This is a genomic window from Kocuria carniphila (assembly GCF_004136555.1).
Taxonomy (GTDB): Bacteria; Actinomycetota; Actinomycetes; order Actinomycetales; family Micrococcaceae; genus Kocuria; species Kocuria carniphila.
Genome location: NZ_NOIT01000004.1, coordinates 1 through 57671, shown reverse-complemented (window position 1 = coordinate 57671; position 57671 = coordinate 1). Strand labels below are relative to the sequence as shown.

47 protein-coding genes and 1 other RNA gene (1 of these 48 running past the window's edge) are annotated in these 57671 nt (G+C 64.5%); 34 read left to right on the top strand and 14 right to left on the bottom strand.

All coding sequences use genetic code 11. The features are described 5' to 3' along the window. Positions 1-665: the 5' portion of a PspA/IM30 family protein gene (locus tag EWV37_RS03820; RefSeq protein WP_129699932.1), read on the bottom strand. The gene continues 91 nt to the left of window position 1, outside the view; only the first 665 of its 756 coding nucleotides appear in the window; the start codon lies at positions 663-665; the stop codon falls past the left edge of the window. A gap of 120 nt (positions 666-785) precedes the next feature. Next, entirely contained in the window at positions 786-2801 is a 2016-nt protein-coding gene (locus EWV37_RS03815; protein WP_129699930.1) for a TPM domain-containing protein, read from the bottom strand. 246 nt (positions 2802-3047) lie between these two features. Between EWV37_RS03815 and EWV37_RS03810 the strand changes: the two genes are divergently transcribed. Further along, a complete protein-coding gene (locus EWV37_RS03810; RefSeq protein WP_129699928.1) occupies positions 3048-4472 on the top strand; it encodes a S1C family serine protease in 1425 nt (474 codons plus the stop codon). 1 nt (position 4473) lies between these two features. On the opposite strand, the gene EWV37_RS03805 is transcribed toward EWV37_RS03810, so the two are convergent. Continuing rightward, complete coding sequence (locus EWV37_RS03805) at positions 4474-4938, bottom strand: tRNA (cytidine(34)-2'-O)-methyltransferase (protein WP_129699927.1); 465 nt, start codon at positions 4936-4938, stop codon at positions 4474-4476. Positions 4939-5055: 117 nt separating this feature from the next. On the opposite strand from EWV37_RS03805, the gene EWV37_RS03800 reads away from it, so the two are divergent. From EWV37_RS03800 to secA, 10 genes are all read left to right on the top strand, one after another. Further along, entirely contained in the window at positions 5056-6285 is a 1230-nt protein-coding gene (locus EWV37_RS03800; RefSeq protein ID WP_193554297.1) for a cysteine desulfurase family protein, read from the top strand. 143 nt (positions 6286-6428) lie between these two features. Further along, on the top strand, positions 6429-7586 hold the full coding sequence (gene mnmA, locus EWV37_RS03795) for a tRNA 2-thiouridine(34) synthase MnmA (protein WP_129699923.1): 1158 nt from the start codon (positions 6429-6431) through the stop codon (positions 7584-7586). A gap of 9 nt (positions 7587-7595) precedes the next feature. Further along, positions 7596-7991, top strand: coding sequence for a chorismate mutase (locus EWV37_RS03790; RefSeq protein ID WP_129699921.1), 396 nt, complete (start codon positions 7596-7598; stop codon positions 7989-7991). Then, positions 7988-9037: a hypothetical protein gene (locus EWV37_RS03785; protein WP_129699920.1), complete on the top strand. Its 1050-nt coding sequence runs from the start codon at positions 7988-7990 to the stop codon at positions 9035-9037. The genes EWV37_RS03790 and EWV37_RS03785 overlap by 4 nt, the downstream gene beginning before the upstream one ends. Positions 9038-9125: 88 nt before the next feature. Continuing rightward, positions 9126-9812: an MtrAB system response regulator MtrA gene (gene mtrA, locus EWV37_RS03780; RefSeq protein WP_095797414.1), complete on the top strand. Its 687-nt coding sequence runs from the start codon at positions 9126-9128 to the stop codon at positions 9810-9812. Continuing rightward, positions 9809-11653: an MtrAB system histidine kinase MtrB gene (gene mtrB, locus EWV37_RS03775; RefSeq protein WP_095797413.1), complete on the top strand. Its 1845-nt coding sequence runs from the start codon at positions 9809-9811 to the stop codon at positions 11651-11653. The genes mtrA and mtrB overlap by 4 nt, the downstream gene beginning before the upstream one ends. Positions 11654-11661: 8 nt before the next feature. Then, the gene (locus EWV37_RS03770; RefSeq protein WP_238663046.1) at positions 11662-13365 is read left to right on the top strand and encodes an LpqB family beta-propeller domain-containing protein; all 1704 of its coding nucleotides are present in this window, start codon (positions 11662-11664) and stop codon (positions 13363-13365) included. 244 nt (positions 13366-13609) lie between these two features. Beyond that, entirely contained in the window at positions 13610-14401 is a 792-nt protein-coding gene (locus tag EWV37_RS03765; RefSeq protein WP_095797412.1) for a ComF family protein, read from the top strand. An 82-nt stretch (positions 14402-14483) separates the two neighbouring features. Beyond that, positions 14484-15176 carry a ribosome hibernation-promoting factor, HPF/YfiA family gene (gene hpf / locus EWV37_RS03760; protein WP_129699918.1) on the top strand — a complete coding sequence of 231 codons (693 nt, stop codon included), beginning with the start codon at positions 14484-14486 and terminating at the stop codon, positions 15174-15176. A 163-nt stretch (positions 15177-15339) separates the two neighbouring features. Further along, positions 15340-18099, top strand: coding sequence for a preprotein translocase subunit SecA (gene secA, locus EWV37_RS03755; protein WP_095797410.1), 2760 nt, complete (start codon positions 15340-15342; stop codon positions 18097-18099). 103 nt (positions 18100-18202) lie between these two features. On the opposite strand, the gene EWV37_RS03750 is transcribed toward secA, so the two are convergent. Together EWV37_RS03750 and EWV37_RS03745 are read right to left on the bottom strand one after the other, a co-directional pair. Then, positions 18203-18652: an Rv3235 family protein gene (locus EWV37_RS03750; RefSeq protein WP_095797409.1), complete on the bottom strand. Its 450-nt coding sequence runs from the start codon at positions 18650-18652 to the stop codon at positions 18203-18205. Continuing rightward, positions 18649-19587 carry a LysM peptidoglycan-binding domain-containing protein gene (locus tag EWV37_RS03745; protein ID WP_129699916.1) on the bottom strand — a complete coding sequence of 313 codons (939 nt, stop codon included), beginning with the start codon at positions 19585-19587 and terminating at the stop codon, positions 18649-18651. Before EWV37_RS03745 ends, EWV37_RS03750 begins: the two co-directional genes overlap by 4 nt. A 94-nt stretch (positions 19588-19681) precedes the next feature. On the opposite strand from EWV37_RS03745, the gene EWV37_RS03740 reads away from it, so the two are divergent. Beyond that, positions 19682-20350: a hypothetical protein gene (locus EWV37_RS03740; protein ID WP_238663045.1), complete on the top strand. Its 669-nt coding sequence runs from the start codon at positions 19682-19684 to the stop codon at positions 20348-20350. 1 nt (position 20351) lies between these two features. Here the strand turns inward: EWV37_RS03740 and EWV37_RS03735 are convergent, their stop codons facing one another. After that, positions 20352-20567: a helix-turn-helix domain-containing protein gene (locus tag EWV37_RS03735; RefSeq protein ID WP_129699915.1), complete on the bottom strand. Its 216-nt coding sequence runs from the start codon at positions 20565-20567 to the stop codon at positions 20352-20354. 225 nt (positions 20568-20792) lie between these two features. On the opposite strand from EWV37_RS03735, the gene EWV37_RS03730 reads away from it, so the two are divergent. Genes EWV37_RS03730 through EWV37_RS03720 form a run of 3 tightly spaced genes read left to right on the top strand, consistent with a single transcriptional unit; the run spans position 20793 to position 24423 of the window. After that, the gene (locus EWV37_RS03730) at positions 20793-21449 is read left to right on the top strand and encodes a CpaB family protein (protein ID WP_129699913.1); all 657 of its coding nucleotides are present in this window, start codon (positions 20793-20795) and stop codon (positions 21447-21449) included. Further along, positions 21446-22831 carry a CpaE/TadZ family protein gene (locus EWV37_RS03725; protein ID WP_095797405.1) on the top strand — a complete coding sequence of 462 codons (1386 nt, stop codon included), beginning with the start codon at positions 21446-21448 and terminating at the stop codon, positions 22829-22831. Before EWV37_RS03730 ends, EWV37_RS03725 begins: the two co-directional genes overlap by 4 nt. 26 nt (positions 22832-22857) lie before the next feature. Further along, positions 22858-24423: a sensor histidine kinase gene (locus EWV37_RS03720; RefSeq protein WP_129699911.1), complete on the top strand. Its 1566-nt coding sequence runs from the start codon at positions 22858-22860 to the stop codon at positions 24421-24423. A 114-nt stretch (positions 24424-24537) separates the two neighbouring features. On the opposite strand, the gene EWV37_RS03715 is transcribed toward EWV37_RS03720, so the two are convergent. Then, positions 24538-24786 (bottom strand): WhiB family transcriptional regulator, encoded by a 249-nt coding sequence (locus tag EWV37_RS03715; protein WP_019309413.1) that lies wholly within the window; start codon positions 24784-24786, stop codon positions 24538-24540. A 299-nt stretch (positions 24787-25085) separates the two neighbouring features. Here EWV37_RS03715 and EWV37_RS03710 point away from each other — a divergent pair, with 299 nt between their 5' ends. Then, on the top strand, positions 25086-25505 hold the full coding sequence (locus tag EWV37_RS03710) for a hypothetical protein (protein WP_095797403.1): 420 nt from the start codon (positions 25086-25088) through the stop codon (positions 25503-25505). Here EWV37_RS03710 and EWV37_RS03705 read toward each other — a convergent pair. Further along, positions 25450-29799 (bottom strand): FtsK/SpoIIIE domain-containing protein, encoded by a 4350-nt coding sequence (locus EWV37_RS03705; RefSeq protein WP_129699909.1) that lies wholly within the window; start codon positions 29797-29799, stop codon positions 25450-25452. The genes EWV37_RS03710 and EWV37_RS03705 overlap by 56 nt on opposite strands. Before the next feature lie 194 nt (positions 29800-29993). Between EWV37_RS03705 and EWV37_RS03700 the strand changes: the two genes are divergently transcribed. The 5 genes from EWV37_RS03700 (at position 29994) to EWV37_RS03680 (ending at position 36426) form a co-directional block, all read left to right on the top strand. Continuing rightward, positions 29994-31181, top strand: a complete 1188-nt coding sequence (locus EWV37_RS03700; protein ID WP_129699907.1) for a glycosyltransferase family 4 protein — start codon at positions 29994-29996, stop codon at positions 31179-31181. 104 nt (positions 31182-31285) lie between these two features. Continuing rightward, positions 31286-32473: a UDP-galactopyranose mutase gene (gene glf / locus EWV37_RS03695; RefSeq protein WP_129699905.1), complete on the top strand. Its 1188-nt coding sequence runs from the start codon at positions 31286-31288 to the stop codon at positions 32471-32473. After that, entirely contained in the window at positions 32470-34503 is a 2034-nt protein-coding gene (locus EWV37_RS03690; protein ID WP_193554296.1) for a glycosyltransferase, read from the top strand. The genes glf and EWV37_RS03690 overlap by 4 nt, the downstream gene beginning before the upstream one ends. A gap of 105 nt (positions 34504-34608) precedes the next feature. After that, positions 34609-35475: an ABC transporter permease gene (locus tag EWV37_RS03685; protein WP_129699903.1), complete on the top strand. Its 867-nt coding sequence runs from the start codon at positions 34609-34611 to the stop codon at positions 35473-35475. 6 nt (positions 35476-35481) lie between these two features. Next, entirely contained in the window at positions 35482-36426 is a 945-nt protein-coding gene (locus tag EWV37_RS03680) for an ABC transporter ATP-binding protein (protein WP_129699901.1), read from the top strand. A gap of 72 nt (positions 36427-36498) precedes the next feature. Here EWV37_RS03680 and EWV37_RS03675 read toward each other — a convergent pair whose 3' ends face one another. Next, complete coding sequence (locus tag EWV37_RS03675; protein WP_129699899.1) at positions 36499-38541, bottom strand: DUF6541 family protein; 2043 nt, start codon at positions 38539-38541, stop codon at positions 36499-36501. A gap of 135 nt (positions 38542-38676) precedes the next feature. Between EWV37_RS03675 and EWV37_RS03670 the strand changes: the two genes are divergently transcribed. The 10 genes from EWV37_RS03670 to EWV37_RS03625 all read left to right on the top strand — a co-directional run bounded on the left by EWV37_RS03670 (position 38677) and on the right by EWV37_RS03625 (position 45273). Continuing rightward, positions 38677-39342, top strand: a complete 666-nt coding sequence (locus EWV37_RS03670) for a glycosyltransferase family 2 protein (RefSeq protein WP_238663044.1) — start codon at positions 38677-38679, stop codon at positions 39340-39342. Between the two features lie 16 nt (positions 39343-39358). Continuing rightward, positions 39359-39805, top strand: a complete 447-nt coding sequence (locus tag EWV37_RS03665) for a DUF2304 domain-containing protein (protein ID WP_165189225.1) — start codon at positions 39359-39361, stop codon at positions 39803-39805. A gap of 94 nt (positions 39806-39899) precedes the next feature. Beyond that, on the top strand, positions 39900-40340 hold the full coding sequence (locus EWV37_RS03660) for a DoxX family protein (protein WP_129699897.1): 441 nt from the start codon (positions 39900-39902) through the stop codon (positions 40338-40340). Positions 40341-40547: 207 nt separating this feature from the next. Beyond that, positions 40548-41852 carry a TadA family conjugal transfer-associated ATPase gene (locus tag EWV37_RS03655; RefSeq protein ID WP_129699895.1) on the top strand — a complete coding sequence of 435 codons (1305 nt, stop codon included), beginning with the start codon at positions 40548-40550 and terminating at the stop codon, positions 41850-41852. Next, the gene (locus EWV37_RS03650; RefSeq protein ID WP_095797393.1) at positions 41849-42706 is read left to right on the top strand and encodes a type II secretion system F family protein; all 858 of its coding nucleotides are present in this window, start codon (positions 41849-41851) and stop codon (positions 42704-42706) included. Before EWV37_RS03655 ends, EWV37_RS03650 begins: the two co-directional genes overlap by 4 nt. Then, entirely contained in the window at positions 42703-43650 is a 948-nt protein-coding gene (locus EWV37_RS03645) for a type II secretion system F family protein (protein ID WP_129699893.1), read from the top strand. The genes EWV37_RS03650 and EWV37_RS03645 overlap by 4 nt, the downstream gene beginning before the upstream one ends. A gap of 56 nt (positions 43651-43706) precedes the next feature. Then, positions 43707-43931: a hypothetical protein gene (locus EWV37_RS03640; RefSeq protein ID WP_129699891.1), complete on the top strand. Its 225-nt coding sequence runs from the start codon at positions 43707-43709 to the stop codon at positions 43929-43931. Next, a complete protein-coding gene (locus EWV37_RS03635; RefSeq protein WP_095797390.1) occupies positions 43903-44304 on the top strand; it encodes a TadE/TadG family type IV pilus assembly protein in 402 nt (133 codons plus the stop codon). The genes EWV37_RS03640 and EWV37_RS03635 overlap by 29 nt, the downstream gene beginning before the upstream one ends. A gap of 19 nt (positions 44305-44323) precedes the next feature. Then, positions 44324-44761, top strand: coding sequence for a hypothetical protein (locus EWV37_RS03630; RefSeq protein ID WP_238663043.1), 438 nt, complete (start codon positions 44324-44326; stop codon positions 44759-44761). Next, complete coding sequence (locus tag EWV37_RS03625) at positions 44758-45273, top strand: type II secretion system protein (RefSeq protein WP_129699889.1); 516 nt, start codon at positions 44758-44760, stop codon at positions 45271-45273. The genes EWV37_RS03630 and EWV37_RS03625 overlap by 4 nt, the downstream gene beginning before the upstream one ends. Before the next feature lie 76 nt (positions 45274-45349). Here the strand turns inward: EWV37_RS03625 and EWV37_RS03620 are convergent, their stop codons facing one another. Then, positions 45350-46522, bottom strand: coding sequence for a glucose-1-phosphate adenylyltransferase family protein (locus EWV37_RS03620; RefSeq protein ID WP_129699887.1), 1173 nt, complete (start codon positions 46520-46522; stop codon positions 45350-45352). A gap of 81 nt (positions 46523-46603) precedes the next feature. Between EWV37_RS03620 and prfB the strand changes: the two genes are divergently transcribed. The 3 genes from prfB (at position 46604) to ssrA (ending at position 48771) form a co-directional block, all read left to right on the top strand. Beyond that, complete coding sequence (prfB, locus tag EWV37_RS03615; protein WP_095797387.1) at positions 46604-47722, top strand: peptide chain release factor 2; 1119 nt, start codon at positions 46604-46606, stop codon at positions 47720-47722. Positions 47723-47831: 109 nt separating this feature from the next. Next, positions 47832-48320: an SsrA-binding protein SmpB gene (smpB, locus tag EWV37_RS03610; protein WP_129699885.1), complete on the top strand. Its 489-nt coding sequence runs from the start codon at positions 47832-47834 to the stop codon at positions 48318-48320. Between the two features lie 83 nt (positions 48321-48403). Further along, positions 48404-48771, top strand: a transfer-messenger RNA (tmRNA) gene (ssrA, locus tag EWV37_RS03605). A 96-nt stretch (positions 48772-48867) separates the two neighbouring features. Here ssrA and EWV37_RS03600 read toward each other — a convergent pair. The 4 genes from EWV37_RS03600 to EWV37_RS03585 form a co-directional block, all read right to left on the bottom strand. After that, on the bottom strand, positions 48868-52002 hold the full coding sequence (locus tag EWV37_RS03600; RefSeq protein WP_129699883.1) for an RHS repeat-associated core domain-containing protein: 3135 nt from the start codon (positions 52000-52002) through the stop codon (positions 48868-48870). A gap of 134 nt (positions 52003-52136) precedes the next feature. After that, positions 52137-54650 (bottom strand): DUF6531 domain-containing protein, encoded by a 2514-nt coding sequence (locus EWV37_RS15625; protein WP_238663042.1) that lies wholly within the window; start codon positions 54648-54650, stop codon positions 52137-52139. A gap of 8 nt (positions 54651-54658) precedes the next feature. Next, positions 54659-55552: a hypothetical protein gene (locus EWV37_RS03590; RefSeq protein WP_129699881.1), complete on the bottom strand. Its 894-nt coding sequence runs from the start codon at positions 55550-55552 to the stop codon at positions 54659-54661. Positions 55553-55587: 35 nt separating this feature from the next. Further along, positions 55588-57477: a hypothetical protein gene (locus EWV37_RS03585; RefSeq protein ID WP_129699879.1), complete on the bottom strand. Its 1890-nt coding sequence runs from the start codon at positions 57475-57477 to the stop codon at positions 55588-55590. Positions 57478-57671: the final 194 nt, after the last annotated feature.

Sequence of the window (57671 nt, the reverse complement as noted above, 5' to 3'; positions counted from 1 at the left end):
TGGCCCATGTCCTCGAGCGCCTCGAACTGGCGGTCCAAGGAGGAATCGGCCAACTCCTGCTGGCCGGCCACGCGAGCTTCTTCGCGGCGAATCTTGTCCTCGAAGCGGGAGACCTCGCTGGTGGGATCCATGATGTCGAAGGACTTCAACGAATCCTGAACCTGCGCCTGGGCCTGCACGGTCTTCTGACGGGCGTTGAGCTCGTCGCGCTTGGCGGAGAGCTCCTGGAGCTTGCCGCGCATGGTGTTCAGACCGCTCTTGAGCTTGTCGACCACCTCGGTCTGGGAGGCGATCTGCGGCTCGGCGGCCTTGGCCTCGGTCTCGGACTGGATCTGACGCTGCAGGGCAACCTTGGCCAGGTTGTCGAACTTCACGGCCTCGCCGGACTTACCTGCCCCGCGGAATTCCTCGGCCTTGTTGGAGGCGGCCAGGGCCTTGGAACCCCACTGCTGGGCCTCCTGCAGGTCCTCGGCGTGATCCTTTTCCAGCAAGCGCAGGTTACCAATGGTCTGGGCCACGGCCGCTTCGGCCTCGCGGATGTTCTCGGTGTAATCGCGCACCATTTGATCCAACATCTTCTGCGGATCCTCGGCGGAATCGATCAAGGAATTGATGTTGGCCTTGGCCAACTGGGCAATGCGCCCGAAGATGGACTGCTTCATCATGGTGTTCTCCCTTGTTGTTGGAACTATGTCTGATCTGGACGTTCTGGTTCAGCGTGCAGCACGGTGGGTGATCTGCGGAACAGCTGCCGGGAGGAATTCTCGGACAGCTGACAGTACCGGTCAGAAATTACCGCCGATGTCGAAACCGCCTCCGCCGCCTCCGAAGCCACCTCCGAAACCGCCGCCGCCCATGCCGCCGCCACCGAATCCGCCGCCGCCTCCGCCTCCGCCGAGGATGCCGCCCAGCAGGATGCCACCGAGCATGGCGCCGCCCATTCCGTTACTGCGTCGGCCCATTCCGCCGTAACCGCCGTACCCTCCCGGATAGCTGAACTGGTCGACGTCGCTCTGGGCCGCACGCTGCGCGCCATCGGCCAGGCGGATGGCCTGATTGGCCTCGTTCAGGGCGCGGACGGGATCGGAGTTCTGCAGTTGCTGAGCCACATCGAAGTGCCGTTCGGCTTCCGAGAGCTGCGTGCGAGCCTCGGACCCCACACCACCGCGGCGGGCCCAGATGTACTCGCCCGCGGTGGAGAGGCTGGCTTGCGCGCTGACCAGGGTGTGCGCCAGGGTTTCCCGGGCGGAGCGGGCCTGGTCGTTCTGGCTGCGCACCGCGGCCAGTCCCTTGTCGAGTTCGTCCTTGGCCTCGGCAAGTCGGCGGGTCGAGCCCACGGGATCGTAGCGGCCGGACGCCATGTTCTGGGTGACGGTGCGAAGTACGGAGCGCACGCCCGCGGCGGCACCCGCCAGCTCGGGGCGGGAACCCTGTTCCACGAGCCCCTCGGCTTCTGCCACATCACGCTGGGCAATGCTGACCGCGTCCTTGAGGGACTCCTCCGCCCGGTTCAGGTCCCGTTGCGCGTGCTCCACCGATGTCACGAGACCCTGGGCCTGACCCACGGCCTCCTCGGCGGCGCGGATGCCCAGTACGGCCTCGGACAGGTTGTTGGCCTCCAGCGCGGTATGAGCCTCCGCGATCGCCGTGCCGGCGAATTCGAGGCGGTCGCGCGCCTGCTCCCCGTTGTCGCGCACGGGTGCCAGGGCGGCGTCGTCGTAGTGGGCGGCCAATGACACGAGAAGGTTCTCGGCCTCGCTGAGGCGAGGTTGCGTGTTCCGTAGTTCGGTCTCCACCGATTGCAAAGCCTCCGGGGCGCGTGTTTCCAGCTGGCGCAGATCCGCGAAGCTGCGTTCCTGCTCGGCCAGGGGCGCGCGGGCCTTCTGGGTGCGGTCGATGATCTCGCCCAGCCAGGCGCGCTGGTCCGCCTCGGTGTCCGGGATGTGGTCCTCAAGTTTCTTCTGCAGCTCGAAGGAGGCACGCATGTGCTCCTTGGCCTGCGCGAGGGCTGTTTCGAACGGTTTGGTCTGCTCCGTGCCGTACTGCAACTGCGCGAACTGCAGTTCCTGTTCGGAATGTTGAATGGCGTTGTCCGCCTCGACCAGGCTCGCACCGGCGCGCTTGTGCAGTTCCGGGAGCGGGACCAGGGGCCGCTGCGGGGGAGCGTTGCGCCGCCCCGCCGGTACGTTGCCCTGCCGGGATTGGTTCCGACCGCGACGCCGCTTGCCCATCAGCGCTACCGCGCCCACGCCGGCGGCGGCGATTCCGCCCAGAACGACGACGCTGCCGACCACCCCGCCCGCACCGTCGATGCTGACGCCGCCCAGCTCGCTGTTGATGCCTTCCACGGCGCCCATGGCGGCGCCGTCCCAATCGCTGTTGCGCAGGGCGGGAACCACGTTGTTGGTATAGATGTCCTGGACCTGGGACTGGCTCAAGGGCCCGGAGTTACCCGCGTACATGCGGGCCTGTCGAGAATCGGTGGCCACGGCCAGCACCGCATCGTTGCTGCCGAAACCGTTGGCCTCCGCAAATTCTTGGATCCAGTCGGAGGGGTTCGAGGGATCCGTGAACTGATCCACCATGACCACGTAGAGGGTCACGTTGTGCTCGCTGGCCACCTGGTCGATGCCCTCCTGCACCTGGGACTCGTTACTGAGCGCATTGGCCGAGTCCACGATGCGCGTTCCGGGATCCACGGTGGCCGGGGGCTCGGCGAATGCCGGCTGGGCCGAGACCGCCAACGCAATGCACGCGCCCGCGGTCGCTATGGTCCGACGAATTGAGCTTGCACGGCTCATGATCCTCATTTCCTCGAGCGACTACCACGGGCAAGAGTACGCAAAGTACTGGGCAACCTGACGGCTACTTCGCTGAAAGCCTACGCCGCGCCCGTGTGTGCGTCACCTGATCAGAGATCATGGGGATGACATTCAGGGAACCATCACAGAGACCCCAGCCCATTCAGCCACGACTCAGTGCAGGGCACCATACTGGGGCTCAGAGACCGCCTGTGCCGCCATTGGTACACACTGTGAGGAGCACACATGAACGACCCGCACGAGCCGCGCCCGGGGAACGACCCCCAGCGTTCCGTACCCCAGTACGGCGAGTACACGGGGGGAGCCGAGCGGACCCCGAACGGCTATCAAAAGCACCAAGCCGGCGGGTGGGAGAACCAGTACACCGAGCCGCTTCCTCGTGCGGGAGAACCAACCCAGGGTCACTACGAGTCGCAGGGAGCGACCGCGACGCAGGCACCTGACCGGCACAAGAAGTTCTCCGGCGGGGCCGTGATCGCGGGCATGTTGTTGGCCGGGTTGATCGGCGCCGGAGCGGCCGTGGGGACGGACGCCCTCAACGACAACGGCTCGGGCGTGGGCAGCACCGGCAACACCTCCCCGGTCATCGTGAACGACACCGATTCGGTCAACTCCACCACCGCGGCGACCCAGAAGGCGTCACCGTCCGTGGTCACCATTTCCGCCACCGGCAACAACGAGCAGGGCACCGGTTCCGGCGTGGTCATCGACGATCAGGGCCATATTGTGACCAACACGCACGTGGTCACCCTGGACGGTACGGCGTCCAACGCGACCATTGAGGTGCAGACCTCGGACGGTTCGGTGCGTTCGGCGGAGATCGTCGGCACGGACCCGCAATCCGACCTCGCCGTGTTGAAGGTTGATCCGGAGGGTCTGACACCCGCCGAATTCGCCGATTCGGATCAGCTCAACGTGGGAGACACCGCGATTGCCATTGGCGCACCGCTGGGGTTGTCCGGAACCGTGACGGACGGCATCGTCTCCACCCTGAACCGCACCATTTCCGTGGCCTCATCCGCCGCACCCGACACCCCGGTCGAGTCAGAGGAGAGCCCCGGCGGTTCACAGGACTTCTTCTTCAACTTCCCGGACAACGGCGAATCCGGTTCTCAGCAGGCTCAGTCCTCGGTGTACCTCAATGTGATTCAAACCGATGCCGCCATCAACCCGGGTAACTCGGGTGGCCCGCTCATTGATTCCGAGGGCAAGGTCATCGGTATCAACGTGGCCATCGCCTCCGCCGCGGGATCCTCGGACACCGCGGCCGGCAGCATCGGCGTGGGTTTCTCCATCCCGTCCAACACCGCCAAGCGGGTTGCCCAGGAAATTATTGACAACGGTACGGCCAGCCACGGATACCTGGGCGCTTCTGTCTCCGCCAACACGGAGTCCTCGGACGGGTCCGGGCAGTTCTCCAGCGGTGCACTCGTGCGCAGTGTGGAATCGGGCTCACCCGCAGACGAGGCCGGCTTGCGCGCGGACGATGTGGTGACGCAGTTCAACGGTAAGCGCATCGAAGACGCGGACGCACTGACCGCCACCGTGCGCGAGCTCGCCGCCGGGACCGAGGCCGAGATGACCTACATTCGCAACGGTAACGAGGAAACGACCAAGGTCACCGTGTCGGACGCCGCCCAGCAGGGCTGAGTCACACGCCCTCGGGGAACCCCAGCTGCCGCCAGGCCTCGTACATGGCGATCGATGCCGAATTGGCCAGGTTGAGCGAACGCCTGCCCGGGAGCATGGGAATTCGCACACGTTCGGTGACGTGCGGGTCGTGGAGCACGTCCTCCGGCAACCCGGTGGATTCCCGACCGAACAACAGCACATCCCCATCCCGGTAGCTCACGTCCGTGTGCCGCACCTTCGAATGGGACGTGAAAGCGAAGACCCTGGCAGCACCGAGTTTCTGCCACGCGTCCGCCATGGAGGGATGGACGTCCATGACCGCGAGGTCGTGGTAGTCCAGGCCCGCCCGGCGTAGGTGGGCGTCGCTGAAGTTGAACCCCAACGGTTCGACCAGGTGCAACCGGGCGCCGGTGCAGGCGGCCAGTCGAATGGCGTTGCCCGTGTTGCCGGGGATTTCCGGAGTGTGAAAAAGGATGTGCAGCATAGGGGCGATTCTAGGTGCGCGCGGATGAACACCCGGGTAGCCGTTCTCCACGGGCCGCGTGGCTCGGGGAGGTGAGCGTCACAGCCAAGAATTCGGATCGGATCTAGAATGACGCGCATGTCCGAACACGTCTACATGGATCATGCCGCCACCACCGACATGCTGCCCGAGGCCCTCGAGGCGTTCACGGAACAGGTGCGCCGCGGTGGTAATCCTGCGTCCCTGCATTCGGGCGGGCGATCCGCTCGCATGGCGTTGGAGATCGGGCGTGAGCAGGTTGCCCTGGCGATGGGCGCGGAACCCGTGGAGCTCATTCTGACTTCCGGTGGGACCGAGGCGGACAACATGGGCATCCTGGGTCTTTACCGCACGCGCCGTGCCGCCGACCCGACGCGCACCGTGGTGGTGTTGAGCACCGTGGAACACCACGCCGTCACGGAAACGGCGCAATGGCTTGCGAAACACGAGGGCGCCCAGCTCGAGTGGCTGCCCGTGGACGAGACCGGTCGTGTGCTGCCCGGATCGTTGCGGGACATTCTGCAACGCAGTGCGGACCGGGTGGCGCTGGTGAGCGTCATGTGGGCCAACAACGAGGTGGGCACCGTGCAACCGATCGCCGAACTCGGTGAGATCTGCGCGTCCTTCGATGTACCGTTGCACGTGGACGCGGTCCAAGCCTTCGGGTCCATCCCCGTGAACGCCCATCTGAGCGGAATCAGCACGCTCGCGGTCTCGGCGCACAAACTCGGTGGCCCGGTGGGCGTGGGCGCCCTCTACGCCCCGCGCACCGTGAAACTCGAACCTTCCAGCTACGGCGGGGGACAGGAACGCGACGTGCGCTCGGGAACGGTCAACGCCGCCGGAGCGGCCGCGTTCGGCGCCGCGGTGGAAACAGTACTGACCAATCAACCCGCCGAGATCGTGCGGCTGGCCCGCTTGCGCGATCGGCTCGTCGAGGGGATCCGCCGGGAAGTTCCCGACGCCGTGCTGCGCGGTGTCGAGCCCGAGGCGCCCGAGCGCGAGGCCGAGCATCCCGTCCGGTTGCCGGGCAACGCCCACTTCACGTTCCCCGGGTGCGAGGGCGACTCCATCCTGTTCCTCCTCGACGCCGCGGGCGTGGCCACATCCACGGGTTCCGCGTGCAATGCGGGGGTTCCCCGACCCTCCCACGTGTTGTTGGCCATGGGGGTCGATGAGGACACGGCCCGCGGGGCCCAACGGTTCTCCCTGGGTCACGGGACCACGCCGGAAGACGTGGACGCGGTGATCGCGGCCATGGCAGACGTCTACTCCCGCGCCCGGGCGGCGGGACTGTCCGGCCATGTGCCCACCACCGGCTCGCGCTGAGCCCATTGGTGGTGACCGCAATGTGGCAGGAGCCCGGGCCGCTGCCGAGCACGGCGCGGGGGCTCGGGAATAGAAACGTGTCACCCACCGTTGATTAAACGATTTCTGCAAGCATTGATCATCAATTTACTGGAGGCAGTTCCGTGCGGGTTTTGGCAGCGATGAGTGGTGGAGTGGACTCCGCCGTGGCCGCAGCGCGCGCCGTGGACGCGGGGCACCAGGTCACCGGTGTGCACCTGGCCCTGTCCCGCACCCCGGGAACCCTGCGCACGGGCGCTCGCGGTTGCTGCACGATCGAGGATTCCCGGGACGCGTGGCGCGCCGCGGAGAAACTGGGCATCCCGTACTACGTGTGGGACTTCTCCGAACGTTTCCAGGCGGACGTCGTGGAGGACTTCATCTCCGAATACGCCGCCGGGCGCACCCCCAACCCGTGCATGCGCTGCAACGAGAAGATCAAGTTCGCAGCCCTCCTCGAGAAAGCGCTCGCACTGGGTTTCGACGCCGTGTGCACCGGTCACTACGCCAAGGTCGTGGCGGACGAACACGGTCACAAGGAACTTCACCGTGCGGCCGACTGGGCCAAGGACCAGTCCTACGTGCTGGGCGTGCTGACCGCCGAGCAACTGGATCATGCGATCTTCCCCCTGGCCGAGACGCCGTCCAAGGCAGAGGTTCGGGCGGAGGCCGAGGCGCGCGGGCTCACCGTGGCGAACAAGCCCGATTCCCACGACATCTGCTTCATTCCCGACGGCGACACCCGCGGCTGGCTCGAGGACCACATGGAACTCGCCCCCGGTCGCATCGTGGATTCCGAGGGCGGTGAACTCGGCGAACACCGCGGCGCACAGGCCTACACCGTGGGCCAGCGCAAGGGTCTGCGGATCGGCACTCCCGCCCCCGACGGCAAGCCCCGTTTCGTGCTCGAGATCCGGCCCAAGACCAATGAAGTGGTCGTGGGACCCGAGGCAATGTTGTCGATCGACGTCATGGAGGGCATCCGCCCCTCATGGGCCGGTCTCCCGCCGGTCGAGGTGCAGAACCTGTCCGAGGGCCAGGAAACCAGCGACACCTTTGACGTGCAGGTCCAGGTGCGAGCCCACGGCGATCCCGCGGACGCCGTGGCCTGGTTGACTCGCACCGACGGCGAGGAACGACTCAACGTCCGGTTGCGTCAGGCCCAGCGCGGTGTGGCTCCGGGACAGACCATGGTCGTGTACCAGGGCACCCGGGTGCTCGGGCAGGCAACCATTGACGCCGCGTACGCGGATCGTGCGGCCGCGGTGGCCGGTGCCCACTAAAGTGGCAGCATGACCAGTGCTTCTGATCACGCCAACCCGCCCGTCGCCGACCACTCGATCATGGACCCCCATGCCTCGTGCGTGAGTGATCAGGCGTCCCAGGACGCGCTGAGCGAGTTGCGGAGCATGCGCGGGACGATCGACAACATCGACGCCGCACTGGTGCACCTGCTGGCCGAACGCTTCAAGGCCACCCAGCGCGTGGGTGTCCTCAAGGCCAAGAACGACTTTCCGCCGGCGGACCCCGAACGGGAAAAGGCCCAGATCCAGCGGTTACGCGCGCTCGCCGAAGCCGCTCAGCTGGACCCAGAGTTCGCGGAGAAGTTCCTCACCTTCATCATCAGCGAGGTCATCCGCCACCACGAAGCGATCTCCGAAGACCACCAGCGCGCCGACGCATCGTGAGCGCCCCGGACACTTCTGCCACGGCCGGCGGCCCCGCTGCCGCGGCCGTGACCGCCACATTGACCTGTCCACTGCGCGGGTCGGACATGGTGGAAACCTTCACCGTGATTCGCGGTGAGCTGGGGGCACCGCACCTGTCCGTGCTGCCCGTCCTGGGTGAGCGCGGACCCCATGCGGAGCCCCTGGCCCGGACGGCGGCCATGTTGGACTCCCTGTACACGGACCGGCAGCCGCACGGTTGGCGCATCACGTCGGTACCGGGCAAGGACTCCCGAGCGGCCCACCACGTGCTGCACAGTGATCTCAACATCATGGCGGATGTGATCGGTCACGAATCCGACAGCGATCACGGTCCCGTGCTCATCTCGATCGTCGGTCCGGTCAGTCTGGCCGCCGGTGTGCACGTGCACAACGGCGAGAAATTGCAGTCCGATCACGGCGCGCGACGCGAGCTGCTTCAGTCCTGGTGTGCGGGTGTGGCCGCGTTCATCGGTGACATGGCACGTAACACGGAAGGCCGCGGCGTCGTCGTGCACGTGGACGAAAGCGAGCTGCAGCGTGTGCTGGAGGGTACGATCCCCACCGCGAGCGGCTACCGCACGCTGCGCGCAATTGGTTCGCACGAGGTGCGTCATGCACTGACCGATGCCGTAGCGGCGTGCCGTGGGGCCGGTGCGGTCGAGGTCGCGATCAGCACCGGCCGCGCCGAGGCTCGCTGGGCGCGTGACATCGGCGCCGACGCCGCCGTGGCCGTTCCGCCGTCGAGTTCGGTCCACGCGTGGGAGCCGTTGGCGGCCCTCGTGGAGACGGGACTGAAACTGTGGTTCCCCGTGGTGCCCGTGACCGGGCGAGCCACTATCGGGGAGATCGCGAACGTCGTCACGCGGCCGTGGCGTGAATTGGGGATGGCCCCGGAAGCGCTGTTGGGCTCGCGCGTACTGCCCGTCGCGGAGCTGGAAGGGCTGACTCCGCCGCACCTTCCGGGGGCGTTACGACGGTGCACGGATGTGGCGGGCGCGCTGACGGAAGCCGGCAACGACGGTTGAGTGGCACCTAGGCCGTAGACTGCTCCGCAGAGACGGTCAGCGGCCACCCAGCTCGGCCACGGTAGAAAGTTGAGGGCACACGCAGCACATGAAGGCACGTATTTTGGTAGTCGACGACGATGCCGCTTTGGCCGAGATGATCGGCATTGTGTTGTCCTCGGAGGGTTTTGAGCCCGTCTTCTGTTACGACGGCTCCGCAGCCGAAGAAACGTTCCGGTCCACCGACCCGGACCTGGTCCTGCTGGACCTCATGCTCCCCGGTATGGACGGCATCCAGGTGTGCCAGACCATCCGGCAGAGCTCGGACATTCCCATTGTGATGCTCACCGCCAAATCGGACACCGCGGATGTCGTCCGGGGCCTGGAGGCCGGCGCGGATGATTACGTCCCCAAGCCCTTCAAGCCCGCCGAGTTGGTGGCCCGCGTCAAGGCGCGGCTGCGTCCCATCGAACGCGGCGCCACCCAGGAGATCACGCTGGGTGACATCGTCATCGACGTGACCGGTCACTCCGTCACGCGCGAGGGCGAACAGATCTCCTTGACGCCGCTGGAATTCGACCTGTTGACCACTCTGGCCAAGTCACCCAACCAGGTGTTCAGCCGTGACGAGCTGTTGCGCGATGTGTGGGGTTACCCGCACGCCGCCGACAACCGCTTGGTCAACGTGCACGTGCAGCGGTTGCGTTCCAAGGTCGAGCGCGACCCCGAGAACCCTGAACTCGTGCTGACGGTACGCGGCATCGGCTACAAGGCCGGGGGCCATTCACATCGATGACGGCCGATAGCCGGGAGCAACGCTCCACGCGATTCAATCCCAGGTTGTTCCGACGGCTTCGCCTGGGACGTCGCATCCTGTCCCGGCGGTGGCACCAGTCCCTGCAGTTCCGCGCCATCCTGGTGGCCCTGACCCTGACTTTGCTCGCGTTTTTCGCCACGGGCAGTTTCATGTCACACCAGATCGCGGATCGGTTGTTCTCCGACCGACTCAACCAGGTGTTGGCGGAGGCCCGCACGGACATTTCCGATGTGCAGGCCAGTTTCGACGCCTCTGACGCTTCGGACCGCACCGAGGTGCAAGCACTGATCGACTCCACCATGGGCGCCATGAGCATGGATTCGGAGGAGGCCGGGCGGCACTGGATCCTGATTCCTTTTGACCGCGGAGCCGGGCAGTCCTTCGTGGGTGTGCAGACCCAGAGTCCCTGGATGACCTCCGCATCCGTTCCGCAGCAATTGCAACAGCGCGTGGCGGACGGGGACGGCACGTATTGGCAGCCGGCCTCGGTGCGCATGGAAGAGGGCGGCGCCGAACAGCCCGTCATCGTGATCGGTGACGTGGTTCAGCTGAACCAGAACGCTCGCTACGGGCTGTTCTTCGTTTACGACTTCGCGGCGCCCCAGGTCACCCTGAACTCCATCCACGCCGTATTGCTGCTGTCCATGCTGGCGTTGCTGCTGCTGGTGGGAACCATCGTCTGGTACGTGACCCGGGAAGTGGTGCGCCCGGTGTCCAGCACCGCGAAGGTCTCGGAGCAGCTCTCCGAGGGCGATCTGGACGTGCGCATGGAAGTGCGCGGCTCCAACGAGGTGGCCAGATTGAGCCGGTCCTTCAACCGCATGGCGGACAACTTGCAGGAACAGATCACCCAGCTCGAGCAGTTGTCCACCATGCAGCAGACCTTCGTCTCGGACGTGTCCCACGAGCTGCGCACCCCGTTGACCACCGTGAAGATGGCGGCGGAGGTGTTGTACAACGCCCGTGAGGAATTCGATCCCGTGAACCGCCGTTCCGCCGAGCTGCTGCACCACCAGGTGGACCGCTTCGACTCGATGCTCTCCGACCTCTTGGAAATCTCCCGGTTCGACGCCGGCGCGGCGCGACTGGACATCGCCTCCACTGACATCTTCTCGGTGATCTACGACGTGGTCGAGGCCGCGGGGCCGCTGGTGCTCAAGTGCGGCTCCACGCTCACAGTGCGATCCCAGCTGACCCGCTGCGTGGCGCAAATGGATCAGCGGCGCATTGATCGGATCATTCGAAACCTGGTCTCCAACGCGCTCGAGCACGGTGACGGCAAACCCGTGGAAATCTACGTGGCCGCCAACGAGAACGCGGTGGCCGTGGCCGTGCGTGACTATGGAATCGGCATGGAGGAAGAACAGACGGCCAAGGTCTTCAACCGGTTCTGGCGGGCGGATCCGGCACGCGCCCGAACCGTGGGTGGCACCGGTCTGGGGCTGTCCATTGCCCAGGAAGACACCCGGTTGCACCGCGGTCAACTGGATGTCTGGGCCCGCCCGGGGGAGGGTGCGTGCTTCCGTTTGACGCTGCCCCTGATCCGTACCCAGCCGTTGGATCCGGAACTACCCAATCCGTTGCCGATGCCACCGGCACCCGTGCTGGCCGATTCCACCGCACACGTGACCGACACCGGTTCCTTGGCTCTCACCACCCAACTGGACCCGTCCGCTGCTGCCACCGGATCGCACCCCGTGTTGTCCGTCGACCCACAGGCCACGGCCGCCATCGAAACATTCGACGGCGCGGACGGTTCCTTACCCGCCGGCGGATCCACCGCGGTCTCCGCCGATCAGGCAGGAACGGGGAAATCATGAGACGTGACGTGAGAGAACAACGACCGCGGCGGCGTCGGCAATGGGCCGTGGCCTGCGCCCTGGCCGCGGGGCTGGCCCTGACCAGCTGCGGTGCAATGCCGCGTTCCGGGCCGGTGCACAAGGTGGTCGAGCCCACGACCGAGGCCGAGGAACAGCCCACGCAGTACTCACCGGCCATGCCCCAGGTGGGCGCGAGCGCGCAGGAGATCGTGGAGGGATTCCTCGCCGCGGGGGTCGGCGCGCAGGATGACTACGCCGTGGCCCGGCAGTATCTGACACCCCAACTGGCCAACACCTGGAAACCGGATGCGCGTGTGCTGGTGCACACGGGCGAACCCAGTACGGTGCCCCGGCTCAACGACGGTGAGTACCGAACCAGTCTGGAAGTCAGCGCCGAACGCGCGGCCAACGGCGTGCTGGAACAACAGCCCGAGGGCACCACTCGAGTCCTGGATTTCACACTCACCTCCGTGGACGGGCAGTGGCGGATTTCCAACGCCCCGGACGGCGTGATCGTGCCCTTCGGAGACTTCGCCGAGATCTTCAAGGCCTACACGCTCTACTTCTTCGACGACGAGTTCGGGCGGCTGGTCCCCGATCCCCGGTGGTTCGCCGAACGCTCCACGGTTCCCACGGCCATGGTCCGTGAACTCCTTGCCGGCCCGGCAGCCCACCTGGACGGCGCGGTGACCTCCGCGATTCCCCCGGGTGCCGGCCTCGCACGGTCCGCGGTCCCCGTGTCCGACACGACGGCGTCGGTGGACCTGAATCTCGGGCAGTTCGACCCGGCGGACGTGGAGTTGGGCAAGCAGATCGAGCAGCAGCTCGAGGCCTCGTTGCAATCCGTTCCCAGCGTGGACGGCGTGGAACTGACCGTCAACGGTGCGCCCGTGGAGACCTCCGGTAGTGACATGGACGATCCGGTGCGTGAGGTCACCGTGCCCAACCGTCAGATCGGGGTGTCCCACAACGAATTGGCTTTCTACCAGGGCGGGCAGACCGAACTCATCCCGGACGTCCCGCTGCCACAGAACGCGCGCATCGTGCGGCCAGGAATGGACCATGCGATGGAGCATTTCGGGTGGGTCGACGACGCCAGCGGCACCGTGTACACCGCGGTGCAGGGGGAGTCGCCCGTGCAGCGATGGACGGGCCAGGACCTCACTCGGCCGAGCTTCGACATCCAAGGATGGGTGTGGGGTTCCGGTACGGACGGGGTGGTGCACGCGGCCCGCACGGACTCGGATGACGATTCGATCACCGTGGCTGCGTCATGGCTGGACGACCAAAGCATTGCGGGGCTCCGGATCTCACGTGAAGGTAATCGCGCGCTCATCGTCACCACGGATGAGCAGGGCGAAACCTCCAACGTGTGGGTCGCAGGCATCGTGCGGGACGATTCCGGCCGCCCCACGGAACTGAACCAAGGCAATCTGGTGGCGGCGGACGTGGACGTGGACACGGTGCAGTGGATCAGTGGCACCGAGTTCATCACCACGGCACTCGGGAAGAACGACAACTCACAGCCACACGAGTACAGCGTGTCCGGCACCAACGACGCTCTGCCGTCCCTCGTGGGAGTCACGTCCCTGGCCGGTGGCAACGGTCCGTCCGCGATTTACGGAGCGGCCGACGGGAACCTCTACATGCTCACCGGTAGTTCGTGGGCCCAGCAGAGCGACAGCGTGACGGACACGGCTTTCGCGGGCTGACCTGTCCGGCGACGGCGCTCGGCCGGGTTCGCAACGAATCCTGGTGCCCGGCGACGACGCTGGACGGGGTTCGTCCGGTCTGTGGCATGCCACGACGGCGCTGGGCCGGGTTGAGCTCCGCTCCCGGTCCGCTGCGCCGGCGTCCCGTAGGTCGTAGGGCCCGGGTGTGCGGGTCCGCGGCGAGCGCGCTCCACAATGGTCACCGGCCCTGGCACTTCGGCCCCGATGTCGGTTGGCTGGGGCCATGACCAAGATTCCCAGCCGCGCGCTGGACCGTGCCGGTGCGACCCTCTGGAACTGGGCCGCGGCGTCGTCGGAGGTCCTCCTGCCCGTGAGCTGCGCAGTGTGCGAAGCGCCGGGAGCCACACTGTGCCGAGGGTGCCGAATCATGTTGCGCCGTTCCACGGTGCGCCCCGCAGAAGTCCCCGCGCCGCGAGGGCTACTGGCCTCCAATGCGAGGGTGTGGGCCGCCGGTCCTTATGAACACGAGCTGGCTTCGTGCCTGCTGTCCTTCAAGAACGGCGGGCGGGCGGACCTTGCTCCCGTGTTGGGAACGGTGTTGACCGGGGTGCTGCTGCGGGCCGCGGAGGATCTGGCCGTGAGCCCCGCGGCCGTGTTGTGGGTGCCCGTTCCTACTTCTGCCCGAGCTCGGTGGAAACGCTGGTTCGACCCGGTACAGGAGATTTTGTCCCGCACCTCACTACCGCACGGCACCCGGGTCCACGCCGGCCTGGAACACCGTCACCGCTCGGCACTCGGGGCGAGTTCACAGAAAAGCCTGGATGTAGCCCATCGGGCGCGGGCCATCAAGGGAAGCATGCGCGCGGTGGGTGTTCGTGGCGCCATGTGTGTCGTGGTGGATGACGTCATGACTTCTGGTGCTACGGCCGCGGAGGCCGTTTCCGTCCTGCGGGACGCGGGCGCACACGTGCCCGGAATCGTGGTTCTCGCCACCGTGCGGGCCGGGTGTTCACCCGGGGCTGATTCCACCACGACCGGGTCACATGTCAGTGAATTTCCCCACAGTTTGAACTAACGTTGGGTTACGGGAACGGAACAAATGTATCCCGTGTGGGAGCAGCACTATCCCGCGTCATCCTCAAGATTTGGAGGGTCTCATGGAACTGAACGTCCAAGGACGAAACGTTGCGGTGCCGGAGCGATTCAAAGAATACGCGGAGAAGAAGAGCGAGCGTTTTGCGCAGCTCGGTGACAAGGTGCAGACCATCGAGGTCAAGGTCACCAAAGACAACGGAGTATCGGGACACCAAGGCATTCGCGTGGAGATCACGGTGATTGGCCGCGGTCCCGTCGTGCGTGCGGAGGCGCGCAGCGACGACAAGTTCGCCGCTTTCGACGAGGCCTACGCCAAGCTGATCGAACAGCTGCGCAGGGCCCGTGATCGTCGCAAAATTCACCGCGGGGGCCACCAACGCCCCATTGCGGTGCACGAAGCCACCGGTTCTCTGCCGGTACTTCCCAGTGAGGGACTCCCGGCCCCGGCCAACGAGGAAGAACTCTCCGCCGCCGAGGACGAGGCCTTCAGCGATGAATACGCGCTGAGTGACACCCCCACCCCGGTGGAAATCCGCCGCAAGCGTTTCCCCGCTGACGAGCTCAGCGTGGACGAGGCCGTGGACCAGATGGAACTGGTCGGACACGACTTCTTCCTGTTCGTGGACAAAGAAACCCAGGAACCCTCGGCGGTGTACCGCCGCAAGGGCTGGGAGTATGGCGTGATCAGCCTCAGCAAGGACGGCACGGCTGCGGAAGAGCAAACCCGCGCCTACCAGCCTCAGGCCAGCGTCTGAGAAGTTCAGTAACAGTTGACGGTTCAACCGTCGCCACCGGGCCCCGCGGCTTCCAACCAGCGCGGGGCCCGGTGGTGTTCCACACCATCCCGAGATCACCCAGCCGGACTCACGTACACTGATCGGCGGTGCACCACCGTCCACAACTGAGGAGCGAACACACGTGGCGTCATTCCTGGAAAAAGTCCTTCGGACCGGGGATAAGCAGGTCCTGAAGCGACTGAGGTCCTACACGGACGCCGTGAACAGCCTGGAAGAGAGCTTCAAAGCGCTCAGCGATGCCGAATTGCGCGCAGAAACTGACGCTTTCAAGGCGCGCATCGAAGACGGCGAATCCTTGGACCGACTGCTTCCGGAGGCCTTCGCCGCGGTGCGTGAGGCGGCGTCGCGAACCCTGGGGCAGCGACACTACGACGTCCAGCTCATGGGCGGCGCGGCACTGCACCTGGGCAACATTGCCGAAATGAAGACCGGTGAGGGCAAAACCCTCGTGGCCACCGCACCCGCCTACCTCAACGCTCTGAGCGGCAAGGGTGTACACGTGGTCACGGTCAACGACTACCTCGCCGAGTACCAGGCCAACCTCATGGGCCGCGTGTTCCGCTTCCTCGGTCTGGAGACCGGCGTGATTCTCTCCGGACAGGATCCGGCCACCCGTCGCGAGCAGTACGCCGCGGACATCACCTACGGCACCAATAACGAATTCGGCTTCGACTACCTGCGCGACAACATGGCTTGGAGTGCGGATGAACTGGTCCAACGCGGCCACCACTTCACCATCGTGGATGAGGTGGACTCCATCCTCATCGACGAGGCGCGTACCCCTCTCATCATTTCCGGTCCCGCCTCCGGCGAGGCCAACCGGTGGTACAAGGAATTCGCCAAAATGGTCACGAACCTCAAGGCGGACACCGACTATGAAGTCGACGAGAAGAAGCGCACCGTGGGTGTTCTCGAACCCGGTATTGAAAAGGTTGAGGACTACCTGGGTATCGACAACCTGTACGAGTCCCAGAACACCCCGCTGATCGGTTTCCTCAACAACGCGATCAAGGCCAAGGAGCTGTTCCACGCGAACAAGGACTACATCGTGGCCCAGGGCGAGGTGCGCATCGTCGATGAGCACACCGGTCGTGTGCTCGCCGGACGTCGCTACAACGAAGGCATCCACCAGGCTATCGAGGCCAAGGAGGGTGTCGAGATCAAGGCCGAGAACCAGACCATGGCCACGATCACCCTGCAGAACTACTTCCGCCTCTACGACAAGCTCTCCGGCATGACCGGTACGGCCCAGACTGAGGCCGCGGAGTTCATGAACACCTACGAGATCGGCGTGGTGCCGATCCCGCCCAATAAGGGCATGGCACGTATCGACCAGCGCGATCTGGTCTACAAGAACGAGGCCACCAAGTACGCCGCCGTGGTCCGCGACATCGAAGAGCGCCACGCCACGGGTCAGCCCGTGCTCGTCGGTACCGCCTCCGTGGAGAAGTCCGAGTACCTCTCCAAGCTGCTGGCCAAACGCGGTGTACGGCACGAGGTGCTCAACGCCAAGAACCACGCGCGTGAGGCCGCGATCGTCGCGCAGGCCGGTCGTAAGGGCTCCGTCACCGTGGCCACCAATATGGCCGGCCGCGGTACTGACATCATGCTCGGCGGTAACGCGGAGTTCGACGCCGTGGAAGCCATGGAACAAAAGGGCCTGGATCCGGAGCGAGACGCCGAGAAGTACGAGGCCGAATGGCCCTCCGTTCTCGAGCACTACGAGAAGTCCACCAAAGCCGAGCACGAAGAGGTCATCGAGCTGGGTGGCCTGTACGTCCTGGGTACCGAGCGCCACGAGTCCCGTCGTATCGACGATCAGCTCCGCGGCCGTTCGGGCCGCCAGGGCGACCCGGGTGAATCTCGCTTCTACCTCTCGCTCGCGGACGACCTCATGCGCCTGTTCAATCCGGCCGTCGCCCAGCGCCTCATGGCGGTCGCCCCCGACGACGTTCCGGTGACCGGCCGCATGATCACCTCCGGTATCGCCAACGCGCAGAACCAGGTGGAGGGCCGTAACGCCGAGCAGCGCAAGAATGTGCTCAAGTACGACGACGTGCTCAACCGCCAGCGCGAAGTGGTCTACCGTGACCGCCGTCGAATCCTCATGGGCGATGACATTGCCGAACAGATTCAGCAGTTCGTGGAAGAGGTCATCACCACCGCCATCGAAGACCGCACTCGCGTGGGTCATTCCGAGGACTGGGATCTGGACGGTCTGTGGGAGGCATTGCGTGAGCTGTACCCCATCACGTTGACCCAGCAGGAAATCATTGACGAGGCCGGCGGACGCCCGCGGTTGACCGCGGACTTCCTCACGGAACAGATCCTCTCGGACGCCAAGCTCGTCTACCAGGAACGCGAGGACGAACTCGGTTCCGAGGCCATGCGCAACCTGGAACGACGCGTACTCCTCTCGGTGATCGGCCGCCGCTGGCCGGAGCACCTCTACGAAATGGATTACCTCAAGGAGGGCATCGGCCTGCGTGCCATGGCCCAGCGTGACCCGCTGGTCGAGTACCAGCGCGAAGGCCACCAGATGTTCAAGGGCCTGATGGACACGATCCGCGAGGAAACTGTGGTCACCATGTATCACCTGGAAGTCCGGCGCCAGCGCACCGGTCAGGACGGTGGCGAGGTGGAGATGGCCCGTCCTCAGCGTCCGGCGTTCCTGCAGTACTCCGCGCCCAACGAGGACGGCGAGCCGATGGCCCGACTCGAGGCCAAGGACAATCACCAGACTCCGGTCGGTGAAGGTGCGCAAGCCGCCAAGACAGCCGAGGGCGCCGCTGCCGGCGAAGAGAACTCGGAGCCGACCGAGAACCGCGCCCGACGTCGCGCTCGCAAGGGCGGCAGCTCCAAGAAGGGCACGCGCAAGTAGCGTCCGTTCGCAGATCCGAACGAGGACGGGTGGCACACACAATGTGTGCCACCCGTCCTCGTTTCTCATCGGTTCACTGACTGTTGTCGTGTGAGGCTGTGGCTCACCCGACTTCGAGGTGCACCACGCGCCACTGTCGGTTGATTCGCTCGATTCTGAGCGCCACGGCTCTGACCCGAGCGGATTCCTCGATGACCACCGATGCCTCGTAGCACTCGGGCGCGGGGGAGCAGACCCTGACCCTGCGTACTCTCGGGGCCTTGTGGACCTCGAAGAGTGAGGCCCGGTCCCGGTACTGTTCCTGCACCAACCGGAGCATCGCTGCACGCTGTTCGAACCGTTCCACGACATCCTGGGTGGTCCACCGGGCCAGCTGCGTTGCGGGGCGTGTGCCGCCCAGGATTTCCACGGCGGCTTGGGCGAAGCTCCGGGACATGGCCGTGACACGTTCCAGGTCGTTCTTGTGGGTGAGGCCCGCACGGGACCTGTCGGCTCGCCAGGTGTATCCGCCCGAAGGAGGCTGGGGAGCTGAAACTGCTGTGGCAACACTCATGACGAGGCTCCTTCGGTGGGCAGTGGGATGGCGACTTTTTCAAGTAGCTGGGGTGGAACGTGCAGCTGGTCTCCGGGACGGATCAAGTCGCCGCCGTTCTGGAGGTCGTTGTGTTCCAGCCACGTGGCAGTCTGTGCAGCGATCTGTGCGGGAGTGGCCTGCGGGCCCAGGAATTCCGCCGTGATGTCCCACAGGGTGTCACCCCGGACAACGGTCAGGATCGAGTCGGTGACTCGGTGCTGCGCGGGAACGGCTCCGGACTCACTCTGAGATGCCGTGAGGTCGCGGGCGTCTGAGGCATCAGGGCCGGTGGAAGCGGCCGGGAGACCGGGGAGACCGGGGAGACCGGGGAGACCAGGGAGCCCAGGGGTTTGGGCAGGTGTCTGCGGTCCAGGATGAGCTGCGTTGGGTTGCGCAGGCTCGTCGCCCACCTCCGGAGCGGCACCGGGCGCCTGCGCGGACGGTTGGCCGGGAGGCGTGTCCGTGGAAGCCGCGGGATCCCGTTCCTCAACCTGATTGACTCCGGATTCGGAATCGGACCAGAAGGGGTTGACGGGTTCGGTCGCGTGCGCAGCGGACACGGTCACCAAATGAATCCCCACTACCGCTCCCACGGTGCGGGCCATGAGCCTAGGAGTGAGCCGAGTGGCGAAACGCTCCACGCGATGCCACTGAAATCTGCGCGCCCCGGCGGCGCACACGAGCATGAGCATGCCGCCGAACCACCACGCCGCCAACAACACTCCGGCCACGGCTGCCACGAGAGCAACGGCCAGATCCGCGTTCATGGCTGTCAGGTCCTGGCGGTACCGCTCCAGGAGGCTCCACCCCATGGCCATCAGCACGCCGGATAGGAGCGGGATGATCCAGATGGTAAGGGCGAACTCCACGCGAGGCGCGTCGCCTCCGCTCTCGGCACCTTGAGTTCGTTCCATCACTTTGGACCCCCAATGATGTTGTTTGATGTCGTTTAGTAATGTTTAGATCATTCAGGGCGGAAACATGTACGTCAAGCATGAATGATTGTGCATGCACATCCGGCGTCACATTTCGTGGTGGCCCAGCGTGATGTACTGGATCGATGCGGCCCCGCTACGAGAGGTGGCCGGACGGAATCACCAGGGGGAGACCGTGCGTTGGGATGAACTCTTCGCGGACATGGAAGCGCAGCTGGCTCAGGCGGAGCAGCGCAGCGTGGAACTCGAGGCCGCGGAAACGGCGAGGGCGGAGTTGTCGCGCCTCACTTTGGCGGAACGACTCTCTGCTCATCGGAACCGGATGGTGCGGCTTCTGCCGGCTCACGGGGACGTTCTGGAAGGCGAGCTCACCGACATCGGTGCAGGCTGGGCAGTCATCCGGGAACGGCATTTCCAACACCTGGTGCCTTTGCATTCCGTGGTGTGGTGGGAGGGGTTGCACCGTAAGTTCGAGATCATCAATGAGCGTGCGGTACTGCGGAAATTAGGAATGGGGCACGTGCTCCGTGCGTTGGCGGCGTCGAGAGCGCACGTGCGGGTTCTACTCCTGGATCCGTCCGCTCGGGGGGATCTGGAAGGCACCTTGGATGCGGTGGGGCACGATTTTTTCGATCTTGCCTTGCATCCCGACGACCAATTCCGACGGCGCGCGGCGGTCAAGGCAGTGCGCACCGTTCCCTTCGGGTCCGTGGCGCTGATTTCGTCGCCGGACACCGCCTGAATTAGCCGATGGACCCTTCGCGCACGGCCTGCTCCGTGCGCTCGTAGCCCTTCTGGATGTATTCCTCGAGCTTCTGCGTTTCCACGCGCCACTGGCCTCGCCCGCCCACCTGAATGGCGGGCAGTTCACCGGAGCGGACCATGGCGCGGGCCTGGGCCACCGAGATCGACAGGATTTCGGAAACATCCGACAGCGTGAGAAAACGTGGCTGTGCCATGGAGTAGTTCGCCTCATCTCAGGTGGTTTGATGCAGTTTGATCACGTCCAGTGTCCCACGGATCTCGGAGGAGGGCGCGATATGCACAGAAACTCTTCCCGAGCGCCGCCCCGTACCGAAGATGTCCACATGTTTCGCAACCTGATTTCCTCCGGTGCGATTCACGGTGCACACTCATGAAAGATTCGGTGGGGGCCGGATCCACTCCGGGGGAAGGGAACACTCATGTCCAGCGATTCACAGCACGGTACGGCCGCGGCGCAACGCTTCAAGAAACCCACGTGGCGCGACCCTCGACTGGTGGTGGGATTATTGCTCGTGCTCACGTCCATTGTGGCCGTGGTTCTTCTCATCTCGACATTGAACCGAACCGAGCCCTATTACGTGGCCGCCCACGATCTGTCGGTCGGACAGAGTGTCTCGAACGATGATCTGGTGCCGGTTGACGTCAGACTGCAGGACGCATCGCAACAGTATGTGTCGGCGGAGACAGATCTCAAGGACAACGATGTCCTGGTGCAGCGCGTTCCCAAGGGGCAACTGGTTCCGACCAATGCGGTGGGTACCGCTGACGAACTGGATCGCAGCCCGGTGGGGATTGCGCTGGAGACGCCCCTGCCCGCGGAAGCCAGAGCCGGTTCGCGCGTGGACGTGTGGGTTGCGGAGCAGAAGGCGTCCGGACGGGGTTACGAGAAGCCCCGCAAGCTCGTGCCCGGCGCGGAGATCTCCAAGATCGAGACCACCAATTCGGCCCTCGGGAGTTCAACCGGTACCACGGTGCACGTACTGGCCACGCCCGAACAGGTGGAGCCACTGGTCGACGCCCTGGGTAACAGTGCCAAGGTCACCCTGGTGCTCAACCCCTCGGGTGACGACTCATGAGTATCTCGGTCGTGACCCTGGGCACGGGAACGTGGCCGCTGGTTGACCAGATCGAAAGACAGCACGGGTCCGTGACCGTGGTGCGGCGGTGTTTGGACCTCTCAGAACTCCTGGCGTGCGCCCACACGGGTATGGCGAGGGTTGCGTTGCTCGCCGAAGGGGCCGAGGAACTGACCGCGAGCTTGCTGGAGCAACTGAGCCTCAGCTCGGTCCGGGTTCTTGTGCTTGCCGGTCATGACGAGAATCGCCTGGCCGCGCTCGGTGTCACGATCGTTCCCGGTGGAGCCACGGGGCAGGACGTCACCACCCTCATTGAAGAGGTCGTGGACTCACCCGACCCGGTGCCTTCCTATCGAGGCCATTCCCACCCTGACGATCACCCGCGTGCTGTGGAGGACACCGAGCGGATCCATGAATCCACAGATGCTCCTGCCACACGTGAGAGGGAGTCGGATTCCCCGGATCAGAACCCGCCCCAGACCAGTGAGTCGGGCCGTGTCATCACGGTATGGGGGCCGATGGGAGCGCCGGGGCGCACCCTCACGGCGCTGAACGTGGCGGCCGAACTCGCACTGGGCGGTTCAAGGGTTCTGCTGGTCGATGCCGACACGTACGCGGCCTCGATCGCCGCGAGCCTGGGCATGCTCGAGGAGGCTGCCGGGTTGGCCCAGGCATGTCGCCTGGCGGATCAGGGCCGGCTCGATGCCGAAGGATTGCAGCGCTGCGCCACCCGGGTCTCTGTGGCCGGCGGCTCAGTGGATGTCCTCACGGGTCTCACACGCCACGATCGGTGGCCGGAAGTTCGTGCTGCAGCGCTGGAAACCGTCCTGTTGCACGCCCGAACCGCTTATCAGGCAGTCGTGGTCGACACGTCGTTCAGTCTTGAATCGGATGAGGAGATCAGCCTGGACATGGTCGCCCCGCGGCGCAATGCCGCCACATTGTGTGCGTGCGCCATGGCCGACTCGATCATTGTGCTGGGCACCGCCGATGCCCTGGGGATTCCGCGGCTGGTCAAGACCCTTCCCGACCTGACCGATGTGGCGCCCACCGCGCGGCTGCTCGTGGTGATCAACAAACTTCGCAAGGCCTCCGTGGGACGCGCAAGCGCGGATGCCGTGGCCGAGGCGTGGGATCGGTTCTCACCCGGCCACGGAATCGATGCCACGCTCGACTGGGACCCCGCCGCGTGTGACGAGGCGCTACTGGCGGGCGCCGTATTGGCGGAGTCGGCGGCCAAGAGCCCGCTGCGGCAACAACTCGCGGATCTGGCCGTCCGCGCGCTGAGTCCCGAGAGCGACGTCGTTGGCGAATCCTCGGCGGCAGGGTCCGCGCCGGGGACTAGGCTGGGACAACGAGTGGGCGCGTGGTTGCGCCGTTGAAGTCCCCTGAAAGTGAGTGACCCGCCGTGGCGTTTACGGATCCCCTGCGTTCCATCAAGGATTTTGACGCCGGCGATGCCGAGTGGTTGCACCTGCTGGTGGGGGACTGGCAGCTCGTGGCGGATCTTGGGTTCGCAGATCTGCTACTGAGCTTTCCCAACCGGGTGATCTCGGCCGAGGACAGCCCCACGGGTTCGGCGATTCCCGCCCCGGACAGCGACTTCACGGTCTTGGCACACGCGCGTCCCACGACCGGGCCCACGGTCTTCCACAAGGACATGGTGGGAGAGATGATTCCCGCCGCGGACGCCGCTCCCTTGCGTTCCGCGTGGGTCGACCAGCGCATCGAGCGGTTCAAGCTCACGGCCACCGAAGCCCAGCCCGCGGAGTCGATTCTGGTGGTGCCGCTGGTGCGTAATCAGCGCACCATTGCCGTGGTCAGTATGACGCTGGACCAGCATTTCGGGCGTCCGATGTCCCAGATGAAAACCGTGTACCGCGAAACGGCAGAGGACTTGTTGCGCATGGCCAACGAGGGTACATGGCCGGATTTTGCCGTCCGCAGCGATTCCCGCCGGGGTGCGCCCCGTGTGGGAGACGGCATGATGCGCCTGGACGCTCACGGCAGGGTGGCTTTCTGCTCGCCCAACGGGCTGTCCACTTTCCGCAGGTTGGGACACGAGGGCGACATGGCCGGCGCGAATCTCGTATCGATTGCGCGGAGTCTCGATGTCCGCGGCAACGGAGTGGACGAGACGATTGCCCCCGTGCTTGCCGGGACCATGCCGTGGCGCGGTGAATTGGAGGCCGGGAACGTGTCCGTGACCCTGCGGGCCATCCCGCTGCGGCGGGGAACCTCCCGAACCGGCGCGCTCCTGCTGTGCCGGGACGTGACGGAACTGCGCCGCAGGGACCTCCAGCTGGTCTCCAAGGACGCCACCATTCGCGAGATCCACCACCGGGTGAAGAACAATTTGCAGACGGTGTCGGCGCTCTTGCGGTTGCAGTCGCGCCGCATGACGTCCGAGGAGGCCAAACACGGTCTGCAGCAGGCCATGAGGCGGGTGAGTTCCATCGCTCGCGTGCACGAATCGCTGTCCCACGACATTTCGGAGGACGTCGATTTCGACGAGTTGATCAGGCACCAGGTGAAGCTCGCGGTCGAGACGGCCTCATCCACTCAAACGGTTCGCACCGAGGTGCACGGCGAATTCGGCCGGCTACCGTCCAAATGTGCCACGTCCATGGCGCTGGTCATCAACGAGATCGCGGCCAACGCCGTGCAGCACGGGCTCAAGGACCGGAACGGAACCGTGTCTCTGGAGGTGGAGCGCCTGCCGGACATCTTCAACGAGGACGGTGACGTTCGTCGTGTTATCGAGGTGACCGTCAGCGACGACGGCTGGGGCATGGGCGACACCGTGATTGAAGAATCGGGTGCGAGTGCGTTCCGGCAGGCCGGTGATGGTGAAGGCCTGGGGATGCAGATCGTGCGCACCCTGGTGGCCAGTGAGCTCGAAGGCAAGATTCGCTGGCAACCGCGTGAGGGCGGCGGCACATGCGTGGTGATTCAGGCGCAGTTCTCCGTCTGAGCGACTGGCTTACCGGTGAGTGTCCGGGTGGCGGTGAAGAGCTCAGGGAATGACGAAGCCCCCGCGACATCTATCGTCGCGAGGGCTTGGTCGATGAAATTAGGGCCATGAGGCTCAAGAGGCGCGACGTGCGCGAGCGGCACGGCGCTTGAGGGCGCGGCGCTCATCTTCACTCATACCGCCCCATACTCCAGCGTCCTGACCGGATTCGAGGGCCCACTGCAGGCAGGTGTCCATGACCTCGCACGTGCGGCACACGGCTTTGGCCTCTTCGATCTGCAACAGAGCGGGGCCGGTATTACCCACGGGGAAAAATAGTTCTGGGTCCTTCTCAAGGCATGCTGCGCGACTACGCCAATCCATGATCTGCGGCGACGCTCCTTTCACTTCAGTTGGGTGTGCACAGAAACACCGCATCACCATCGAGCGCGGGCTGAGCGCGACGGGAGAATGTTCGGGGGAGTACACACAGAAAAGGCCCGCGTTGGCCGGGCCTCAAAAGATGATCTGCCCAATACTTTCTCACGTGAACAACTCGTGAACAAGAGTCTGAGCGGTATATCACACGGAAAGTTTTGCCTGACTAACTGACCGATCATGTCGGTGGGAGATCGAGATTAGAGTTGGGGGTGCCCTGCTCACCCTCATGAAAGGCCCATTCCATGGTCCCCGCCTCCCAGCAGCAGTCACCGGACCGTCCCTGGACGGTGTGGGTGATCGGTGTGATCGTCGGGCTGGAAGCCGCGGCCCTGGCCTATGTGGGAGTTCGCTTCGTGATTTCGTTGTTCTCGGATCATGTGATCCCCACGGCGGGCATCATTTTCGGTGCGGTGGTCATGTTGGGCGCCGCGGCCTGGCTCGGTTCGGCGGCCTGGGGAACGGTGAGGGGTCTGCGATGGCCGCGCGCCGCGATTCTCGTGTCTCAGGCATTCCTGGTGATCGTGGGGATCTCCCTGACTCAGGTGGGTGCCCGGGCGATTGGTGTGGCGTGCGTTGCGGCGGCGATCGTAGCCCTCATGGCTTTGTTCAACCGAGGGACCGTGGCATGGATGGGGGAGTCCACGCGTCACCCGTCCCGCTGAGTTCGGTGCCCAGGTACGGGGTTTGAACCAGAACCGGTACGCCGCGGTGGATCCAGTACCCGCGACCGGGCGGCCCGCCCACCGGCAAACCGGACAATGATGCTCCGAACAGATCGCCGTCGAAGGCCTTTCTGGGCCGGAGCAAAAGGGTGTCCGCCACATGACGCCACTGCATCAGTGGTGGAAAGAGCGCTGGCAGCCCGTCGCTCAGCCGCAGGGCCACGATCAGTCGTAGATCGTTCCGGCCGCCGACGCCGCTCGTTCCGGCGCCTGGGTGCCACAGGGCACCCAGGCGTTGAATCACCTGGGTGGCCAAGGAATCCGCGTCGTCGATCAGCACGGTTGTTCCGGCACGGATCTCGGAGAACACTGCCTCCAACTCCTCCACCGAGTGCGGATGACAGCGAACCGCAGCGCGGGAAGGCAACGTCTTCTCGACCGAGTCCAGGTAGGAGCTGCGGCCCGAACGCGTCGGCCCCACGACCAATAACGTGTCACCGGGACCCCAGCCGCGTGTCACGGGGGCGTGGTCCGTTCCCAAACCCATGAGGAGCCCTGAGACGGGGCCGCCCGGCCCGGACCAGTGATCGGGCAGCGGCCGGTACCGCGGCCAGACACTCGAGTCCGGGGCGGGAATCGTGACTTGAGAGAGTTTCGAATGTTCTGTGAGTTCCTCCTCGTGCGTTGCCGACCCATGGAGAACTCGTTCATTGGTGGCGGCATCTTGACCGGTGACTAAACCTCCACTGGGAATCGGAACCTGCACCACCGTGAGAGCGCCCCGAGACTGCTGCCCGCGGGATGTGGAGCACCTGTACGCGGCGGCGCCTTGCACGACCCCTCGTAGTGGCAGGGGATTGACCGCCGGAAGCTTGGGCCACTGCAAGAGTGCTTCGGGAGTCTGATCGGCCGGAAAGTACACGCGGGTCCGTCCCGCAGAGGATGCCCGCCCCACCGACAAGGAACGATCCCCGGACATGACCACGGCCACCCCGTTGTGCGAACCAGCCCCGGCCAGAGCCAGCAGTTCATCCTCCAGAAACGCCCACGACCCCGCCCGGAGGAGGGCGCAGCAGCGATCCCAGTCCTCGATCATCAGCACCGCAGCTTCGGATGCACCGTGGCGCGCCTCCTCAGAGAGGGACGAGAACCGCTGTGCCCCTTCGGAGAGACGATTGAGAAGGCCACTGATGGTCGAGACGTCCTGTGCGGAGGCGGCCCCGTGGATGAGACCGGTGTCCGACCAGCGTCGAGCGGGTCCTTCGATCATGGACGTGGCCGATATGACGTAGAGAGCCGGACCTGAACGGGCACGGACCAACTGCTCGAGGGCAGATAACAGCGTGCGTGATGTGTGCAGCGGTTGGCCGATGAGAAACAACGTGCCGTCTTCGAGGGGGCGCCAGGAGGCTCGGCCGGTCCAGTGTTCCACGGAGTTTTCCGCGGGTCCCAGATCCACGTGACCCAGTTCGTTCGGATGCGCCCGTGCAGCTTGAGGTAGGGGAGCGGGTACGGGTCGTACCGACGACACGTCCGGAGCGGGGGCGTCAGCCGGAGTCAGATGCTCACCGGTCGCGGCAACCCAACCCCGGTGGGTTTCGGCAATCTCGGTGACCACTCGCTGCACCCCGGGGTCCAGGCGGGTGCCAACCGTACCGACGGTCATGTCCGGCCCACCGTCGGCCAAACCCGTCCCGCCGAGCGGATCGTCCGAAGGCTGCCGTCCAGCGAGCCTGATGCGCACCTCATCCACCGGGGTCGCCGCGCACGTCGTGAGGATGGCCGTTTGAACTTCCACGGGTGCGCCGTGCCCAGAATCGATGAACGCTCGGCCCGGTGTCGTCGACGAAATACCCGCGGCCACAACCGCCCCGATGATATCCGCGGAATCCTGCTCGGTACGCACTCTGAGACACATGGCCTGAGTGATGTTGGCGCGCACGTCCGCGGGGACCGCTCCCTGGGGGCGCTGAGTCGCCAGGACCAGATGAATCCCCAGGGAGCGTCCCACGGTGGCGATTTTGGCGAGTTCGTCGCCGGCGGTCGAGAACGCGTCCGCGAGCATTTTGACCTCGTCGACCACGACCACCAGTTCCCGAAACTCCAGCTCCCGTGACGCGGGCGTGGTGGTCAGGAGGCTTTGGAAGTCGGAGAGGCCCAGGCCCGCCAGGAGGCGCTCGCGGCGTCGTAATTCGGAACGCAGGAACTCCAAGGCCCGCCGCACGTCCTCCGGCGCGAGGTCGGTCAGAAGCGTGGACCGGTGCGGCAAACCGGTGAGAGGAGACAGCGCGGCGCCACCCTTGAAATCCACGAACAGGAATTCGAGTCGCTCGGGCGAATAGCGGCAGGCCAGTGCGGCCACCAGCGTGCGGAGCACCTCGGATTTCCCACACCCCGTGGTCCCGGCGATCAACATGTGCGGGTGTTCATCACCGAGGGACAGACCCTCGGCACCGTGGCGAGACACGCCGATCGGGGCCTCCAACGATGGCACCCGGGCGCTCGCAGTCCACAGGTCAGGTATTTGCTCGGTCTCGGGAAAAATCACCTGGGAACCCACCGACGCGGGCAGCCCGGACACGTTCCGTAGGGCTGGAATCACGGACTGCACCCGTGACCACTGCTGCATTGCCCGGCAGAACTCCCGGGTCGTCACACTGTCCACGCGCAATGTGAGACGGCCTCGACCCGCGCTCGCATCCAGGCCGGGAACCGCGCCCGCAGCGTCGCAGAACAGGACCGCCGTGGACCTCCAGGACAGGACGGCACTCGATCCACTGCCCTCCGTCGAGTCTCCCGCCACCGAGACCACGATGCGCACGCGCTCCTTCGCGACCGGCAGAGCAGCGGCCGTCCGCGCCGAACACACTTCCAAGGCCGGGCCAGTCACCGACCGATGGCGCTGCGAGTCCACCACGCGAAGACTGGGCAGCAGCGGCGCTCGCCAGCCCGCTTCCGGATCCACGATGAGCTGGTGGAGCGCCCCGGGACCGGTCAGCAACTGCACCGCGAGGGCGTTGATCACGCCTTCTCGATGACGCGACGGCACGGCGAGCTCCAGGTGCTGCACTCGCGACAGGTCGATCAGCACCGGCGCCCTTCGGTGCTCAACGGGAACAGCACCCGGCCCATCGCCCAGGTGCACCGCCGCCGTGCGTTCGGCCTCGCCCAGGCGCACCCATCGCTCGACTCTCTCGACTGCGGAGGTCGACGGTCTGTGGGCGGGAATCGCGATGGACGCACCGGAATCCAACGTTTGCAAGCGACCCACCACCTCCGCCGCCGACGGCGCTGCCTCCCCGCAACGTCTCAGGTCCCGTTCCAGCGCGGCCGCCACGCGCGCGCGTTCCCGGGCTCTCGCGGCACGTCCCACGCTCCAACTGACCACGGCGATGATCGCGCCCAGGGCGCTGAAGAGCATGAAGAACCACATACCCGTGACCACGGTGATCACCACGCCCAGGACCAGGGGTAGGAGTCCCAGGAGCAAGCCCATGCGTGCGCCCTGTCCCGAAGCACGGGGGACCGTGATGATCTGAGAAGGGCTGTCGTCGCCGGTTGGTGGGGCTGCCCATGACACCCGGTGTCGAGCGGACGTGGCATCGGAGGGCATGGTCAACCGCAGCCATGAATCTCCGCACCTCAACCGGTCACCCTCCCGGAGCGGAACAGGCCCGGGCATGATCCGCACGTCAGCGTGATCCATCACGATCTCTGTCGCGTCACTCGTGGCGGCCCGGGTGGCCAGCGTGGGGATTCCCGCCACGGGTTCCAACCACTGAGAGCCCCTCGCAATGACCAGCTCCGTACCGCAGGCGACCCCGGACACGACCGTCAGCCTGGGACTGCTCAGGTGGCGGTCAGCATCCAGTCCGAGATCAGCACGACACTGATCGTCACGGCCCCGACCGTCATCCCCCGATCCATCACGGTCCGCAAGGTCATGGCGCGGCCCGTCACGGCCCGCGAGGTCAAGATGCGGAACGTCCTGATCCGGAGAGTTCGCGCGTCGCCCCTCGGTGACGCGCAACGGCAGAAGAGGGAGCCGTGAGCCACTCGGAGGCGGCGTACCCGGACGAAGCGTGATCGTCGCGCCGTCCACCAGGGGTGGCTCGGCGAAACGAACCGAGCTCACATCGAGGCCCTCGACCGTCAGCTCCGCGCGGGTTCCGATGAACGTGCAGATTTCCCGACATATGCTGCTCCCAGCGGTGCCCGGTTCGGCGGTGATGGCAACCTCGTGGCTCTGAACCTCCGCCGCACCTGCCCAGCGCAGGCCGACCATAATTTCCATGGCCTCAGCACAGCACGCCACCTGATCACCACCCGCGCCGAACAGTCAACGTGTGGAGCGGTACGAAAGGCCCCGTGCGGCGTCGTCGTTGTGGAGCGTGCACCCCGTGCGGCGAGGAAAATTTCGGGAAATTACCGGATGACAGCGGTGGACAGGCAGGTCACCGGCCCGGGGTACGTGAGACAGTGGTGCCTATGAGACCCCGGAAGGTTGTCATTGTCAGTCGGATTTTTACGCCGGAGCCGGCGGCGGCGTCGTTCAGGTTGCGCGCCCTGGCCAGGGGATTCGCCGCTGAAGGCGCGGACGTCACCGTGCTCACCACGCGCCCACCGCGCGGCATGGCCGAATCGACGGCGGGGGAGCCGTACTCGGTGGTCCGCGTGCCGGTGTTGCGTGACGAGTACGACTACGTGCGCGGCATACCCCAGTACCTGAGTTTCGATATCCAGGCCTTTGCCCGGTTGCTCGTCATGGACGCTGACATCGTGGTCAGCGAACCCCCGCCCACCACGGGGTTGGCCGTGTGGGCATCGAGCGTGCTGCGGCGTCGTCCGTATATCTGGTACAACCCGGACGTGTGGACCGCGGCGACCATCACCATGGACGTGCCGCGAATCGTCACCGAACTCATGCGCGTGGCCGAGACCGTGTCGGCGCGCTGCGCGGGCGGCGTGATCACCGTGTCCGAGGCCATGGGCGCGGAGCTCGCCAAGGTCACGGGCGTGAAGCGCGACAAGATGTTCGTGGCGGAGAACGGGATCGACACCGAGATCTTCACCCCGGACGGCCCTTCCGAGGACCTCGCCGACCCCTATTTCGTCTATGCGGGGTCAATGTCCGAGTGGCAGGGTGCGGACGTGTTCATCCACGCGCTCGCCCAGCTTCTCGACGAGCACCCCGACGTCAAGATCCACTTCCTGGGTCGCGGCTCGGACGTGGAACGCATGGAACGAGTGGCGCGAGAGGCGGCCCCGAACAACGTGGTCTTCGACGGCGTCCAGCCGCCCGAGCGCACGGCAGCCTTCACGCGCGGCGCGGTCGCCGCGCTCGCATCGATCGTGCCCGGTCAGGGCTACGACTTCTCCAAGCCCACCAAGGTTTATGCCGCCGCCGCGTGCGGAACGCCCGTGATCTACGCGGGTGCCAAGGGCGTGGCTGCCGACCTGGTTACCGAGAACGGTCTGGGCCAGGCGGTCGGTCACGACGCGAGCGAAGTGGCCGCGGCCATGCGCGCCGCACTGGAGCCCTCCGGTCTGCACGATCGCGATACGGGCGTACGACGCCGCTCGGACTGGGCCCGTGCGCACGCCTCCTTGGGTGCCTCGGGCCGCGCCGCAGCGAAATGGGTGCTCAGTGGATTCGTTCGGGACCGAGCGCGGTGACGGTCCACACAGCGTCAAGAAGGTACTGAACCGGCGGAGTCCGGTAGCTTAGGGCAAGATGTCTTGACCCTCACGGGGTCGTGAAGATGGTAGGGAGTAAACACGTGAACACTGATTTGGTGGTCGTGGGTTCGGGTCTGTTCGGTTTGACCGTGGCAGAACGAGCCGCCAGGGAATTGGGATTGAAGGTCACCATGATTGACCGCCGATCCCACCTGGGTGGAAACGCGTACAGCGAGAACGAGGAACGCACCGGGATCGAGGTGCACCGTTACGGCGCGCACCTGTTCCACACATCCAACGAGCGGGTGTGGGAGTACGTGAACCGGTTCACCGCGTTCACCAACTACGTGCACCGGGTGTACACCCGCCACAACGGCGAAGTGTTCCCCATGCCCATCAACCTGGGCACCATCAACCAGTTCTTCCGCTCGGCGTACTCGCCGGGTGAGGCACGGGACCTGATTCGTGAACAGGCCGGCGAGCTCGCGGGAACCGACCCGCAGAACCTCAACGACAAGGGCATCCAGTTGATCGGCCGCCCGTTGTACGAGGCGTTCATCAAGCACTACACCGGTAAGCAGTGGCAGACGGATCCTAAGGACCTGCCCGCGTCCATCATTTCGCGCCTTCCGGTTCGCTACACCTACGACAACCGCTACTTCAACGACACCCACGAGGGTCTGCCGGTGGACGGTTACACCGCGTGGCTCGAGCGGATGGCGGATCACCCGAACATCGACGTTCGCCTGGAGACCGACTTCTTCGACGACTCGCAGGAGTTCTCCAAGTCCAACGTGGTGGGCCAGGTTCCGGTCATCTACACCGGCCCGGTGGACCGCTACTTCGACTACACCGAGGGCGACCTCTCCTGGCGCACCATCGACCTGGAGGAAGAAGTCCTGGACATCGAGGACTTCCAGGGCACGTCGGTCATGAACTACCCGGACGCGGATGTTCCCTACACCCGCATCCACGAGTTCCGTCACTTCCACCCGGAGCGTGACTACACCAAGGACGCCACCGTGATCATGCGCGAGTTCTCGCGCTTCGCGGACAAGGGTGACGAACCCTACTACCCGGTGAACACCTCCGCGGACCGCGAGAAGCTGCTGGCCTACCGCGACCTGGCCAAGGGCGAGCAGTCCGTGCTGTTCGGCGGACGACTGGGCACCTACAAGTACCTGGACATGCACATGGCAATTGGCGCCGCACTGTCCATGGTGGACAACAAGATTGCACCGCACTTCACGTCCGGTGCACAGCTGAACAGCGGAGGCGTTGACGAATGAGCACTGTGAAGAACGAAGCGACCGCGACGACCAAGAACCAGACGGCGGATTCGCGCACCTGGCAGACCGTTGCGCACATCATCTTCCCGACCGATGCTGACACGGACACGCTGCCCCTGTTCGTGGACTTCAACGCTCAGCGCCACACAGCTGTGAAGTCCCTGCGTCCGTCCGAGGCGGGCGAGGAGCAGACGGTCGCTGCGGAGCAGGCAGATGCCGCAGCCTCCGCCCAGGCGAACCAGATCCATTCGGAGTACCTGTCCAGCGATCGCAGTATCCACATTCCGGCGCACACCCGTATCTCGCTGGGTACCTACTTCAACGCGTTCCCGGCCTCCTACTGGCGCGCGAACACCGCAGTGGACACGGTCCGCCTGACCGCTCGCACCACCGGACCGGCCAAGATCCTGGTCTACCGTTCCACCGCGCGTGGCACCTCCAACCGTGTGATCACGCTGGACATGGACGGCACCGAGCAGCACACGGACTTGCCGCTGACGAGCTTTGGCGACGGCGGTTGGTACTGGATCGACGTGGTCACCTCGACCGCCGCGGTCGAGCTCGCCTACGCCGAGTGGTCCGTTCCCGAGCCCGAGGGTTTCACCCCCGGCACCGTGAGCGTGGCCATCACCACGTTCAACCGCCCCGACTTCTGCGTGCGCAATCTCAAGACCCTCGGCGAGGCCGATGCGCTGGCAGACGTGGTGGACCGCTTCATCATGACCGACCAGGGCACCGAAAAGGTCCGCGATGAGCCCGGCTACGACGAGGTCGTGGAGATCCTCGGCGACAAGCTGGTTCACATCGAACAGGGCAACCTGGGTGGTTCCGGCGGCTTTGCCCGCGGCATGTACGAGGCCACCACGGACGGCACCAGCCGCTACGTGATGCTCCTCGACGACGACGTGGACGTCCACCCCGAGAGCATCCGCCGCGCCGCTCGCTTCGCGGACTTCACCCGCCACAAGACCATTGTGGGCGGACACATGTTCAACCTGTACGAGAAGTCCGTGATCCACAGCTTCGGTGAGCGCGTCAACGAGTACCGCTTCATGTGGGGTTCGGCAGAAGGCGTCCGCGAGGCTCATGACTTCGCAGCGTCCAACCTGCGTGTGACCCCGTGGATGCACCGCCGCATTGACGTGGACTACAACGGCTGGTGGATGTGCCTGATCCCCACGGACATCATCCGTGAGATCGGCCTGGCACTCCCCGTGTTCATCAAATGGGACGACGCCGAATTCGGCCTGCGCGCCAAGAAGGCCGGTTACGACACCGTCTCCCTGCCCGGTGTGGCCGTGTGGCACATGCCGTGGACCGAGAAGGACGACACCATCGACTGGCAGGCGTACTACCACGCCCGCAACCGCTGGTTGGCTGCGCTGCTCTACAGCCCGTACTCCAAGGGCGGTCGCCTGCCCAAGGAATCGCTGCTGACCGACGTGCGCCACCTGGTGTCCATGCAGTACTCGGCCGCGGAACTGCGCGCCATGGCGCTCGAAGACCTGCTCGAGGGTCCCGAGCACCTGCACCGCACCATCGGCTCCAAGCTGCCCGAGGTTCGCTCCACTCGCGGGTCGTTCTCCGACGCGCAGGTCAAGAAGGACCTCTCGGCCTTCCCGACCGTGCGCCGCAGCAAGCCGCTCCCGCACGGTGAAGAACCGCACCCGCCCAAGAGCCGCATCGGCCGCGCCGCCAAGCTGCTGTCCGGTGCCGTGCACCAGGTGCTGCCCGTCAAGGCGGACGAGTCGGATCACCCCGAGTCCCGCGTTCCCGCCATGAACCTGCAGTGGTGGCGCATGGCCACCCTGGATTCCGCACTGGTCTCCAGCGCTGACGGTTCGGGTGCCTCCTGGTACAAGCGCGACGACGCCACGTTCAAGCGCATGATGCAGCGCAGCCTGGCGCTGCACCAGCGTCTGTACCGCGACTGGGACAAGCTGGCCGAACAGTACCGCGCGGCACTGCCGGAGTTCACCTCACCCGAGGCGTGGGCTCAGACTTTTGCCGAGAACGGTCCTAAGAAGTAACTTTGCTCCATGCGCGACGCCGCACGTGTACGTTCGCGTGCGGCGTCGTCTTGTATCCGGTGACGCCGTCAAAGGTGCGTCACGAGGAAAGGATGGCACCCCCGTATGAATGCTCCCGTTTCGCATCTGAGGCCCCCGGGACAGGATCGCGGGCTGCGAGACGTCTTGGCGAACAGGTTCCTGTTGAAGCTGATCGTCGACAAGGAAATTCAGATCCGGTACCGCGGTACGGTGCTCGGACTGTTGTGGTCCTATCTGAAGCCCGGCGTTCAGTTCCTGGTGTTCTACATCGCCATGGGCGTGTTCCTGGAACTCAATCGCGGCATCGAGAACTTTGCCGTGTATCTGTTCTCCGGCATCGTGGTCATGAACCTATTCGGCGAGGTGTTCGGTAACGCCTCGCGCTCGGTCGTGGCCAATGGCGGGCTGCTCAAGAAGATCTATCTCCCCAGACAGTTGTTCCCGGTGTCCAACCTGCTGGTCGCGTTCGTGCACTTCGTGCCGCAGTTGGCCATCCTGTTGATCGCGTGTTTCATCACGGGCTGGCGGCCCGATCTCAAACAGCTGCTCGCGGTGATCGTGGGCACCCTGATCGTGGCGGTGTTCTCGCTGGGGCTGGGCATGCTGTTCGCCACGTTCAACGTGTTCTTCCGCGACGCGGAGAACATCGTGGATCTGATCGTCATGGTGGCCACGTGGGCCTCGCCCGTGCTCTACATGTGGATCATGGTGCGCGACAAGCTTTGGGAATGGGTGTACTTCGTGTACATGCTCAACCCATTGACCGTGGCGGTGGAACTGTTCCACTACGGTTTCTGGTTCCCCACCACTGACATGCCGCAGATCTGGCACGTGCCACCGCACCTGCTGACCTGGTGGACGCCGCTGACCATCGTGGTGAGTGCGCTCATCTTCTTCATTGGTGACCGTTTGTTCCGTGCCCAAGAGGGCAACTTCGCGCAGGAGCTGTAAATCATCGTGTCCAGTACTGCTAGCAAAAACGTCAAGGAACGCACGGATCAGGATCTTGCGATCCGCGTGCAGAACATGAGCAAAGAGTTCGTGTTGCGCCACACCCGCTCCATGAAGGAAGCCTTCGTGTGGCTGGTCAAGGGCCGCAAGGGCGATCTCACGGCCAAGTTCAAGGCCCTCAACGATGTCTCCTTCGACATCTACGACGGCGAGACCGTGGCCCTGCTGGGCTTCAACGGTTCCGGCAAGTCGACCTCGCTCAAGATGATCTCCGGCGTGATGAACCCGGATTCCGGCACCGTGCTCACGCGCGAAAAGGTCGCCGGCCTGATCGAGGTGGGCGCCGGCTTCCACCCGGACCTCACCGGCCGCGACAACGTGTACCTCAACGGCGCGATCCTCGGTATGACCAAAGCGGAGATCGACGAGAAGTTCGACGACATCGTGGCCTTCTCCGAGATCGCGGAGTTCATCGACACCGAGGTGAAGTTCTACAGCTCGGGTATGTACCTGCGTCTGGCCTTCTCCGTGGCCGTCCACACGGATCCCGAGGTGTTCCTCGTGGACGAGATCCTCTCGGTGGGTGACGAGCCGTTCCAGAAGAAGTGCATCGGTCGCATCAAGGACCTGGTGCGCCGCGGCAAGACCCTGGTGGTCGTCAGCCACGACCTGGGCCTGGTCATGGACATCTGCGAACGCGGCATCGTGATGGACCACGGCAACAAGGTCTACGACGGTTCCGTGTTCGGCGCGGTGGCCCACATGCGCCACCAGGACCCTGAGGAAGTGGAGCGCGAGCACCGGGAGAACCTGGCGCGCGCCATCGAGGACAAGAAGCGTCACCGTGAGCGCGAGAAGGCCGAGGCCCTCGAACGTGGTGAAGAGTTCAAGCCCCAGTACGATCCCGATCTGGACGGGCCGTTGTCGGAAGAGGACGCCACCTCCGCCTGACAGCCCCGCTAATAACGACGGCGCCGCGAGACCTGGTCTCGCGGCGCCGTCGCTGTCTGTGACCGGGTGGGGTCAGTCGCAGCCGACGATCTCGTAGAGCTTGGCGTTCGGGCCCTGCTCGTCGATCAGGATGAACCCGTTGTCCGGGCCGATCTCGTCACTGCCCGCGGCGTTGAAGTAGGCGAAGGGGTTGACCTGCTCCTTGCCGAAGTCCAGCACGTACTGCACGTTGTGCTTCTCCAGCGCAGGGCAGACGTCCGGGTTGGTCTGCAGATCCTCCAGGTGGTGCACGATGGTTGATGCCTCACCGTCCGCGATCAGGCCGTTGTGGGGGATGAGTACGTCCACGTCGGCCATCGCGTACGCCAGAGACGTGCCGGTGACCGGGTTGCCGAAGACCACGGCGTCTTCCGGAACTTCGTCGGGTAGACGCTCGATCAGGGCCTGCTCATCCGGGGTGAGCAGGGGAGTGGGGCCTTCCATGCCGTACTCGGTGCGTCCGTAGTTGACCACGTCGGTCATGGCGGCGCCTTGCAGCGTGATGAATCCGATCAGAACCGCCAATGCACCGCCCAGCGCCCCGGCCACACGAGAGTGGTGGAGCTTGTGTGCGGGACTGGTGCGAGCGGCGTCGTCGGCGGTGGAGCCGGAACGCTTGCCGGGGGCCACGCGATCGACCAGGGCGAGCAGCTTGTGGGCCGCCCACTTCACGATGGCCGCGCAGCCGGCGGCTGCGAGCGGCACGGCGAGCAGGGGAAGGAGTGCGAGCAGGCGGTTGGAGTCGTTGTACCAAATGCCGGTCCAGTCGTAACGGAACATCGTCTCGCGTGAGGAGGCGACCAGCACGTACATCCACACCATGAGTGCCCAGGCGCCCACGACCCAGCGGGCACGGGTGCACAGCACCACGGAGGCACCCAGGAGCGTGACGATGACCAGGCCCCAGGGCAGGTGCATGGCGTTGGGGAAGACCGGGCCGAGCGCCTCACCCAGTGCACCGGGGGACGTCATGTGCGGTTTCCAGGACGAGGCCTGCTGGCCGGCGCGGCCCGCGAACCAAATCTGCTGCAGCAGGTAGCCGCCGACCACCAGACCGACTGCGCCCAGCACGATGATCCACCAGGGGCGGCGGCCTGCCACGGCACGCCACCACACCGTCAAGAGCATGATCAGCAGAATCAGCAGGGCGAGCAACACGCTGGACGGGTGAGCCAATCCGGTGGCACCGACCACCAGCAGGATCGCGAGCCACAGGGGAGTGCGTGCCTCGATGCGGGCGTCGTGGGAGAGGCCCAGAACCTCCGTCAACATGCCCAGCAGGACCGGCAGGAACGCAATGGACATGGTGTTGGGGAACAGGTTGCCGTAGAAGCTGAGGAGGAACGGGAACGCGGGGAAGCATGCCGCGACCAGGCCCGTGGACACGGTGATGGCCGGGTGGTGACCGAACAACCGGGTCGCAAAGTAGAGGCAACCCAAGGTCCACACCAGCGCGCACAGGATGAACGTCATGGCGTTGGCGATGACCAGGGGCGAGAACTCGGTCACGGTGGCGACCATCGCTGCGGTGTTGTGCCACGCGGCCGGGTAGAACGTGGCTTCCGCGGTGACGCCCAAGCCCCCCAGGGTCAGCGAGGACGCATTGCCGGTGTCGTGAATGTACTGCAGGGCGTTGTAGTGGAAGATCGCGTCGTAGGTCTGGGAAATCGCATCCGGGGTTTCCAGGATGAGCTTGAGCCGGTGAGCAATCAGCCCTGCACCCACGATGAACGCACACCACAGCGCAATGGACTGGGAGGTCATCTGCTCACGCAGCGCACCCCATCTGATCTGTCCCAAGCGCGGATGCGGGTGCTTCCTGCGCACCGGAATCAGCGCGGCCCACAGCCCAGCCCCGACCACCAGGAACGCGATCGCTACCGTGAGCGGATTCCACGGAACCCCCACCAATCCGAAGATCACCGCGGAGGCGGCGAATCCGGCCACCGTCAGCGGAACCGCCAGCGCAGCCCGCAACAGGCCCCGCAGGTTCATGGCGAAGGTGAGGAACAACCCCGGCAGGACCAGGATCAGCATCACCAGGAAGTATTGGGGAATGGCTTCGAGCCAGCTCAAGACATCAGAGCTCCAGTAAATAGACGCGCGGCGGCGGGGGAAGGTTCTTGTGGAAGTTTAGTCGCTCGTCATAGTGCTTACCGGCACACAACGGTCTACAGGGAGAGGTCAGTTGCTTGTGGGAGAATACTTCGCGTGAGTCGTGCGTGGATCGTGATGCCTGTGTACAACGAAGGCCAAGTGGTGGGAGAAGTCCTGGAGAACCTCCGGAAGACTTTTCCCCACGTGGTCTGCATTGACGACGGTTCATCCGATGATTCCGCCCGCATCTGCCGCGCGGCCGGTGCCGTGGTGGTCAGCCACCCCATCAACCTGGGGCAGGGAGCTGCGCTGCAGACCGGTTTCGAGTACGCGCTGCAGGATCCGGACATGGATTGCGTGGTGACCTTCGACTCGGACGGCCAGCACCGCGTGGTCGATGCCTACGACATGGTCCAGCGCATCCGCTCCGGTGAGGCTGACGTGGTGCTCGGTTCCCGCTTCCTGGATGACCGCACGCAGGTTTCCAAACTCAAGCGACTGGTGCTGCGCACGGCGGCGTTCGTGTCCAAGTTCACGAGCGGCATGGACCTCTCCGACGCTCACAACGGGTTGCGCGCCATCGACCGTAAGACGCTGGAGCAGATCGACCTCAAGCAGAACCGCATGGCGCACGCGTCGGAGATCGTGAACCAGTTCGCGGAGATCAAACCGCGCTGGGTGGAGCATCCCGTGGAGATCATTTACACGGACTACTCCAAGGGCAAGGGCCAGTCCTTGCTCAACGGCGTGAACATCCTGACCGAACTGTTCGTGAAGTAACCGGGGGCTATTCACAGTGACGATCATCGTTCAGTTACTTCTGGTGCTCGCCGTGGGTTACGGCGCGCTCACGCTGGTGCGCGGGGGTGTCAACGCCAAACACCAGGCCATCCGCCGACTGGTTGGTCTGGCGTTCTTCGTGTTCGCCGCCCTCTCGATTTTTGTGCCGGACGTGGTCACCCACCTGGCACGCTTCCTGGGTATCGGTCGCGGTACCGACTTGGTGCTCTACGGGCTGATCGTGTTGTTCATGATCACCCAGTTCACCAGCGCCCATCAGCGCCGCATTCAGGAAACCAACACCACGCGCCTGGCCCGCCACATCGCCATCTCCGAGGCCGAGAAGCCCTGGCAGCCCACGCGCGATCATTCCGATCGCCGTTCGGTGCGCGCTTTCAAGCACAGCTCGCCATTGGGCCCGCCCCCCGCCGACGCCGCTCGCACCGGTTCCACGGCCGTCTGAGCCTGGGTGCCTTGCTGGTTTGTGCGGCCGTGTCCAGGGAAATCAGAGGATATCGACCCACGTCGTTAACATCTGACCGGTAGTTTTGTTAATCATGAACTCTTCGCGAAAAACCCGTACCTCCGTCAATCTCGGACTGCTGATTCTCCGCGTGGTCGTGGGTATCACCTTTGTGATGCACGGCTGGCAGAAGTTCAACGAGTGGACCATTAGCGGCACCACCTCTAACTTCGCCGAAATGGGCGTTCCCCTGCCGGAGATCGCCGCACCCTTCGCCGCTTTCACTGAGCTGATCGGTGGCATTGCCCTGATCGTGGGACTGTTCTCCCGGATTGCCGGGCTGTTACTGGCGGTGGTGATGGCCGGCTCCATCTACTTCGTGCACGCGCCCGCGGGCTTCTTCGTCTCCGATGGTGGGTTCGAGTTCGTCATGGTCCTCGGTGCCGCCGCACTGGCCATCGCGTTCGCCGGTCCGGGTCGTATTGCTCTGGGCGGTGCGCTGACCCATCGCCGAGGCGTGAGCATCTTCGCGTAGTGGTCTCACGCAGCGTCTGACTCGCACACATCTGTATGCGTTTACATTTTTGGTCACTAGATGACACGGTCAAGACCCTGGTCAAACCCGAAATGCGCTAGTTGTCCACAGGTTGCGGGGAGTGGAATAACAGCTCGCGGAGTTTTCCCCTAGGTTCAGTTACGAACTAGCCATTCAGTTGGGTTCGGGGGAACCCCAGGGGGAATTATGGCCACAGTGGTAGCTGAAGACGCTATTGGGTTGATCGAGGCGGACGTCAGGGAGCAGATCCGCAGAAGCGGATTGGACCCGCTGCACGAGGTGGAATCCACGCGCCGTATTGTCGACGCCGCCGTCGAGGACTACGACCTGCGTTCGGCTCGTGCTGGCCTGCCCCGCGTTGATGATCTTGCCGCCGTGCGTAAAAACGTTCTGGACTTGGTGGCCGGCTATGGACCGCTTCAGCCGTATCTCGATGACCCCGACATCGAAGAAATCTGGATCAACGGCCCGGCGGAGATTTACGTCGCCCGGGCCGGCGAGTCCGAGCTCACCAGCTTGGTGCTGAGCGAAGCGCACGTGCGCACGCTCGTCGAACGGATGCTCAAATCATCCGGGCGCAGGTTGGACCTCAGCTCCCCGTTCGTTGACGCTGCGCTCCCGGACGGTTCCCGTCTCCACGTGGTGATTCCGGATGTGACGCGCAAGCATTGGGCGGTCAACATCCGGAAGTTCGTCGCTCGTGCTCGTCGGCTTCAGGACCTGGTGGCCCTTGGATCCCTCAGTACTTCTGCGGCCAAGTTCCTGGAAGCCTCGGTCGCCAGCGGGCTCAACATTCTGGTCTCCGGTGCGACGCAGGCCGGAAAAACCACCATGCTCAACTGTCTGTGCTCATCCATCGGCCCGCGGGAGCGCGTGGTGACAGTTGAAGAGATCTTCGAGCTCAAGGTGGCGCTGCGCGACGTCGTCGGCATGCAGTGCAGGCAAGCGAATCTGGAAGGTGCGGGTGAGATTCCGCTGCGGCGCCTCGTGAAGGAAGCGTTGCGGATGCGCCCGGACCGCTTGATCGTCGGTGAGGTTCGCGAGGCCGAAAGCTTAGACATGCTCATTGCGCTGAACGCAGGCTTGCCAGGGATGTGCTCCCTGCACGCCAACTCTGCTCGGGATGCAGTCACCAAAATCTGTACGTTGCCCCTGTTGGCGGGCGAGAACATCAGCACGGCCTTTGTGGTTCCCACGGTTGCCTCGTGCTTCGACATGGTTGTGCATTGCCACCGCAACAACAACGGCCATCGGTTCGTGGCCGAGATTTTGGCTGTGGGCAACCGGGTGGAGAACGGCATCATCGAGACCTATCCGCTGTTCCGCCACGTCGACGGCGAACTGGTGCCGGTTGCCGCCGAAGTTCCCTCGCCGGAAAAGTTCTTGAGGTCGGGCTACCAGCCCTCGGCACTTCTGGAAGGCGCGCCGGCTGCCAAGGCACCCGCCCAAGGGCAGACGTCAGCGAAGAAGACTCGAGCGAAAACCTCATGAGCGCGTTGTTGGGCGTCCTCATGGGGGCCGGGGTTTTTCTCATCTGGTGGTCGTTCTGGAATCAGCCGACCAGCAAGAAGACCCGACACGCGCGCACTGGCCGGTTGAAGACCTCGCTGTTGCGGGCTGGTCTACCCAATGTGGCACCGGCAACGTTGGTCGCCGTGAGTATCGCCGTCGCTGTGGTGACGGGGCTGGCTGTGACGGCCCTGACGTCGGCCCCCGCCTTCGGCCTGTGTGCCATGTTGGTCGCGGGCTACATTCCCTTCTGGTTCATCAAACGACGTGGCGAGCGACGCTCGGCTGTGTTGCGTGAAGTGTGGCCCGATGTGGTGGACCATTTACGTTCTGCAATTCGGGCCGGCATGGGATTGCCCGAGGCGCTCATGCAATTGCAGTACCGCGGTCCTGAGGTACTCCGCCCCGCCTTCGGACAATTCGCAGCCGATTACCGGGCCAGCGGTCAGCTTCATGGTTCGTTGACCCTGCTGAAGAATCGCCTGGCGGATCCGGTCGCCGACAACATCGTGGAGGCCCTACGTGTGACCCGTGAAGTGGGCGGCACCGACCTGGGCAAACTGCTGGGCACCTTGTCATCGTTCCTGCGGGAGAACGAACGGACCCGGAGCGAACTCGAGGCACGACAGTCCTGGACCGTGAACGCGGCTCGACTGTCCGTTGCTGCTCCCTGGCTCGTGTTGGCGTTGATGTCCACCCAGCCGGCCGCCATCGAGGCGTACAACACTCCCACCGGAGCATTGGTGTTGCTGGGCGGTTTGGCGATCTCCGTCGCTGCCTACCGACTGATGCTGCGACTCGGAGCACTCCCCACCGAGCGGAGGGTGCTGCGATGAACACATGGACCACAGGAGTTCTCATTGCCCTGGTTCTGGCCGGGGGACTGTGGCTGATGCTCAGCGCCGTGCGTGCCGTCGGAGCGCCCAGTTTTGCCGACCGCATTGCGCCGCAGTTGCGCATGGTTCAGGTCAGTTCCGCCTTGAACCGACGCGGAGTCGTGAGAGCCAGTCGAACAGCTGGAAACGACCGTGTCGGGCCCGTCCTCCAGCAAGCACTGACGTGGGCCACCGACAAGATAACTCCCTTCGCCGGAAGCGCGTCGGTTCTTGAGCGACGACTCATTCGGGCGGGTCTCGATAAGTCGGTGGTCGACTACCGAGCGGAGCAAGTGGTCTTCGCGGTGCTCGGTGTTCTGATCGGCAGTGTCTTCAGCATCGGCCTCATTCTGCGAGGAGACGTGAGCGTCGCCATCGTCATGGTCGGAGCGGTCCTGGGCGCCTTCTGCGGGGTATGGGTCAGAGATTTTCTCCTGAAACAACGCATCGCCAAACGGGAGAAGCTCATGCTTGCAGAGTTCCCGGCCGTGGCCGAACTCATGGCCTTGTCCGTGGGCGCGGGGGAGAGCGCCGTCGGAGCCCTGGAACGAGTGTGCCGTGTTGCCGAAGGCGAGCTTGTCGACGAGTTCAGGCAAGTCCTGGCACAGACCCGCGCAGGATCGGGGCTGGTCACGGCGCTCCAGGATTTTTCCTCCCGTACCGACGTCATTCCGCTGGGACGGTTCGTGGACGGCATCATCGTGGCCATCGAACGGGGAACACCGCTGGCCGAGGTCCTGCGCGCTCAAGCCCAGGACGTCCGCGATCACGATAAGCGCGTCCTGATGGAGATCGCGGGCAAGAAGGAAATCGCGATGTTGATACCCGTCGTGTTCTTCGTCCTTCCACTCAGCGTTGTCTTCGCCGTGTTCCCCGGATTGGCCGTCCTAGAAATGGGTTTCTGATCTCTACCCCAATGACTTCACCGAATAAGAGTTAGCAATTATCAAAGGAGCTAGACATGAAAGACCGCCTATTAGTGACCACACCGTTGTTCGCGCTGCTGACCTTGAGCAATGCACTGCATTCTCGTTTCAGCGATGAGGACCGCGATCGTGGGGACGTACCCGGTTGGGTCATGCTCACGCTGATGTCCGCAGTGCTCGTCGCTGGCCTGCTCCTCATCGCCCGTCCCGCACTCGAAGGCCTGTTCCAGGATGCGATCAACCGAGTCTCCGGTCTCTGAGGACAACAGGGACGCGGGTAATGCCGTCGCCGAATATGTGATGGTCCTGGCGCTCGCCGTGGTCATCTTCGCGGGCATTCTGCAGTTGGGCTTCGCTTTGCACGTGCGTAACACCCTGATTGACGCCGCCGCAGCCGGCGCGCGGTACGCCAGTTTGGCGGACCGCACCGACGACGACGGCGTCGCTCGCGCCCGCGGGATTATCGCCAACTCGGTGGGTGAGAGCTACGCCCACAACGTGAGTGTCTCGCGAACTCAGGTGGGATCATTGCCCGCCGTTGAGATCACCGTGGTCGCGCCACTGCCCGTGGTCGCAATGTTCGGTCCTCCGGAATCGTTGAATGTGAGTGGTCATGCCGTGGTCATGGACTAGTCGCGTTTTACGGGGGCGCATGCCCGCGTCACCGGCTGTGGAACCTGATCATCCGGATCGGGGCAGTGCCATCGTGGAATTCGTCGCGTTGGGGCTGCTGTTGCTCATCCCTGTGATCTATTTGGTGGTCACGGTGTCTCGGGTGCAAGCAGGTTCTTTCGCCGTGGTGGCCGCATCTGAACAAGCTGGCCAAGCCATCTCGGTCATGGAAGCGGATAGCTTCAATCAGGCTGCCATTCATGAGATTGCCGCGGTCGCCGCCCTGGATCACGGGTTCGACGCGCAGGACCTCGCCCTTGAGGTGAGCTGTTCCGATGGCTCATGTACTTCACCCGGTGCAGTGGCAACGGTTCATGCTCGTCTTACCGTGGGGCTCCCTGCTGTTCCGGGGTTCGTGACGGCCAACGTGGCCACTCTCAATTCGGATGTCACGGTCGTGTCCGGGAGGTATTCGTGACGATTCTGCCTGACATCGAACGTCCTTCTCACCGCACACGCCTCGTGACGTGCCTGTTGCGCCGGTTTCGGGGCGATCCTCGTGAACGGGATTCCGGACAGACCACCATCGTCCTCTTGGGGTTCACTCTGGTCACTCTGCTGCTGGTCATTACGATCATGGCCATCACGAGTGTGTACATCGGAGAGAGGAAACTTCAGTCACTGGCCGATCGGGCATCCAGTGCTTCCGCGGATACCTTCACCGACCTGGATCGAACGGCGGGAGCGGCACCGTCGCCAATCCTGACGCACGACGGCGTGGCGGGAGCGGCGTCGAGCTACCTTGGAACCGTGGGTGCTTTTGATGAGGTGCAGCAGCTATCACTGGGTGCACCGACCGGAACCTCTGACGGGCTGACTGCGCAGGTCACCTTGAACGCCGTGGTGCACCCGCCGGTGGTGAACTACATTATTCCCGCGGGCGTTCCAATCACTGCCACCGGTGACGCGCGAGCGGTCATGGGGCGCTAACCGGGTGCCATCGAAATCTTGGGTGAGGGAAATGCCCGTGGGAGACTCAAAATTCACTTTTTCCTCACATGAGACCTCAGTACTTCTCCCACCCCCGCGGCAGCACCGCTTCGTGGTCGAATTCATCGCGTTGGCTGACCTTGCCGTCGCGGTCGATCAGCGTGATCGCTTGGGAGGACCCGCGTTGAGTTCCTCCGGTGATTTCCGCGCCTGAGTCGGCCACCACGTTGATGAGCTCCACCGTGGATCCCACGTGCACGTTGTCCAACAGCACGCTGTTGCGCACCACGGCACCGGCCTCGATCACGCAGTTTTGGCCGATCACGGAGTGTTCGACCGTGCCGGCCACGCGCGCGCCGGGAGCGATGAAGGAGTTGGTGATCGCGGCGTCGTCGTTGACCAAACCCGGCAGGAGCGGAACCTGGCCGGTCCAGATGGGCCAATTCAGATCGTCAAGGGTGGCGCCGTTGCCGTCGATCAACTGCATCTGCGCGGTCCAGTAGGACTGCACCGTGCCCAGGTCCATCCAGTAGCCCAGGTGGCGGTGCTCGAAGACCTTGTGGTGCTCCATGAAGTAGGGGATCAGGTCCTCGCCGTAGTCGGCAAGCTGACCGAGTTCGTCCTGCAGGGTGTCCAAAGCGGAGAGCAACTTGTCCGTATCGAAGAGGAACATTTCTCCCGCAACGAGCTGGCCGGCAGGATCCTCGGGCTTGTAGGCGAATGAGGTCACCGCACCGGACTCATCGGTGGTCACCACGCTGTAGCGGGAGGTGTCCTCGTCCACGTGGGTGGTGACCATGGTCAGATCCGCGCGCTTGGTCAGGTGGGTGTCGATCACATCGCGGAAATCCACGGTGTAGAGGTGGTCGGCCGAAAGTACGAGCACCAGATCCGGGTCGGCCTCACGAATCAGCTCGGCCTGACGGTAGATCGAATCCGAATTACCGGAGGCGAAACCCTCACCGTTGCGGCCCTCGAATGGCGGAAGGATCTGCAGCCCGCCGTGGGAGCGGTCCAAATCCCAGGGGCGGCCGTTGGCCAGGTACTTGTTCAGGCTGTGGGGGAGGTACTGCTGGACCATCCACACGTCAGGAATATGAGAGTGCGCCAGGTTGGACAGGGAGATGTCGATCAACCGGTAGGTGCCACCCACGGGCAGGGCGGGTTTGACCACGTTGTCAGTGAGTGCCCCCAGCCGCGATCCTTTACCTCCGGCAAGAACAAGTGCGAGAACCGTGGGACGCTCCATAGTCACCCTCCTGATTGTTGTGGCAGGGCACCAGAATAGCGGCACTGAAGGACCCGCACGTATGCCGTAAAGTGGTGTCCCATGGCCTCTATTGATTTTGCAGCTGAAATTCGCGATCTGCGCTCCACCTATGCGTCCGTGGAGGCCGTCACAGACGTTGCCGCGCTCGAGCGGGAAATCGCCGAGCTCTCCAAGCAGGCCACGGCCCCGGATCTCTGGGACGATCAGGACCGGGCGCAGAAGGTCACGTCGCAGCTGTCCCACAAGCAGTCCAAGATGGACCGCCTCAAGAAGCTCAACGAGCGCATCGATGACCTGGAGGTCATGGTGCAGTTGGCCGAAGAGGAAGACGATCAGGACACCCGCGACGGCACGGTGGAAGAGCTTGAATCCATCCGCAAGGCGCTGGGCCAGCTCGAGGTCCAGACCCTGCTGGCCGGTGAGTACGACGAGCGCGAGGCCGTGGTCACCATTCGCTCCGGCGCCGGTGGCGTGGATGCCGCTGACTTTGCCGAGATCCTCATGCGCATGTACCTGCGCTGGGCCGAGCGTCACGGCTACCCGACCAAGGTGCTGGATACCTCCTACGCTGAAGAGGCGGGCCTGAAGTCCGCCACATTCGAGGTCAAGGCCCCGTACGCGTTCGGCACGCTCTCGGTCGAGGCCGGCACGCACCGCCTGGTGCGCATCTCGCCGTTCGACAACCAGGGCCGCCGCCAGACCTCGTTCGCCGCGGTGGAAGTGATTCCGCTGATCGAGTCCGATGACACCGTGGAGATCCCCGAGTCCGAGCTCAAGGTGGACGTGTTCCGCTCCTCGGGCCCCGGCGGTCAGTCCGTGAACACTACGGACTCCGCGGTGCGCATGACCCACATCCCCACGGGCATTGTGGTGTCCATGCAGAACGAGAAGTCGCAGATCCAGAACCGCGCCGCCGCCCTGCGCGTGCTGCAGTCCCGTTTGTTGCTGCAGCGTCAGGAAGAAGCGGACGCCAAGAAGAAGGAAATGGCCGGGGACGTCAAGGCATCCTGGGGCGATCAGATGCGCTCCTACGTGCTCAACCCGTACCAGATGGTCAAGGACCTGCGCACCAACTATGAGGAGGGCAATCCCTCCAACGTGTTCGACGGTGGCATCGACAAGTTCATCGACGAAGGCATTCGCTGGCGTGCCGACGCGCGCCAGCACGACGAAGACTAAGGAGCTCTCGTTCAACGACGACGCCGCCCCGCCCAGCAGGTGCCCCAGGGCACCAGGGTGGGGGAGCGGCGTCGTACTGGGTGAGACCCGCTGAAGGAAGTAACGGCCCATGGCCAAGAAGAAGAACGATGACGGCCGCCAGATCGTGGCCAACAACAAGAAAGCCCGGCACGATTTCAACATCTACGACACCTATGAGGCCGGCCTGGCGCTCATGGGGACCGAGGTGAAGTCGCTGCGCATGGGACGCGCGTCCCTGGTGGACGCGTTCTGCCAGTTCGACCGCAGCGGTGAGCTGTGGTTGGAACACGCGCACATCCCGGAGTACCTCCAGGGCTCGTGGACCAACCACTCGGCACGGCGCCGCCGCAAACTGCTGCTGCACCGCTCCGAGCTGGACAAGATCGCGAGCAAGACTCGCGAGGCCGGCTACACCATCATTCCGCTGTCCCTGTACTTCGTGGACAACAAGCGCGTGAAGGTTGAGATCGCGGTGGCCCGCGGTAAGCGCGAGTACGACAAGCGCCAGACCCTGCGCGAAAAGCAGGACAACCGTGAGGCCCAGCGCGCCATGCGCTACCGCAACATGGGGGCATAAACCCGCGTGTTGACGCGTTACACGGGTGCGGCGTAAGCTGATGTGTCCGCGACCGAGAGGGAGCGGGATTGGTAATTGAATACGGGGATGATCGGTTTCGACGATGTGAGTTGAGACAAGGGAAGCGGGTCGAGGATGCAGAGTTATCTCGTAAACGCTCTCTGTAAAACAATAAGTGCCGAATCTAAGCGCACTGACTTCGCTCTCGCTGCGTAAGTAGCGACAGCAGTCTGGCAGCCCAGGTTTACCTTCGACCTGGATCCTGCCATCAGCTAGAAGGTCACTGCTGCGAACGCAGGTTACGGGCGTTCGTGGGACTCTTACGTAACTGAGTTCGGCGGCCACCTGTGTGCGGGATGGCCGGAACTGAGAAACCTATTAGCACACTGCACCCGGAGAAGCCTTGACAATGCTGCATCGGACGGGGGTTCAATTCCCCCCATCTCCACAAATTTCCCGTATCGGGAGAAAGCCTCGCGTTGTATACGCGGGGCTTTTTTCATGCGGTTTTCCCAATGTTTATTTTGGTCGTCACTTTGATGTTCAGTCAGCGCAGAATCACCGTGCTCCCCGTCAGGCCCAGCGCCTTCATCTCGGCCTCGATGGCGAACACGATTGCGCCCCTCACCTCTGGGGAGAACAACAGTTGCTGCCCGGTCACGGGATCGGGGAGGGGATGGTCCAAGGCGTTGACCAGCATCCGATAGACGTCGTTGGCTGTCATGGGGGTGCCGTTGCGCACGGCAGCGTTCCACACCGGAACCCACGTGCGGTCCCATGCCTGATGCAGGGCGCGGGGTGCCAGGGTGGTCAAGGCTTTGTGTGGACTGTAGCCGTGAGACGCTGGCAAGACCTTGCCGATGGCCTGGGGGAACATGTGCATGGCCTCCATCTCGGCTCCCGCCATCCCCAGTGATTTACGGACCAGGGGTGCGGTGCTGTAGCTCGAGAACCCCAACTGACCTCGGCCGACATCCACCAGCCCCTGCTCAGTTGCGTGGACCGCTCGCGCCGCCGCAGAACGCAGGGGAGGGACAGCGCCGCCGCCCGCGCCCATTGCCAGGAACACCGGTGCCTTCGCGGCAGCTACCGCGCCCCTTGCCCCACCGCGGCCCAAGACACTCAAGGCACCCATCGCCGCCGGGACACCCTCCAATGCCAATCCCATGGCCGGGAACAGGGGAGACATGTGCTGGAATGCGTCGTACTCGGCGGCGACCGGGCTGTGTTTGATGGCCTCATCCACCCCCATGAGAGTCGCCAGGGGCACGTTGGTCCAGAAGGCCAGGAGGTTCACCCACGGCAGCAGGACCTTGTTCGCCACCGCATTCACCGCACGGTTTCCCGTATCCGCGCTCGTGATGGGTTGGAGCAGTCCCCGTGCTGGTGGGGGAAAGGTCCACTCGGTCTGGGTGGTCCAGTCGGGGGCGCTACCGGCCTGGGCAGCGGGAGGTGCTGGGGCGGCGTCGTCACCCAGGGGGCTCTTGGCGAGCCCGGAAGGGTCGGCAAAATCCACGGGATCGTGGCCGGCGAAGACCGTGGTTGAGGGGCTGTCCGTATAGAGCAGCGGGTCGGGAGTGAGAAACACACCCTGGCCGGGGTCGTACAACCGGGATGGTGAATCGTAGAGATCCAGAGCGTGGTTGAGGGACATGCCGCGCCAGCGCGCAGCCACGGACGGCGCGGCCAGGGGAGCGTGGCCATCACCGGAGAGGATGAGCGGTTCACCGAACGTCCCATACCGGTGCCGCTCGACCACCGCCCCGGAGGTGTTCGTGACGCACATGCTGGATCGTCCGCCATCGACATGAAGGAAGTGTCGACCCTGCTGGTCGGTGATGCACAGCGGCAGTCCTCGCAGCGGATGGGGCGTGAACTGACGCAGGGTGCCCGGCGCGCCTCGGCGCTCCTCGAGCGGCTGGCCGTCCCACCACGTGCGCGTGAACGAGCCCTCGGAATCGACGCCGCCGATCACGCGGGACAGCGCATCGTACGCAAAGGTGGCGCGGACGGCACCGCTGGTGTTGTCCCGGATCTCGACCACGCGACTGAGCGCGTCGACGTCGTAGACCCACCGGTTATCGCGCGAGCGTTGGCCGTCCCCGTGATAGGTCAACGGTTGGCCGTTCACCGAGAGGAGGCGGTGGTCCGGGCCCAGCGTCAGCAGCTCCGTGACAGGCGGGGCGCCGGCGCGCGAACGGGTCACGCTGACGCGCGCATCTGCCTTGTTCAGCACGTAGGACTCGCGCTCGGTGGCGGTGGCCGAGGCGGTTGTAGCTGCGGCCAGGGCAGTCATATGATCCTGGGGTGTCCAAACATCCGCCATGATGCCCGGATCGAAGCCGCTGCGCACTTCCACGACCCGGTCCTTGGTGTCGAAAGTGTGCAACGAACTGCTCTTCGGCTCGGTGAGAATCCGAGTCAGCGCACGGTGCCCGCGCGGGTCGTAGCGCCCGTCCCAGCGTTCGAACACCATGCCGTTGCGGAGGTGGCGGACACTGACCAGGCGATCCAGATCGTCGTAGTGGAATTCGCTGACCACACCGTTGGGGAGGGCCAACCTCGTGGGCAACCTCATGTGACTCATCGACGCGAGGACTTCCCCGGGTGTTCCGCCCAAACTCCCCGCCGTCAGTAGTTGCACGTGCGTCGACCGCCCGGCCAGGTCATAGGTCGTGCGTTCGCTGCGGCCGTCTGGGTACCGGAGAACGCTCGTGCCGACGGTGTCGTCATAGGTCAGGTGGATCGATCCGCGATCGCTGGTTTCCTCGATGAGCCTGTGCAGACTGTCGTAGCGGCGCTGCACCGTGTCCCCGGACTGTGAGGCTTGAATCAGCCGTCCCAACGGATCGTAGGAGAATTCCTGAGCCGGTACCGTGCGCGCACCGGCCGCCGCAACGGTTTCGCGCCGAACGGCGCAGCCCGCCGCATCCAGATGGTGCCGAACCCGATGACCGGCCGGTGAGACATTCTCGATCCATGCCCCCGCCGGATCGTACGCGGTGTGCCACGCGGCCCCGCCCGGCAACAGAGTCTCGCGCACGCGGCCGAGCGCGTCATAGGTCCACGACGTGCGAGCGCCCTCGGGATCGGTGAGCTGCGCGAGCAGACCGTCAGGCCCGTAGTCCCAGTGCGTGTGCAGCCCCAGACCACCCGGGTCGACCACGCTGTCCCGCAGCTGCCCCCACGCGTCCCACGCGAAGTCCAGGACCACATTGCCCGGTTCGCGGCGGCGAGTCACGCGCCCGGCGGCGTCGTACTCGAGTTCCGTGCGGCCGTCCGGGCCGACGACGGCGCTCGGCAGCCCCCGCGCGTTGTACTCGTACGTCCACGTGATCTGCCGCTGGGCACCCGGGGAATCCTTGGTGACCGTCATGCTCTGCAGATCGCCGAGCGGGTTGTACACGGCGTCGTACTCGGTGCCCACCCCGTCGGCCGCGGAGGCCAACCGACCCAGCGCGTCGTGCTGGAACGTCAGGATCCGCCCGTGGGGTAGCTCCATGCCGGTGACCCGGTCGCCGCCGTCGTAGCGGTAGCGGGTGGTGACCGGTTGCGCGGAGGACGGATCGTCGTCGAAGGCCCAACTCACGTGGGCCGTCACGCGCCCGCGCTCGTCGTAATCCCACGTGCTGCCAGTCAGTACGCGCGGGGGCGCACCCGCCGACGGCGCTCCCTCCTCCATGACCTCGAGCAGCCGGTCCTCGACACCCCAGCGATACCGCCGCAGTGCGCCGGTGGGTAGGCGGAGCGTTGCGAGCCGACCCCAGAGGTTGTAGTCGAGGGTTGTGAGGGCGCCCGTGGGCCCGATCAGGCGTATTAGTCGACCCGCGCGGTCGTAGGCGGCATGGCTAGTGCGCTGTTCGGGGGCCCGGCCGCCTGGGTTTCTCGCAGAAGAAGCCCGCGTTCGTCGAAGGTCCGCCGCGTGATGGTGCCTACCGGGTCGGTCTCCTGGACGGAGTGCCCGAGATGATCGACCCGTTGTGTCCAGACCCGCGGTTGATCGGAGTTCGCGGCCTGTCGCACGGCCACCACACGGCCCAGGACATCGCGGTCCAGCTCTGCCGTGATGAACTCGTCCGCGATGGCCGGTTCCGCGGTATCCCCGCGCGGTTGTTGGGTGCGCACCGGTAACCCAGCATCACCGAACCACGTGCGGTAGCTGGACCCGGTGTCGTCTGAGGACGGGGAAACGAGGTTCTCGACCTGCCCCAGCGCGTTGCAATTGATGGTGACCACGCGACCACCGGGACCGGTGATGCGTAACGGGTGCCCGGGGGCGTCGTACCCGAAAGTGGTTTCCAGACCGGCGTGATCGGTGTTTTGGACCATGCGAACCAGACGGGCGTCGTCCGGTCCCGCCGGTGCGTACTCGAAGATGGTGCGGCCACCGTCGGCTGGAGTCACGGAGATGAGCCGCCCGCGAGAGTCATGCTCTAGCCGCGTGACGCTCAGATCCACGGTGCCGTCAGGTCGCGTGATGCCCGGTTGCTCGATTCGTTCCAGCCGTCCGTTGGCTCCGGGGTCTGGGCCATCCAGATCGTAGAACCAGCGTTTCACAGCCCAGGACTCGGAGGTGGAACGCGTTACCAATTGGAAGCGCGGCTCGTACTGGTTGACCTGCAGCGTCCGGCTGGGAGCCAACCCGGGGAGGGCCGTACCGACCTCCGACCGCAGGAGATTTCGGCGCGTGCACGGGTTGGGGTTGTCCACGTCGAAGAGCATGCGGTGGCGGATCCCGTCCGGCGCGGTGAGGGCCGTGCAATTGCCCGCGCGGTCGTACTCGAAGTACCGGGGGACCACTCGAAACGAACCGTCAGAGATCAGGCGGAAGCGATGTTCCAGGAGGTCGCCTCGGTAGTTGAACGTGTGCGAGTGCAGCGAACCGTCGGGCGGCATGACCGTGGTCTGCGAGGCGGGAACCGCCAGGTAGGTCTCGTTCACGGGGACGTACTGCAGCTGCTCGTAGCGGAACTGGAACTCCTCACCACCCACCAGTTGACGAGTGACGGTATTGAACGCCCACCCGGCTTCCGGACCGGCGTAGTCGATTTCCAGGTAGGTCCGCTCCTCAGCATCCCTGATCCGCACGATGTTGTGCCGCATGGCTGGATGATCGGAACGCTGCTCATACTCGTAGCCGGTGGTCGGTCCGCGGGGGAATTGTGCGGTGGGCGGAAGCCGGACGCACACCAGATGCTCGATCCCCGGATCGTGTCCGTATTCCACGGCGCGTGTTCCGGTGTGATCGGTGATGCCCTCCAGCAACCCGCAATTGCCGTAGCGGAAGAACAATCCGCGAGCCTCCTGGTCCAGGACGGAGGTCAGGCGGCTGAGCTGGTCGTAACTGAGGTGGACGTGATTGCCGTGTCGGTCGGTCACGGAGACGAGCGGAATGCGCTCAGGATCGGTCCACCCGGCGGGTCGAGTGAAAACCTGGACCAGCCCGCCCGGGTGTTCCAGGTGGTACGTCTCTGATGCCTCCGTTCCGCGCCGCAGATTCATTGCCGCTTCCGCGGGCGGATCCCAGCCGTTCCCGTTGTCCGTGAAGGTCATTTCCTGCAGATTGCCGGTCCACAGTGCCACGGCGCCGTCGAGCAACGGCCGGAGATACACGTTCCACGTGTGGTCCCAACCAAAGCCGAACGGCCCGTAGTACGGCCGACCGCTGCGATACGAGCGCTGCAGCAGAATCGGAAGCGTGGCGGCCGGGATCACGAGATCCGTTGCGCTCACCGTCAGCGCACCGGTGAACAAGTCCACGGGGTCTGCGTCCACGGTCGGCCGCAGTGCCTCAGGTTGCGAAAAGGACGGGTCCGGTTCGTGGGGCATCGGCTGGTTACGTCGAATGCGCTCGGCCAGGTCGTCCACCTCCGCCGACGGCGCTCCCTCCGGCGCGACCCACGTCGCCAGAACCTCGGGAGACACGGGCTCGAACTGATCGAAGTGAGAGTTGGTGGGCGTCCGTGAGCTGAAGGACGGATGAGCCTTGTGGCCCTTGACCTGTGCGGTCGAGGTCACCGCCGGAGCCCCTTGGAGTTCGGGGGAGTCCCCGTCCGTAGGCGGGGCGGTTTCAACGGGCTCGGTGCTCGGTGGTGTGATCTCAGGGACGATCGGGTTCGGAGCGGGCAACGGATGGGTCTGCCGCCACGTCCCACAATCCGCGGTGACCCGGTCGATCAGGCCGCGCGAATTCTCCGTGACACCCGCGCTACCTTCCAGCGCACTGAGCACCCCGCAGGGGCTGTCCGCGACGATGACCTCGCCACCTTCATCCAGCGCACCGGTGTGGACCTCGTAGCCTTGGTCGTCCCACTCCACGTCGTAGCCCATGACTCCGCCTAGCTGAGTGCGACGATTGCGGGACCGCCCGGGGACCAGACCAGGTCACCGTGATTGAGATCCACGCGGTAGGGGAGGTCGGGTGCGGCGGCCGCAGCGACGTCGTCGACGGCCTGGTACATGCGCTCGCGTTCGTCGAGGCTCGCGTAGCGGCCGTGCGCCCCGATGATCTGGGCGGGATGTTCCGAGGAGGTGCGGAAGCGTTCGATCAGGACGATCCGATGCTCCGGCGAACGAGCCGTTGTACCGTCCACCGAGCCGATGAGGTGTGCCTCCAGGGCACGGGGGACGTACTCGTTCCGAGTGACCACAACGTTTCGGGTGCCAGTTCCCTGCGTGAGGGGGACGGAGGCAATGTCCAAGACCGCGGCGATAGGGAGCTCGGGGTGACGGTCCAGGAGTGTCCGCATGGCTTGGCTCGTGTCTTCCAGAACGGGGCCCGCGTCAATGTCCCGAGCAACGTTGAGGATGAAGTGCGTATGGGCGTCATCGCCCGCGTGAAGGACACTGACCAACCACACGCTGGACACGTGCCCTTCCTTGATGTTCCACAGCTCGGCGCTGTCGAGGTCATCCTCGCTCCAATCGGCGGCCCACCGCGAGCGCAGACTGCGGGCGGCGCACGCCACGGATTGCGAGAAACTGAGCACGCCGTGCTGTTCCGCCAGATACCTCAGGACGCGCAGCTCTCCGTCGTCATCGGATGCGGTCGGCTGGTCCAGCACGTGGGCGTACCGGTGCCACCATTGAAGGCTGTCCGGCCGGTTGTTCAGTTCGTCGCGCAGGCCGTAACTGATCACGCCGTGGAAGGGTCGTTTGCGGAATTTAACGGCGATTCTTGACTCTGATTCGGTATCGAGAACCGAGCGATCTGGGCCGCACCGGATATCCATGATGATCACCTTCTCCTCGGATCAATCCCGCCGTTTCACGAACTCTGCTCGCCCTCGGGACCGAAGAGTCGGCCCTCCTGAGTCGGTGACAGCCAGACCTCCCGGGCGGACTGTGGGGTGTGGTTGGCGCCCGTGAGGGCGGATCGCAGCTCGAGCGCTTGTTGTTCGTCCAGGTCTAACACTTCTCGCAGCCCCGTCAACGGCATGTCGAGCAGGTCGGCCACGGTCACTGAGGATCGCAGGTCCTTGAACCGGCGACGGACCGCCGCGGGGAGCTCTGTGACAGAGTCGATCGAGGCGTGCTGTGCCTCCGGCACGTAATGAACGAACGCCTTGGCCGCGAAATCCGTTTGGGACAGGGAAACGGGTCTGGACAGCCGGTGTTCCGGGTCGATGGTGCTTCGACGGATGCCTTCTTGGACCGCGTTGTGAAGTGACTGCGCACCCTTCACCCCCGGCCGCTCGATCACAGTGATGTTGGGTAGGTTCCGTTCGTACACCACTCCGTCGACCTCACGGACGGCGTCTTTCAGACGATCATTTCCGCAACAGACCAGTGAGCGGGCCGTCATGAACAGGGTGTCGGTGCTTTTTTCGACCTGCTCGGTTTTCACCAGGGTGATGTCCACGGTGAAAGGGTAGGAGATTTCCTCCCATCGGTCGGCACCCACGGCGTGATTGGCAAATCCCGAGTGCACTTTGCCGGAGACTTTCACGAAGTGACCTTGGCGGTCACTGATGTGCGGATGCTCGTCGACCAGGTTCGGCTTGTCGTAGTTGTATCTCATCCGATAACCGGGAGTGGACAACACCGCGTCCTTGATCGTGTAGCCCTGGCCCGGGTAGAAATCTTGGACCCGCCAGAACCTGTCGGCCTGGTCGTACACGGTGGTTTCGTCGTCGTCACGCTTGGGCTTAGCGTTGTATGAATCCGACCAGGAGGCGTGAATTTCACTCCCGGCAATCTCGCGAGCCCTGGTTCGGGGCACCTTACCGATGTGTCCGGTCTCCAAATAGGCCTCGATACAGAACTCCTCAGTGTCGGAGGGCCGGGCGACCACCAGGAAGAACTCCTGAATACCCTCAATATTGCGCAGCCCGTTAACAAACGTGTGTTCGGTTTCCAAGGTGTTCGGGCGCGGGAGCATGAAGAACAGTGCCCGGTTGGTCCCCAGGTGATAGCTGTCCAGCTGGTGATACAGCTGGGACAGCTGAGTGGTGAAGGAGAACGTCTCGCGTTTTTCCTGCCCGGCATCCGTGGAACGCGACGACATGGTTTCATCCGCGTTCAACCGTTTGGTGCCCCACTGACCGTTCGGTGCCGTGTAGCTGAAGCCGCCACCGGTGCCGGCAAAGGAGCCTTGAGCGCTGAAACCTCCGCCGCCCATATCCATGTCGTAGGTTTCCAGGGACTGAGTAGTGCCGGCCGACTTGGTGAGGTTGAGCGACTCGATAGAGCGGGACTGGCGCTCGTTGGTTTCCGAGGCCATTTGGTACAGCTCGCGCTTCTTGGGCTCAAAATCCATGAAATACGGGTACTGCCGCAAGGGGGCCCTGTTGACCTGTGGAACGACCGAAACCTCCAGCACGGCCCCGAAGCACGCGTAATACTTCTCCAGCGTGTTCAGATAATCCGTAATTCCCGGGGAACCACGCCACGAACTCAGCAGCCCCCGCCTCTTGAGACCTATTTCCGTGGGGTTTTCCTGATACCCGGTGATACTGCAGACCACTTTCAGATAACTGATGATCACACCGGGATAGTTCTGATATTCCTCGGGCGGCTCGTAATCGAAGATGGCCAAGGAGGAGCGCCATCTGTAGGGCGCCTCGGAGTCCCCGGTTCTCCGGTCGATCATGTCGTCACTGACGCAGCGGCGGCTCCACGGAATGTCTAGTGGCAGACGTAAATTGAAGGTGGACATGGCGAACAGCTTTCCGCCAACCGGGCATCCCCGGCCTCTTGGCCAAGTGCCCCCACATGTATGTCCGGTTGCCTATAGCGCGAATTGTCCGCTCACTCATTCAGCAAGTCAACGAACCGACGAGACTCAGCTAAAAGGTCCGGGAACGGGAGCGGGTGCCTCACGTAAGAATGTCCGCGTAGTTCCCTGGGGTG

Excerpts from the sequence above, each read along its gene's own strand:
- EWV37_RS03815 (WP_129699930.1), bottom strand. The coding sequence starts at position 2,801 with ATGAGCCGTGCAAGCTCAATTCGTCGGACCATAGCGACCGCGGGCGCG.
- EWV37_RS03810 (WP_129699928.1), top strand. The coding sequence starts at position 3,048 with ATGAACGACCCGCACGAGCCGCGCCCGGGGAACGACCCCCAGCGTTCC.
- EWV37_RS03805 (WP_129699927.1), bottom strand. The coding sequence starts at position 4,938 with ATGCTGCACATCCTTTTTCACACTCCGGAAATCCCCGGCAACACGGGC.
- EWV37_RS03800 (WP_193554297.1), top strand. The coding sequence starts at position 5,056 with ATGTCCGAACACGTCTACATGGATCATGCCGCCACCACCGACATGCTG.
- EWV37_RS03790 (WP_129699921.1), top strand. The coding sequence starts at position 7,596 with ATGACCAGTGCTTCTGATCACGCCAACCCGCCCGTCGCCGACCACTCG.
- mtrA (WP_095797414.1), top strand. The coding sequence starts at position 9,126 with ATGAAGGCACGTATTTTGGTAGTCGACGACGATGCCGCTTTGGCCGAG.
- mtrB (WP_095797413.1), top strand. The coding sequence starts at position 9,809 with ATGACGGCCGATAGCCGGGAGCAACGCTCCACGCGATTCAATCCCAGG.
- EWV37_RS03765 (WP_095797412.1), top strand. The coding sequence starts at position 13,610 with ATGACCAAGATTCCCAGCCGCGCGCTGGACCGTGCCGGTGCGACCCTC.
- hpf (WP_129699918.1), top strand. The coding sequence starts at position 14,484 with ATGGAACTGAACGTCCAAGGACGAAACGTTGCGGTGCCGGAGCGATTC.
- EWV37_RS03750 (WP_095797409.1), bottom strand. The coding sequence starts at position 18,652 with ATGAGTGTTGCCACAGCAGTTTCAGCTCCCCAGCCTCCTTCGGGCGGA.
- EWV37_RS03745 (WP_129699916.1), bottom strand. The coding sequence starts at position 19,587 with ATGGAACGAACTCAAGGTGCCGAGAGCGGAGGCGACGCGCCTCGCGTG.
- EWV37_RS03740 (WP_238663045.1), top strand. The coding sequence starts at position 19,682 with ATGCACATCCGGCGTCACATTTCGTGGTGGCCCAGCGTGATGTACTGG.
- EWV37_RS03735 (WP_129699915.1), bottom strand. The coding sequence starts at position 20,567 with ATGGCACAGCCACGTTTTCTCACGCTGTCGGATGTTTCCGAAATCCTG.
- EWV37_RS03730 (WP_129699913.1), top strand. The coding sequence starts at position 20,793 with ATGTCCAGCGATTCACAGCACGGTACGGCCGCGGCGCAACGCTTCAAG.
- EWV37_RS03725 (WP_095797405.1), top strand. The coding sequence starts at position 21,446 with ATGAGTATCTCGGTCGTGACCCTGGGCACGGGAACGTGGCCGCTGGTT.
- EWV37_RS03715 (WP_019309413.1), bottom strand. The coding sequence starts at position 24,786 with ATGGATTGGCGTAGTCGCGCAGCATGCCTTGAGAAGGACCCAGAACTA.
- EWV37_RS03710 (WP_095797403.1), top strand. The coding sequence starts at position 25,086 with ATGGTCCCCGCCTCCCAGCAGCAGTCACCGGACCGTCCCTGGACGGTG.
- EWV37_RS03705 (WP_129699909.1), bottom strand. The coding sequence starts at position 29,799 with ATGGAAATTATGGTCGGCCTGCGCTGGGCAGGTGCGGCGGAGGTTCAG.
- EWV37_RS03700 (WP_129699907.1), top strand. The coding sequence starts at position 29,994 with ATGAGACCCCGGAAGGTTGTCATTGTCAGTCGGATTTTTACGCCGGAG.
- EWV37_RS03690 (WP_193554296.1), top strand. The coding sequence starts at position 32,470 with ATGAGCACTGTGAAGAACGAAGCGACCGCGACGACCAAGAACCAGACG.
- EWV37_RS03685 (WP_129699903.1), top strand. The coding sequence starts at position 34,609 with ATGAATGCTCCCGTTTCGCATCTGAGGCCCCCGGGACAGGATCGCGGG.
- EWV37_RS03660 (WP_129699897.1), top strand. The coding sequence starts at position 39,900 with ATGAACTCTTCGCGAAAAACCCGTACCTCCGTCAATCTCGGACTGCTG.
- EWV37_RS03655 (WP_129699895.1), top strand. The coding sequence starts at position 40,548 with ATGGCCACAGTGGTAGCTGAAGACGCTATTGGGTTGATCGAGGCGGAC.
- EWV37_RS03650 (WP_095797393.1), top strand. The coding sequence starts at position 41,849 with ATGAGCGCGTTGTTGGGCGTCCTCATGGGGGCCGGGGTTTTTCTCATC.
- EWV37_RS03645 (WP_129699893.1), top strand. The coding sequence starts at position 42,703 with ATGAACACATGGACCACAGGAGTTCTCATTGCCCTGGTTCTGGCCGGG.
- EWV37_RS03640 (WP_129699891.1), top strand. The coding sequence starts at position 43,707 with ATGAAAGACCGCCTATTAGTGACCACACCGTTGTTCGCGCTGCTGACC.
- EWV37_RS03635 (WP_095797390.1), top strand. The coding sequence starts at position 43,903 with ATGCGATCAACCGAGTCTCCGGTCTCTGAGGACAACAGGGACGCGGGT.
- EWV37_RS03630 (WP_238663043.1), top strand. The coding sequence starts at position 44,324 with ATGCCCGCGTCACCGGCTGTGGAACCTGATCATCCGGATCGGGGCAGT.
- EWV37_RS03620 (WP_129699887.1), bottom strand. The coding sequence starts at position 46,522 with ATGGAGCGTCCCACGGTTCTCGCACTTGTTCTTGCCGGAGGTAAAGGA.
- prfB (WP_095797387.1), top strand. The coding sequence starts at position 46,604 with ATGGCCTCTATTGATTTTGCAGCTGAAATTCGCGATCTGCGCTCCACC.
- smpB (WP_129699885.1), top strand. The coding sequence starts at position 47,832 with ATGGCCAAGAAGAAGAACGATGACGGCCGCCAGATCGTGGCCAACAAC.
- EWV37_RS03600 (WP_129699883.1), bottom strand. The coding sequence starts at position 52,002 with ATGGAGGAGGGAGCGCCGTCGGCGGGTGCGCCCCCGCGCGTACTGACT.
- EWV37_RS15625 (WP_238663042.1), bottom strand. The coding sequence starts at position 54,650 with ATGGGCTACGACGTGGAGTGGGACGACCAAGGCTACGAGGTCCACACC.
- EWV37_RS03590 (WP_129699881.1), bottom strand. The coding sequence starts at position 55,552 with ATGGATATCCGGTGCGGCCCAGATCGCTCGGTTCTCGATACCGAATCA.
- EWV37_RS03585 (WP_129699879.1), bottom strand. The coding sequence starts at position 57,477 with ATGTCCACCTTCAATTTACGTCTGCCACTAGACATTCCGTGGAGCCGC.